The 56519-nt window shown below is 73.7% G+C and carries 49 protein-coding genes, 1 rRNA gene and 1 pseudogene; 13 read left to right on the top strand and 38 right to left on the bottom strand.

Translation table 11 applies throughout. From position 1 onward, the window contains the following. Nucleotides 1–77: 77 nt before the first annotated feature. Nucleotides 78–887: a DUF1684 domain-containing protein gene (locus ACZ4WZ_RS24505; protein WP_467893432.1), complete on the bottom strand. Its 810-nt coding sequence runs from the start codon at nt 885–887 to the stop codon at nt 78–80. 77 nt (nt 888–964) lie between these two features. Then, nucleotides 965–2254 carry a DUF5685 family protein gene (locus ACZ4WZ_RS24500; RefSeq protein WP_467893431.1) on the bottom strand — a complete coding sequence of 430 codons (1290 nt, stop codon included), beginning with the start codon at nt 2252–2254 and terminating at the stop codon, nt 965–967. A gap of 283 nt (nt 2255–2537) precedes the next feature. Between ACZ4WZ_RS24500 and ACZ4WZ_RS24495 the strand changes: the two genes are divergently transcribed. Next, nucleotides 2538–2996 (top strand): cell division protein SepF, encoded by a 459-nt coding sequence (locus tag ACZ4WZ_RS24495; protein WP_388943378.1) that lies wholly within the window; start codon nt 2538–2540, stop codon nt 2994–2996. A gap of 56 nt (nt 2997–3052) precedes the next feature. Here the strand turns inward: ACZ4WZ_RS24495 and ACZ4WZ_RS24490 are convergent, their stop codons facing one another. After that, nucleotides 3053–4237, bottom strand: a complete 1185-nt coding sequence (locus tag ACZ4WZ_RS24490) for an acyl-CoA dehydrogenase family protein (protein ID WP_467893428.1) — start codon at nt 4235–4237, stop codon at nt 3053–3055. A gap of 98 nt (nt 4238–4335) precedes the next feature. Continuing rightward, nucleotides 4336–6090 carry an MFS transporter gene (locus ACZ4WZ_RS24485; RefSeq protein ID WP_467893426.1) on the bottom strand — a complete coding sequence of 585 codons (1755 nt, stop codon included), beginning with the start codon at nt 6088–6090 and terminating at the stop codon, nt 4336–4338. 284 nt (nt 6091–6374) lie between these two features. Here ACZ4WZ_RS24485 and ACZ4WZ_RS24480 point away from each other — a divergent pair, with 284 nt between their 5' ends. Together ACZ4WZ_RS24480 and ACZ4WZ_RS24475 are read left to right on the top strand one after the other, a co-directional pair. Beyond that, nucleotides 6375–7514 carry a glycosyltransferase family 39 protein gene (locus ACZ4WZ_RS24480; RefSeq protein ID WP_467893424.1) on the top strand — a complete coding sequence of 380 codons (1140 nt, stop codon included), beginning with the start codon at nt 6375–6377 and terminating at the stop codon, nt 7512–7514. A gap of 291 nt (nt 7515–7805) precedes the next feature. Beyond that, entirely contained in the window at nt 7806–8861 is a 1056-nt protein-coding gene (locus ACZ4WZ_RS24475; protein WP_467893423.1) for a phosphatase PAP2 family protein, read from the top strand. 237 nt (nt 8862–9098) lie between these two features. Here ACZ4WZ_RS24475 and ACZ4WZ_RS24470 read toward each other — a convergent pair whose 3' ends face one another. Both ACZ4WZ_RS24470 and ACZ4WZ_RS24465 read right to left on the bottom strand, forming a co-directional pair. Continuing rightward, nucleotides 9099–10082, bottom strand: a complete 984-nt coding sequence (locus ACZ4WZ_RS24470; RefSeq protein WP_467893422.1) for a helix-turn-helix transcriptional regulator — start codon at nt 10080–10082, stop codon at nt 9099–9101. A 106-nt stretch (nt 10083–10188) separates the two neighbouring features. Further along, nucleotides 10189–11031, bottom strand: coding sequence for a LysM peptidoglycan-binding domain-containing protein (locus ACZ4WZ_RS24465; protein ID WP_467893421.1), 843 nt, complete (start codon nt 11029–11031; stop codon nt 10189–10191). 292 nt (nt 11032–11323) lie between these two features. Between ACZ4WZ_RS24465 and ACZ4WZ_RS24460 the strand changes: the two genes are divergently transcribed. Then, nucleotides 11324–12139: a hypothetical protein gene (locus ACZ4WZ_RS24460; protein ID WP_467893420.1), complete on the top strand. Its 816-nt coding sequence runs from the start codon at nt 11324–11326 to the stop codon at nt 12137–12139. Between the two features lie 160 nt (nt 12140–12299). After that, entirely contained in the window at nt 12300–12695 is a 396-nt protein-coding gene (locus ACZ4WZ_RS24455; RefSeq protein ID WP_467893418.1) for a hypothetical protein, read from the top strand. 13 nt (nt 12696–12708) lie between these two features. Here ACZ4WZ_RS24455 and der read toward each other — a convergent pair whose 3' ends face one another. From der to ACZ4WZ_RS24430, 5 genes are all read right to left on the bottom strand, one after another. After that, entirely contained in the window at nt 12709–14172 is a 1464-nt protein-coding gene (der, locus tag ACZ4WZ_RS24450) for a ribosome biogenesis GTPase Der (RefSeq protein ID WP_467893416.1), read from the bottom strand. A 75-nt stretch (nt 14173–14247) separates the two neighbouring features. Continuing rightward, nucleotides 14248–14931 carry a lysophospholipid acyltransferase family protein gene (locus ACZ4WZ_RS24445; protein WP_467893414.1) on the bottom strand — a complete coding sequence of 228 codons (684 nt, stop codon included), beginning with the start codon at nt 14929–14931 and terminating at the stop codon, nt 14248–14250. Further along, nucleotides 14892–15593: a (d)CMP kinase gene (cmk, locus tag ACZ4WZ_RS24440; RefSeq protein WP_467893412.1), complete on the bottom strand. Its 702-nt coding sequence runs from the start codon at nt 15591–15593 to the stop codon at nt 14892–14894. Before cmk ends, ACZ4WZ_RS24445 begins: the two co-directional genes overlap by 40 nt. Before the next feature lie 124 nt (nt 15594–15717). Then, nucleotides 15718–16806 (bottom strand): prephenate dehydrogenase, encoded by a 1089-nt coding sequence (locus ACZ4WZ_RS24435; RefSeq protein ID WP_467893411.1) that lies wholly within the window; start codon nt 16804–16806, stop codon nt 15718–15720. Nucleotides 16807–16929: 123 nt separating this feature from the next. Then, entirely contained in the window at nt 16930–17376 is a 447-nt protein-coding gene (locus ACZ4WZ_RS24430; protein ID WP_467893409.1) for a YidB family protein, read from the bottom strand. 140 nt (nt 17377–17516) lie between these two features. Here ACZ4WZ_RS24430 and ACZ4WZ_RS24425 point away from each other — a divergent pair, with 140 nt between their 5' ends. The 3 genes from ACZ4WZ_RS24425 to ACZ4WZ_RS24415 all read left to right on the top strand — a co-directional run bounded on the left by ACZ4WZ_RS24425 (nt 17517) and on the right by ACZ4WZ_RS24415 (nt 19071). Beyond that, nucleotides 17517–17852: a DUF952 domain-containing protein gene (locus ACZ4WZ_RS24425; RefSeq protein ID WP_467893407.1), complete on the top strand. Its 336-nt coding sequence runs from the start codon at nt 17517–17519 to the stop codon at nt 17850–17852. Between the two features lie 87 nt (nt 17853–17939). Further along, nucleotides 17940–18362, top strand: coding sequence for a Rieske (2Fe-2S) protein (locus ACZ4WZ_RS24420; RefSeq protein ID WP_467893405.1), 423 nt, complete (start codon nt 17940–17942; stop codon nt 18360–18362). A gap of 28 nt (nt 18363–18390) precedes the next feature. Then, nucleotides 18391–19071 (top strand): nucleotidyltransferase domain-containing protein, encoded by a 681-nt coding sequence (locus ACZ4WZ_RS24415; protein ID WP_467893404.1) that lies wholly within the window; start codon nt 18391–18393, stop codon nt 19069–19071. A 24-nt stretch (nt 19072–19095) separates the two neighbouring features. Here the strand turns inward: ACZ4WZ_RS24415 and ACZ4WZ_RS24410 are convergent, their stop codons facing one another. The 13 genes from ACZ4WZ_RS24410 to ACZ4WZ_RS24350 form a co-directional block, all read right to left on the bottom strand. Then, complete coding sequence (locus ACZ4WZ_RS24410; RefSeq protein ID WP_467893403.1) at nt 19096–20112, bottom strand: ADP-ribosylglycohydrolase family protein; 1017 nt, start codon at nt 20110–20112, stop codon at nt 19096–19098. Beyond that, a complete protein-coding gene (locus ACZ4WZ_RS24405; RefSeq protein WP_467893402.1) occupies nt 20109–20888 on the bottom strand; it encodes an NUDIX hydrolase in 780 nt (259 codons plus the stop codon). Before ACZ4WZ_RS24405 ends, ACZ4WZ_RS24410 begins: the two co-directional genes overlap by 4 nt. Further along, the gene (locus ACZ4WZ_RS24400; RefSeq protein ID WP_467893400.1) at nt 20885–21973 is read right to left on the bottom strand and encodes an AAA family ATPase; all 1089 of its coding nucleotides are present in this window, start codon (nt 21971–21973) and stop codon (nt 20885–20887) included. The genes ACZ4WZ_RS24405 and ACZ4WZ_RS24400 overlap by 4 nt, the downstream gene beginning before the upstream one ends. After that, on the bottom strand, nt 21970–22578 hold the full coding sequence (gene pnuC / locus ACZ4WZ_RS24395) for a nicotinamide riboside transporter PnuC (protein ID WP_467893398.1): 609 nt from the start codon (nt 22576–22578) through the stop codon (nt 21970–21972). The genes ACZ4WZ_RS24400 and pnuC overlap by 4 nt, the downstream gene beginning before the upstream one ends. A gap of 180 nt (nt 22579–22758) precedes the next feature. Continuing rightward, a complete protein-coding gene (locus ACZ4WZ_RS24390) occupies nt 22759–24060 on the bottom strand; it encodes a pseudouridine synthase (protein ID WP_467893396.1) in 1302 nt (433 codons plus the stop codon). After that, nucleotides 24060–24686 (bottom strand): SMC-Scp complex subunit ScpB, encoded by a 627-nt coding sequence (gene scpB, locus ACZ4WZ_RS24385; RefSeq protein WP_467893395.1) that lies wholly within the window; start codon nt 24684–24686, stop codon nt 24060–24062. The genes ACZ4WZ_RS24390 and scpB overlap by 1 nt, the downstream gene beginning before the upstream one ends. Then, entirely contained in the window at nt 24683–25711 is a 1029-nt protein-coding gene (locus ACZ4WZ_RS24380; RefSeq protein WP_467893393.1) for a segregation and condensation protein A, read from the bottom strand. Before ACZ4WZ_RS24380 ends, scpB begins: the two co-directional genes overlap by 4 nt. Before the next feature lie 401 nt (nt 25712–26112). Next, nucleotides 26113–26625: a hypothetical protein gene (locus tag ACZ4WZ_RS24375; protein ID WP_467893391.1), complete on the bottom strand. Its 513-nt coding sequence runs from the start codon at nt 26623–26625 to the stop codon at nt 26113–26115. Then, complete coding sequence (locus ACZ4WZ_RS24370; RefSeq protein ID WP_125604141.1) at nt 26610–27770, bottom strand: ParA family protein; 1161 nt, start codon at nt 27768–27770, stop codon at nt 26610–26612. Before ACZ4WZ_RS24370 ends, ACZ4WZ_RS24375 begins: the two co-directional genes overlap by 16 nt. Before the next feature lie 326 nt (nt 27771–28096). Further along, nucleotides 28097–29212 (bottom strand): alanine dehydrogenase, encoded by a 1116-nt coding sequence (ald, locus tag ACZ4WZ_RS24365; protein ID WP_467893388.1) that lies wholly within the window; start codon nt 29210–29212, stop codon nt 28097–28099. 151 nt (nt 29213–29363) lie between these two features. After that, nucleotides 29364–31379 carry a tetratricopeptide repeat protein gene (locus ACZ4WZ_RS24360; RefSeq protein ID WP_467893387.1) on the bottom strand — a complete coding sequence of 672 codons (2016 nt, stop codon included), beginning with the start codon at nt 31377–31379 and terminating at the stop codon, nt 29364–29366. Nucleotides 31380–31668: 289 nt separating this feature from the next. Further along, nucleotides 31669–32313: an NUDIX domain-containing protein gene (locus tag ACZ4WZ_RS24355; protein ID WP_467893385.1), complete on the bottom strand. Its 645-nt coding sequence runs from the start codon at nt 32311–32313 to the stop codon at nt 31669–31671. Nucleotides 32314–32413: 100 nt separating this feature from the next. Further along, entirely contained in the window at nt 32414–34060 is a 1647-nt protein-coding gene (locus tag ACZ4WZ_RS24350; protein WP_125818989.1) for a CTP synthase, read from the bottom strand. 448 nt (nt 34061–34508) lie between these two features. On the opposite strand from ACZ4WZ_RS24350, the gene ACZ4WZ_RS24345 reads away from it, so the two are divergent. Together ACZ4WZ_RS24345 and ACZ4WZ_RS24340 are read left to right on the top strand one after the other, a co-directional pair. After that, complete coding sequence (locus ACZ4WZ_RS24345; protein WP_467893383.1) at nt 34509–36314, top strand: glycoside hydrolase family 15 protein; 1806 nt, start codon at nt 34509–34511, stop codon at nt 36312–36314. Nucleotides 36315–36383: 69 nt separating this feature from the next. Then, on the top strand, nt 36384–37766 hold the full coding sequence (locus tag ACZ4WZ_RS24340; RefSeq protein WP_467893381.1) for an FAD-binding oxidoreductase: 1383 nt from the start codon (nt 36384–36386) through the stop codon (nt 37764–37766). Between the two features lie 19 nt (nt 37767–37785). On the opposite strand, the gene ACZ4WZ_RS24335 is transcribed toward ACZ4WZ_RS24340, so the two are convergent. Both ACZ4WZ_RS24335 and ACZ4WZ_RS24330 read right to left on the bottom strand, forming a co-directional pair. Beyond that, on the bottom strand, nt 37786–39420 hold the full coding sequence (locus ACZ4WZ_RS24335) for a flavin monoamine oxidase family protein (RefSeq protein WP_467893380.1): 1635 nt from the start codon (nt 39418–39420) through the stop codon (nt 37786–37788). 11 nt (nt 39421–39431) lie between these two features. Then, on the bottom strand, nt 39432–40988 hold the full coding sequence (locus ACZ4WZ_RS24330; protein WP_467893378.1) for an APC family permease: 1557 nt from the start codon (nt 40986–40988) through the stop codon (nt 39432–39434). Between the two features lie 193 nt (nt 40989–41181). Here ACZ4WZ_RS24330 and ACZ4WZ_RS24325 point away from each other — a divergent pair, with 193 nt between their 5' ends. Further along, nucleotides 41182–42801 carry a PucR family transcriptional regulator gene (locus ACZ4WZ_RS24325; protein ID WP_467893376.1) on the top strand — a complete coding sequence of 540 codons (1620 nt, stop codon included), beginning with the start codon at nt 41182–41184 and terminating at the stop codon, nt 42799–42801. Nucleotides 42802–42953: 152 nt separating this feature from the next. On the opposite strand, the gene ACZ4WZ_RS24320 is transcribed toward ACZ4WZ_RS24325, so the two are convergent. The 5 genes from ACZ4WZ_RS24320 to ACZ4WZ_RS24300 all read right to left on the bottom strand — a co-directional run bounded on the left by ACZ4WZ_RS24320 (nt 42954) and on the right by ACZ4WZ_RS24300 (nt 48103). After that, nucleotides 42954–44069 carry a glycosyltransferase family 4 protein gene (locus ACZ4WZ_RS24320; protein WP_467893374.1) on the bottom strand — a complete coding sequence of 372 codons (1116 nt, stop codon included), beginning with the start codon at nt 44067–44069 and terminating at the stop codon, nt 42954–42956. Between the two features lie 145 nt (nt 44070–44214). Next, the gene (gene recN / locus ACZ4WZ_RS24315) at nt 44215–45933 is read right to left on the bottom strand and encodes a DNA repair protein RecN (protein WP_467893523.1); all 1719 of its coding nucleotides are present in this window, start codon (nt 45931–45933) and stop codon (nt 44215–44217) included. Nucleotides 45934–46027: 94 nt separating this feature from the next. Then, nucleotides 46028–46966 carry an NAD kinase gene (locus tag ACZ4WZ_RS24310; RefSeq protein WP_467893372.1) on the bottom strand — a complete coding sequence of 313 codons (939 nt, stop codon included), beginning with the start codon at nt 46964–46966 and terminating at the stop codon, nt 46028–46030. 29 nt (nt 46967–46995) lie between these two features. Beyond that, entirely contained in the window at nt 46996–47811 is an 816-nt protein-coding gene (locus ACZ4WZ_RS24305; RefSeq protein WP_467893370.1) for a TlyA family RNA methyltransferase, read from the bottom strand. A gap of 7 nt (nt 47812–47818) precedes the next feature. Next, nucleotides 47819–48103, bottom strand: a complete 285-nt coding sequence (locus tag ACZ4WZ_RS24300) for a hypothetical protein (protein WP_467893368.1) — start codon at nt 48101–48103, stop codon at nt 47819–47821. Nucleotides 48104–48168: 65 nt separating this feature from the next. Between ACZ4WZ_RS24300 and ACZ4WZ_RS24295 the strand changes: the two genes are divergently transcribed. Further along, nucleotides 48169–48516, top strand: coding sequence for an SCP2 sterol-binding domain-containing protein (locus tag ACZ4WZ_RS24295; protein WP_467893366.1), 348 nt, complete (start codon nt 48169–48171; stop codon nt 48514–48516). A 49-nt stretch (nt 48517–48565) separates the two neighbouring features. Here ACZ4WZ_RS24295 and ACZ4WZ_RS24290 read toward each other — a convergent pair whose 3' ends face one another. From ACZ4WZ_RS24290 to ACZ4WZ_RS24275, 4 genes are read right to left on the bottom strand one after another with little or no spacing between them, the layout of a single operon-like run. Continuing rightward, nucleotides 48566–49402, bottom strand: coding sequence for an ABC transporter ATP-binding protein (locus ACZ4WZ_RS24290; RefSeq protein ID WP_467893364.1), 837 nt, complete (start codon nt 49400–49402; stop codon nt 48566–48568). Next, nucleotides 49399–50457, bottom strand: a complete 1059-nt coding sequence (locus ACZ4WZ_RS24285) for a FecCD family ABC transporter permease (protein ID WP_467893362.1) — start codon at nt 50455–50457, stop codon at nt 49399–49401. Before ACZ4WZ_RS24285 ends, ACZ4WZ_RS24290 begins: the two co-directional genes overlap by 4 nt. Next, nucleotides 50454–51506 (bottom strand): FecCD family ABC transporter permease, encoded by a 1053-nt coding sequence (locus tag ACZ4WZ_RS24280; protein ID WP_467893360.1) that lies wholly within the window; start codon nt 51504–51506, stop codon nt 50454–50456. The genes ACZ4WZ_RS24285 and ACZ4WZ_RS24280 overlap by 4 nt, the downstream gene beginning before the upstream one ends. 58 nt (nt 51507–51564) lie before the next feature. Continuing rightward, a complete protein-coding gene (locus ACZ4WZ_RS24275; RefSeq protein WP_467893358.1) occupies nt 51565–52617 on the bottom strand; it encodes an HAD hydrolase-like protein in 1053 nt (350 codons plus the stop codon). 134 nt (nt 52618–52751) lie between these two features. Here ACZ4WZ_RS24275 and ACZ4WZ_RS24270 point away from each other — a divergent pair, with 134 nt between their 5' ends. Then, complete coding sequence (locus ACZ4WZ_RS24270; RefSeq protein WP_467893356.1) at nt 52752–54023, top strand: DUF1015 domain-containing protein; 1272 nt, start codon at nt 52752–52754, stop codon at nt 54021–54023. Nucleotides 54024–54098: 75 nt separating this feature from the next. Here ACZ4WZ_RS24270 and ACZ4WZ_RS24265 read toward each other — a convergent pair whose 3' ends face one another. The 3 genes and pseudogenes from ACZ4WZ_RS24265 to rrf all read right to left on the bottom strand — a co-directional run. Continuing rightward, nucleotides 54099–54962 carry a tetratricopeptide repeat protein gene (locus ACZ4WZ_RS24265; protein WP_467893522.1) on the bottom strand — a complete coding sequence of 288 codons (864 nt, stop codon included), beginning with the start codon at nt 54960–54962 and terminating at the stop codon, nt 54099–54101. 60 nt (nt 54963–55022) lie between these two features. Beyond that, nucleotides 55023–55790: pseudogene (locus ACZ4WZ_RS24260) on the bottom strand (tetratricopeptide repeat protein); the annotation flags it as partial. Between the two features lie 636 nt (nt 55791–56426). Next, nucleotides 56427–56519, bottom strand: a 5S ribosomal RNA gene (gene rrf, locus ACZ4WZ_RS24255); the annotation flags it as partial.

The raw sequence follows: 56519 nt of genomic DNA, 5'->3' as shown, positions 1-56519 counted from the left end.
GGCGCGGCCGGGAAGCCGCACTCTCGACGTGGCCCTGACAAGTCCGCCGGGTGACGCTGAACGGGAGTGTGCGGGCGTCAGTATCCGGCGGCAAGGGCGCCTTTCAGCCGTCGCTCCCCGGCGGCGACCTCGAAGGGCAGGGTGTTGCCGGGGGGCGGGAACGGGCAGATGAAGTGGTCGGCGAAGGCGCAGGGCGGCAACTGGGCACGGTTGAGGTCCACGGTGACGGATCCGTCCGGGCCGGGGGTGCCGGGGTGCAGGAAGCGGAAGCGGTAGCTGGAACTGCCGCTGGTGGCATCGCCGAAGACGGCCCAGAGGCTGCCGTCCTCCGCGTCCACGGCCACCTGGAGGGTGTGCGCGACGCCATCGCGGGTGAAGCCCAGCTCGCCGCCGAGGCCGAGCCCGCGGGCGCGTCCGTCGGCGTTGCCGACCTGGACCGTCCGCGGCCCGGGGTACGGGCGGAAGCGTCCCGGCAGCACGAAGGCGGGGTCGCACGGGGTGACCTCGATGCCTTCGAAGGCGCGCCGGGCCGCCGCCCCCGGGTCGTAGACGCGCACCGCCCACTGCCCCTCGCGCCGGATCACCGGGAGCCGCACCTCCCCGGCCGTCAGCCGGGAGTGCGCGGGCCCGCCCTCGTCCGCGGTGAGGACGGCCCGCCCCGGGAGGGGTTGTCCGTCGAGCGCGAGGCCGTCCTCGGCGGCGGCGGTCAGCACCACCGCTTCACCCTGGACGCGCCAGTGTCCCGGAACGGCGGGAATTCGACCTTCCGGGTAGTCGGCGATCCAGTGGGTGCCCGTCAGGGCGAGGGGTCCGTAGGGGGCGGAGACGGTGGCCACCCGGTGCTCGTGCCACTCCCGCCAGGCCGTGCTCGCTTCTTCGGCGCTCATGCCGCTCAGCCCTTCCCCCACCGGCCGGACGGGAACCTCCGGGTAACCCGTCCGGGCCTGCGGAAACTGACGCCGGATCAGCAGTCGCAGCCGCACCCGTCACAGCAGCAGCCGTCACAGTTGCAGCAGTCGCACCCGTCACAGTTGTCGCACCACGCGTCTCGCTTCTGCCGGGACCAGGGGCCTTCGTGTTCGGTGCAGCAGAGCTGGCAGGTGCAGAAGAGGCCGATCGCCACCGCGCAGCCGTGCAGCAGCCCGCGGCGCGGCTTCTGCGGGGGCGGCCCGCCGAAGCCGCCACCGCCGCCACCGCCGGGGCCGCCCGGACCCATCGGCGGCGGCATCCCGGGCCCGCCCGGGGCGTACGGGCCGGCCTGGCCCCCGCCGTACGGGCCGCCCTGGCCGTACGCGGCGTGCGGCGCACCCGTGGCATGGCCCTGCGGGGGCTGTCCGTACCCCTGCGGGGGCTGCCCGTAGCCCTGGCCCGCGGCGTGCGCGGCGGTGTGCCCGCACGAGGAGGTGCCGAACGCCCGGTCCACGGAGGTGCGCAGCTCGTGCACCAGCAGCCGGTGGGCGAGCCCCGCGTCGGCGAACTCCACCTCGCGCAGCGCCAGCCGTATCCCGTGCAGCGCGTCGTCGCACAGCCGGCGGGCCTCGGCGAGGGAGGTGCCGGTGGCGGTGAGCGGGTTCCAGGCGCCCGCCTCGGCGTCGGCGCGCCGGTCCTCGACGGCGTCCAGCAGGTGCGCGAGCCGCCCGAAGTACCGGCCGGCCTCGGCGAGGGCGGGGCCGTTGCCCGGCCGTCCCGCGAGGACCGCGGTATGGGCGAAGGCGGCCGCGGTCGCGGTCTCCGTCGGCTCGGTGACCACCAGCACGGGCGTGCCCGGACCGGCCAGGGACTCGATGCCGCCCTGGCGGTCCACGGCGTCCACCAGCACCGCCGTGTCGAAGCCGAGCGAGGCTCCGGTGCGGGCGCCGGCCCGGTCCCAGCCCCGGGCCACCCTGCGGGCGGCGGCGGCGATCGGGGCGCGGGCCAACAGCCCGTCCCGGTCGGCGACGTGGTCCCGTACCTTCGCCGAGGCGAGCACCAGCGAGACGGCCGCCGCGAGCCGGGCGCCCTCGCCGTTGGCCACGGGCGCGGTGCGCATGCCGCGCAGCGGGCACGGTCCGGCGGTGCGCCGGGCACCGGGCAGCGGCCCGGACTGAGCCTCCGTCAGAACGGAGACGAGCAGCCCGTCGTAGTTGGTGACGATCCTGGCGAACTGCCCGTGGTCACCGCGAAGTGCCAGGCAGAGCCCGCACAGATGAGCCGTCCACTCGGTCTTGAAGCGCTCGCCCAGCCGGTGCGCGCAAGGTCTGACTATGCCGAACAACCGCTTCCCCCGTGTGTCATACGCGTATTTCCGGGGCATCGTATCCAGCCTGGCGGATCACTCTTACGCCCCAGCGGCTCACCCGGACGGCAGCGGCGGTCGTATTTTCACTCAGTCAGCAGCGGCAGCGTCCGGGAGCCTCGTCAGTGCAACGGATGTTCTGCACCAGTCCCGTCACGAAACATCTGCGCGGCGGCTATCCACTTGGCGCGTTGTCAGCATCATGGACGACGATAGGGGCAGCGGAGAAGAAGACGACTGGCCACGGTGAAAGGAGGCGTCCATGGGTTCGGTACGCAAGGCGAGTGCCTGGTTGGGTCTCGTAGAGGACAGCGACGACGAGCGGTACTACGACGACGACTACGCGGAGGCGGTGGAGCGCCAGCAGGGCTCGGTCTCCGGCCCCGGCGACCAGTGGGTCACCGACCCGCGGGTGAAGGTGGCCTCGGATTCCGCGGTCGAGCGCGGCCGGCGGATCGCGACCGTGACCCCGGACGGCTTCCGTGACGCGCGCGGCATCGGCGAGCTGTTCCGCGAGGGCGTCCCGGTCATCGTCAACCTGTCGTCGATGGACCCGGCCGACGCCAAGCGCGTGGTCGACTTCGCGGCCGGCCTGACCTTCGGACTGCGCGGGTCGATCGAGCGGGTGGCGACCAGGGTCTTCCTCCTGACCCCGGCCGACACCCAGATCGTCAGCGGCGAGGCGGGCGGCCGCGCCCGCGACTTCTTCAACCAGAGCTGAGTCCGGGGGACACCTCCGGGCGTCCCCCGGACGAGACGACCGGGGACCTCACCGGTCTACCGGAAGGCGTCGAGCCCGGTGAGCGCCTTGCCCAGGACCAACTGGTGCATCTCGACGGTGCCCTCGTAGGTGAGCACCGACTCCAGGTTGGTGGCGTGCCGCATGACGGGGTACTCCAGGGAGATCCCGTTGGCCCCGAGGATGGTCCGCGCGGTGCGGCAGATGTCGATGGCCTCGCGGACGTTGTTGAGTTTGCCGAAGCTGATCTGCTCCGGCCGCAGGGTTCCCGCGTCCATGCGGCGGCCCAGGTGGTGGGCGAGCAGGATGCCCTTGTGGAGTTCCAGCGCCATGTCGGAGAGCTTGGCCTGGGTGAGCTGGAAGCCGCCGATCGGCTTGCCGAACTGCTCCCGCGTCCTGGCGTAGTCGAGCGCCGCCTCGAAGCTGGCGCGCGCCGCGCCCATGGACCCCCAGATGATCCCGTACCGCGCGTGGCTCAGGCAGCCCAGCGGTCCCTTGAGCCCCGTGACGTTCGGAAGCACCGCGTCGGCGGGCAGTCGTACGTCGTCCAGCACCAGCTCGCTCGTCACCGACGCGCGCAGCGACCACTTGTGCTTGATCTCGGGCGCCGAGAAGCCCGCGCTGTCGGTCGGGACGGCGAAGCCGCGGATCCCCTCGTCCGTCTGGGCCCAGACGACGGCCACGGCGGCCACCGAGCCGTTGGTGATCCACATCTTGCGGCCGTTCAGCACCCAGTCGGAGCCGTCGCGCTTGGCGTAGGTGCGCATCGCGGCCGGGTCGGAGCCGATGTCGGGCTCGGTCAGCGCGAAGCAGCCGATCAGCTCGCCGGCGGCCATGCCGGGCAGCCAGCGCTGCTTCTGCTCCTCGGAGCCGTACTTCCAGATCGCGTACATGGCGAGGGAGCCCTGTACGGAGACCAGCGAGCGGATCCCGGAGTCCGCGGCCTCCAGCTCCAGGCAGGCCAGGCCGTACTGCACCGCGCTCGCGCCGGCGCAGCCGTAGCCGGTCAGGGACATGCCGAGCGCCCCGATCGAGCCGAGCTCGCGGGCCAGCTCCCGGATCTGGGGGAGCTCGCCGTCCTCGTACCACTGGGCGATGTGCGGCAGGACCCGGTCGGCGGCCCAGGAACGGACGGTGTCGCGGACGGCGAGGTCCTCGGGGCCGAGCAGCTCGTCGAGTCCGAGCGGGTCGGTGGGGGCGAACGGGGTCTTCGGCGCGGACAAAGGGGCCTCCCGGCGGCCACGTGGTTCAAAACCTAGCGGTGCAAGTTTGTCGCCGACCCGGCCTCCGGTCCACCCCCGGCCGGGCGGGAGGGGTCCGGTCAGCCCTGGCGGCCGGAGGTGCCGCCCAGCGCCGGATCGCGCTCGGCCCGGCCCGGGCCGGGGATCCTGGCGCCGGTGGACGGCCGGGACGGGCCGTCGGGCTGCGCGGGCAGGCGTACGGCGGTCCCGGTCTCCGCGGCGCCCCCGGTCTCCGCGCCCCCGGTCGCCGCGCCGGCTTCACCGCACCCGGCGGGCTCGGCGTTGTCCATGGTGCGCGGCAGCTTCAGCGCCATCGCGGCGCCGGCGAGCAGCAGGCACGCGCTGACCACGAGGGTGACGTGCAGCCCGTGCACGAAGGAGTCGCGGGCGGCCGTGTAGAGGGACTCCCCCGCCGGGCCGCCGAGGTGGGCCGCGATCTGGTAGGCCTCCCCGAGGGAGTTCGCGGCGCCCGCCGCGTCCTCGGCGGGGACGCCGGGGACGTCCAGCAGGCCGGGCCGGTAGGCGGCGTTCATCACGCTGCCGAGCAGGGCGATGCCCATGCCGGCGCCGAGCTGGTACGAGGTCTCGCCTATGGAGGCCGCACCGCCGGCGGTCTCCGCCGGGGCCTCGCTCAGCATGGACTCGTAGGCGGCGAAGAGGGTGGTCTGGAGCCCGAAGCCGAGCAGGACGAAGCCCACGGTCAGCAGGACGGGCCGGTCGTGCTGGCCCATCAGCGTCAGCAGCAGCACGGCGCCGGCGGTGACCACGAAGCCCAGCGAGACCATGGTGCGCGGGCCGACCCGCTGGAGGGTGTGGGAACCGGTGGCGCCCGCGGCCATGGCGGCGAAGGTGAGCGGCAGCAGCCGCAGGCCGGTCTCCAGCGGGCTGAGGTCCAGCACCAGCTGGAGGTACTGGACGGCGAGCAGCTCCAGGCCGACCAGGGCCAGCATGGCGAGGACGATGCAGCCGACGGAGGTGGAGAAGGCGGCCCGGGAGAACATCCGCATGTCGATCAGCGGGTGCTCGCGCCGCTTCTGGCGGCGTACGAAGAGGACCAGCAGCAGCAGGCCGAGCACCAGCGGAACCAGCGCCCCCGGGTCGGTGAGCTGGCGTTCCGCGCCGATCCGCTTGATGCCGAGCACCGCGCCGAGGACGCCCGCGGCTGCCATCAGCGCGCCGAGCACGTCCCAGGGGCCGTCGGCCGCGCCCCTGGACTCGGGCAGCAGCCAGCGCCCGACCGGCAGGATCAGGGCCATCAGCGGGATGTTGATGAGGAAGACCGAGCCCCACCAGAAGTGCTGGACGAGGAAGCCGCCGAGCACCGGACCCCCGGCCGCGCCGATCGCGGCGACGGCGGTCCAGATGCCGATGGCCAGCGCCCGCTCCCGCCGGTCGGGGAAGACCTGGCGCAGGATCGACAGGGTGGCCGGCATGATCATCGCCCCGCCGATGCCGAGCAGGGCGCGCGCGGCGATCAGTACCTGGGCGTTGTCGGCGAGGGCGGCGACGGCGGAGGCCAGGCCGAAGAGCGTGTAGCCGAGGAGCAGGATCCGGCGGCGGCCGACCCGGTCGCCGAGCGTGCCGAAGAGGATCAGGAGCGCGGCGCAGACCAGCGGGTACGCGTCGACGATCCACAGGAGCTCCATCGAGCCGGGGCGCAGGTCCTCGGTGACGGAGGGGACGGCCACGTGCAGGATCGTCGCGTCGAGCGCGACGAGCACGAGGCTGACGCACAGGACCGCCAGGACCACCCAGCGGTTGGCGCCGCCGGAGACCGCGGCGAGCCGCTGCCCGAGGGGGGACCTCCTGTCGCCGGCCGTGTTCGTCCCCGACATGCATGTACCTCCCAGGTGGTCCCTCGCACTCGGCGGACAGCGTCGTGGGGCGCCGCGGAGTGGTGCGCTGTGCGGCGTCCTACGGGTCCGGCATCGACACGCGAGTGAAGGGTCAGCGTACGCGAGTTCGCGTGTCCCACACGTGGTCAAGCTCTCATCCCGGCGGCGGCCCCCGTGTGGTGTGCACCACTCGCACCCCTCCGCTCCTCCCCGGCGTGCACACGCCCTCACGGTGGGTGCCCGCGATTCCGTTCCCGCCGGTCGCGGCGTCGATACTCGTCCCCGTGACCACTGTGCCCGTTGACGACGTCCCCGCGAAGCATCCCGGACCGCGCCGTGCCGCGCCTGCGCTCGCCGCCTTCGCCGCGGTGCGGCTGCTGGGGCTGGCGGTGCTCGCGCTGTGGTGCGCGGCGGCCGGCAGCAGCCCGCACACCCTGCTCTCGGCCCGCTGGGACTCGCTCTGGTACGCGCGGATCGCCGCCGAGGGGTACGGGTACGAGGTGGTCCTGCCGGGCGGGGCCGTCCATTCCAACCTGGCCTTCTTCCCGCTGCTGCCGTGGCTGGAGCGGCTGGTGGCGGCGCCCACGGGGCTCTCGTACGGCTCGGCGGGCCTGGTGGTCTCCGCCGTGGCGGGGCTCGCCGCCGCCTGGGGGATCTTCGCCGTCGCCGGCCTGCGGTACGGACGGCGCGCCGGGGTGCTCGCGGTGGCGCTGTGGGCCGCGCTGCCGGTGGGGATCGTGCAGTCCATGGCGTACAGCGAGTCGCTGTTCACCGCCCTGGCCGCCTGGGCGCTGTACGCGGTGCTGCGCGGGCGGTGGATCGCGGCGGGCCTGCTCGCGGCGGGGGCGGGACTGACCCGGCCCGTCGGGGCGGCGGTGGTCGCGGCGGTGTGGGTGGCGGCCGCCCTGGCCTGGCGGCGCGGGGAGCGCTCGTGGCGGACGGTGGCCGGGGTGCTGCTCGCTCCGCTGGGGGCGGCGGCGTACGTGCTGTGGGTGGGGGCCCGGACCGGTGGCGGACTGACGGGCTACCTGGACGTGCAGGCGGGCTGGGGCAACGGCTTCGACGGGGGCTGGGCCTTCGCCCGGTTCATCGGGGCGCGGCTGGCCTCCCCCGCCTTCGCCGCCGGCGTGGGCCTGGTCGCGGGGGTGCTGCTGGTGCTGTGGCTGTACCGGCTGTGCGTGCGGGACCGGCAGCCGGCCGCGCTGCTCGTGTACTGCGGGATCGTGGTGGCGCTGGCCCTGTGCGCCTCCGGGTACTTCGGCTCCAAGCCCCGGCTGCTGCTGCCGGCCTTCCCGCTGCTGCTGCCCCTGGCGGTGGCGCTGGCACGGTGGCGGACCGGGCGGGCGGCGGCCGTACTGGGTGCGCTGGCGCTGGCCTCGGCGGCGTACGGGGCCTTCTGGCTCAACGGTTCGGGACCTCCGTAGACCGGTGGCGGCGGGCGGGGCGCACGGATGGAGCACGCGGACGGGGCGTGATCACGGAACGGATCATTCCCATCCATGATTGCGCAAAGGAATTGGCCGGCGGCAATAAATCGCGTGTAAGTATGCCGATAATTGCGGCGGCGGGACCGCCGGAGTGGAATCCGGAAAGTTCCAACAAGTGTCGGAAGAAGGGGAATTAAGTCCCCCGTGAGACGCACTCCACATCACATGGTCATCACAAAGCGCGCGATTCGCCCGGGCTGCGCTTCCACGCGCGGTAACGTCGATTGAGTGCGTACCGACCAAATGCTTGCCCGTCTGGAGCCGGTGTTCGCCCGGCTCGACCGGGAACCAGAGCGACCGGCTCATCTGCAAACTCCGCAGATGAGCCGGCATCGCGTCGTGCTCCTCTCCGCGACCCTCGCCTTCTACCTGGTGACCGTCGTGGCCGTGTTGACGACCTCCTGGCTCGTCCGCCTGGACTGGCAGATCATGTTCTTCCGGCCCTACGAGCAGTGGCCGCAGGTGCACGCCTTCCTCGACTACCTCGTCGTACTCGGCCAGCGGGGGCCCACCGCCGTGATGGTCGCGGCCTGGCTCGGCTGGCGCTCCTGGCGCCAGCACACCCTGCGCCCGCTGATCGCGCTCGGCGTGGCGCTGCTGCTGCTCAACATCACCGTGGGCTCCGTCAAGCTCGGCCTCGGTCGGCTCGGCCCCCACTACGCCACCCAGATCGGCTCGGCCGAACTCTTCGCCGGCGGCGATATATTCCCTTCGGGCCACACCGCCAACGCCGTGGTGACCTGGGGGATCCTGGCCTACCTGGCCTCCACCACCGTCACCCGCCGGGTGCTGTCCGTGCTCTCCGCGGTCGTCTCGCTGAGCGTCGGCGCCACCACCGTGTACCTCGGCACCCACTGGGTGAGCGACGTGCTCCTCGGCTGGACCGCCGGACTGCTCATCATGCTGGCGCTGCCCTGGTTCGAGCCGCTCATCAGCCGCGCCGAAGCCTACGTCTTCGAGCTGCGCGAGCAGTGGCGCCGACGCCTGGAGGAGGGCCGGATCTCCGAACCCGTCGCCGCCGCGATCACCCCGCTGCTCTCCGCGGGCGGCAAGTGGCAGCCCGGACGCGCCCCCGGCGACGGGGAGGACGGGGCTCCGGCGCCCGCCGCCCACGCCCCCGCCACGCACGCCCCCGCGCTGCGCCCCGCCGCGCACCAGCCCTCCCGCCAGCACCTCATCCGCTCGGAGCGGACCCCGCTCACGCCCGGGGGCAGCCGCCGCCCGGCGCACACCGAGCGGGCCTCCGCCCGGGGGGCCTCGGCCCGCCCGGCCACCGGCGGCTGACCCCCCGCGGGGCCGGTACGCACAGCCCCACCCCGCACCGCGAGAAACGGCGGGCCGGTCCCTCGGACCGGCCCGCCGTCGGCGTTCATATGTCCGGACACGTCAGCCCGGTGAGCGGATGTTCCTCCGCGCCGGGTCACACTTGTGTCACGGGTTGTCGACAACCGCCGCGGTAATGCCGGCTCGGCGGACCCCTTTCGAATTCCGCCGGGTAAACGGAAATTCGCGGGCCCGGACTTACTCCTGCCGCACTTCCGCGGTCCTGTCCAGGGCCCGGCCCAGGAGGTCCCTCAGACCCCGGATCCGGTCCGACAGCTCGGGCGGCTCCACCACCTCGAACTCACAGCCGAGCAGCATCACGTGAATCACCAGGACGTCGAGGCTGACCGCCCCGGTGCGCAGCAGACAGCTCTCCGCGTCGACCGGTTCCAGCACCCCGTCGGCGGGCCCGATGATCCCCGCCGCCTCCTCGGCGGGGACGCGCAGCCGCAGCAGCGCCCGTGCCGCGTACGCGCCGTGCGACACGCCCCGGGAGACATAGGCGGCGAGGTCCTCGGCCGGTGCCGGGCGCGGTACGAAGCGCGGGCCGTGCGGCGGGCGGGGCTCGATCCGGTCCGCGCGGAAGGTCCGCCAGTCCTCCCGGTCGAGGTCCCAGGCGACGAGGTACCAGCGCCGCTCGGTGCACACCAGCCGGTGCGGCTCGACCACGCGCCGGCTGACGCCGCCGCCGTGGTCCCGGTAGCCGAACCGGAGCCGCTCGCTGTCCCGGCAGGCGGCGGCGAGTTCCGTGAGCACCGAGGCGTCGACGGTGGCGGGACCGGGGCCGCGCAGCATGGGCACGGTGAACTCGTTGAGCGCCGAGACCCGTCCGCGCAGCCGGGACGGCAGCACCTGCTCCAGCTTCGCCAGGGCCCGTACGGAGGCCTCCCCGATCCCCTCGACGCCGTTGCCGGCGGCCGTGCGCAGCCCGACGGCGACCGCGACGGCCTCGTCGTCGTCCAGCAGCAGCGGCGGCAGCTCCGCCCCGGCCCCGAGCTGGTACCCGCCGCCGGTACCGGGGCTGGCGTTCACGGGGTAGCCGAGCTCGCGCAGCCGGTCGACGTCCCGCCGCACGGTGCGGGACGTGACCCCGAGCCGGGCGGCGAGGTCGGCACCGGTCCATTCCCGGTGGGCCTGCAGGAGGGAAAGCAGGCGCAGCAATCGCGCGGAGGTCTCAAGCACGCCCCCAGTGTGACGCCTCCCCCCGCACGCGCCGCCCGCGAGGTACGCCGCCGCTCGCACCGGCCGGCCGCGCCTCGCCCACGCACCCGGCGGGCGGCGGACCCCCTCAGAGCACCGGGGCGGGGGCCGGGGACGCCACGGCCGGGGCCGGCTTCGCCGGAGCCGGGGCGGTGGAACTCGCGGGCGCCGGCTTCGCCGGAGCCGGGGCGGCGGGACTCGCGGAGGCCGACTGCGCCGGGGCCGGCTTCGCCGGAGCCGGGGCGGTGGAACTCGCGGGCGCCGGCTTCGCCGGAGCCGGGGCGGCGGGCCCCGCCGGGACCGGCTTCGCCGGGGGCGGGGCGGGCGGGTCCGCCGGGGGGAGGGTGAGGAAGACGCCCGCCTTCAGCTGCGACGGCGTCGGGCCGATCAGCGGGCGGTTGGCTTCGTAGAGGGGACGCCAGCCGCCGGGCACGCGGCGTCGGCGGGCGATGCCGTCCAGCGTGTCCCCCGCCCGCACCACGTGCATCCGCCCCGCCAGCCCGTACCGCTCCGCGCACACCGGCCACGCCTCCCAGCCCTGCCCCGCCAGCAGTTCCTCCGCGACCCGGATCTGCTGCTCCCGGCTCGCCAGGTCGGCCCGGGCCGCGTACACCGGCCCCCCGTACGCCTCCCACGTCGGCTGCGAGAACTGCAGGCCCCCGTAGAAGCCGTTGCCCGTGTTCACCGCCCAGCGCCCACGGCTCTCGCAGTCCGCGACGCAGTCCCACGGCCACTGCCCGCCCGGCCCGCAGTCCCCCGGCCCCGTGCCGATCACGCCCGGCGAGCCCGGGTACGCGGCACCCGCCGGGCCGGAAACCGGTGGCGGCGGCGCGGCGACCGCGCCGACACCCGGCGGGAGAACGAGCACCAGCGCGGCGACCGCCGCGGCCACGGCGGTGGCCGCCGCCCGCCGCATACACAGATCGGGCATCGGCTCACGCTACGGAGCCCCGGCCCCCGGCCCGCCGCGCCACGCGGCGCCCGCCCCCGCCCCACCCGGACGGGCGACACGGCAGGCACCCCCCACACGACAGAAAACAGGCACCAACTGCGCACGAAAAGGCAACAGTTGACATCAAGCAGAAGTCCCGGCCGGGCGGTTCACCCTTCCGGGTGGCCGGTTCGATTCCGTTCCCTCAAACGGCGTGACTCCGGCCACCGCTCCTCCGTTGATCCCGGCGAGCCGGGAACCCCCCGGCCTCCGCACGAATGAGGAGCCACCCGTGCCGCGCATGCTCGACGTCAGTCTTGAGGTACGTGCCGAGATCGGTGACGAAGAAGCCGACAGGCTGCTCACCGGCGACGACGCCCCGGGCAGTTACGACTGCACCTCCTGCCGCACTCCCGGCGACCCCGAGACCGACCCCACGAGCACCGTGCTGTTCGTGGGCGAGGAGACCGCCGTCCTCGCCTTCGCCCACGCCGCCTGCATCCCCTCCCAGGTCGTCGCCGTCTCCGAGGAGCAGCTCCAGGGTGCGGTCCGCAGCATCACCGGCGACAGCCCCGCCCCCGCTCCGGAGCAGGCCGGCGGCACGGCCCCGCAGTCGGTGCCGGGCGGCCAGGCCGTCCTCGGCATCACCAGCGGCCTGGTCCTGATCGCCGGGGAGCTGCACCCGGCGCTGGTCGTCGAGCCGACCGCTCCCATCGCCCGTCCCGGCACCACCGGCCCCGGCGACGACTTCCTCCCGCTCCTGATCGAGCAGGGCTTCATCCCGGTCACCGACACCAACGAGGTCCCGTCCGCCCTCGCCGGCTGGTCGGTCCTGCTGGCCGGCGGGCAGCTGCACGCCGTGCTCCAGCCCGGTCCCGAGGGCGGGCAGCAGGTGGCCTGGTGGCAGGCGCACCAGGCGCTGAGCGTGACCGACGGCTGGAGGGCCGCCGTCAACAAGACGCAGCGGGTGCTCATCTACGCCGCCCCGGTCGGCTCCATCGGCCAGCAGCCGCGCGAGGACCTGCTCCGCGACGCCCTCGACAAGGCCGCGAGCAACGGCAAGCTGGTCGGCGCCTCCATGCCCCTGGCGGGCACGCCGGGCGCCTGAGCTCCTCTCCTCCCCACCCGGAAACGGCCGTCCCACCCCCGCCCAGGGGGCCGGACGGCATGCGCCGGGGGTGCGCGGTCCGTCCCGCGCACCCCCGGCGATCTGCGTTTTCCGCCCCTTCACCCCGCATCCGCAGGGCGCTGGTTTCGTTGGCTGATACGTGCATTCATACGACCCCTCCCGCGCCCCGTTCCGTGCGAGCAGCGCCTCGCACACCCCGATCTACGACAGCCTGTACTCGGAGTACCTGCGCGCCTTCCGGGCGCTGCCGGGCGACCGTACCGGCGAGGAGGACCTCGGCTTCACCGCCTTCTCGTACGGCAGCGGGTACACCGGCACCTCGTACGGCAGCAGCACGGGCGGCTCGTACGGCAGCGGCTGGAACGGTTCCTCGTGGCAGCAGGCCGACACCTGGCAGCCCTCGTACGTCCCGCAGCAGGCCCAGCCGGCGTACTCGTACGCGGGCGGCTCCGGATACGGCGGCGGGCGGCAGCACCAGACCGGGATGCAACACGTCCCGGCGGCCCTGCCGCCCGCTCCGCGCCGGGGCTACTGACCCCGGACCGCCGCTACTTCTTCTTCTTGTACTGCGCGCCGCGCTTCTCGCGCACCCGCACCGAGATGTGGAGCGGGGTGCCCTCGAAGCCGAACTCCTCGCGCAGGCGGCGCTCGATGAAGCGCCGGTAGCCGTGCTCCAGGAAGCCGGAGGCGAAGAGGACGAACCGCGGCGGCTTGCTGCCCGCCTGGGTACCGAACAGGATGCGGGGCTGCTTGCCGCCGCGGATCGGGTGCGGGTGGGCCGCGACGATCTCGCCGAGGAAGGCGTTCAGCCGGCCGGTGGGGACGCGCGTCTCCCAGCCCGCGAGGGCGGCCTCGATCGCCGGGACCAGCTTCTCCATGTGGCGTCCGGTCTTCGCGGAGACGTTGACGCGGGGCGCCCAGGAGACCTGCTGCATCTCCGTCTCGATCTCGCGCTCGAGGTAGTAGCGGCGCTCCTCGTCCAGCTCGTCCCACTTGTTGTAGGCGATGACGATCGCGCGGCCGGCCTCGACGGCCATGGTGATGATGCGCTGGTCCTGGACGCTGATGTTCTCGGTGGTGTCGATCAGGATGACCGCCACCTCCGCCTTCTCCACGGCGGCGGCCGTGCGCAGCGAGGCGTAGTAGTCGGCGCCCTGCTGGAGGTGGACCTTCTTGCGGATGCCCGCGGTGTCCACGAACTTCCAGGTGACACCGCCGAGTTCGATCAGCTCGTCGACCGGGTCGCGGGTGGTGCCGGCCAGCTCGTTGACGACGACGCGGTCCTCGCGCGCGACCTTGTTCAGGAGGGAGGACTTGCCGACGTTCGGGCGGCCGATCAGCGCGATGCGGCGCGGTCCGCCGAGGGCCGTGCCGCCGAAGCTCTGCTCGGGGGCCTCCGGCAGGGCCTCCAGGACGGCGTCGAGCATGTCGCCCGTGCCGCGGCCGTGCAGCGAGGAGACCGGGTGCGGGTGGCCGAGGCCCAGGGACCACAGCGCGGCCGCGTCGGCCTCGCCGCTCTGGCCGTCGACCTTGTTGGCGCACAGGACCACCGGCTTGCCGGAGCGGCGCAGCAGCTTGACGACGGCCTCGTCGGTGTCGGTGGCGCCGACCTTGGCGTCCACGACGAAGACGACCGCGTCGGCGGCCTCGATGGCGTACTCGGCCTGGGCGGCGACGGAGGCGTCGATGCCGAGGACGTCCTGCTCCCAGCCGCCGGTGTCGACGACCTTGAAGCGGCGGCCGGCCCACTCGGCCTCGTACGTCACGCGGTCGCGGGTGACGCCCGGCTTGTCCTCGACGACGGCCTCGCGGCGGCCGATGATGCGGTTCACCAGGGTCGACTTGCCCACGTTCGGGCGGCCGACGACGGCGAGGACCGGGAGCGGGCCGTGGCCGGCCTCCTCGATCGCGCCTTCGACCTCCTCGAGGTCGAAGCCTTCCTCCGCGGCGAGCTCCATGAACTCCGCGTACTCGGCATCGCCAAGTGCTCCGTGGTCGTACTGGTCGTTCATGAAGTCCGTTCCTCGTCGTTCGTGGTGATCGGTGGCACCCGCGCAGCGCGGTTCCACTACTAGGTCAAGTCTCGCTCAGCGCCCGGTGAGGCGCTTGGCGTCGGCCAGGTGGGCTGTCAGCCGTCCCTGGATGCGTACGGTGGCCTCGTCCAGCGCGGTGCGCGTACGACGGCCCGTGCCGTCCCCGGCGTCGAAGGCCGAGCCGAAGACCACGTCGACCCGGCTGCGCAGCGGCGGCAGGCCCTGGACGAGCCGGCCCTTGGCCTCGGTGCTGCCCAGGACGGCGACCGGCACGACCGGGGCGCCGCTGCGGACCGCGAAGTAGGCGAGCCCGGCGCGCAGGGACGCGAAGTCGCCGTCGCCGCGGGTGCCCTCGGGGAATATGCCCAGGGCGCCGCCGTTCTCGAGGACGGCGAGGGCGCGGGTGATCGCGGTGCGGTCGGTGCCGGTGCGGTCGACCTTCACCTGCCCGATCCCTTCCAGGAAGGGGCCGAGCGGGCCGACGTACGCCTCCTTCTTGATCAGGAAGTGCAGCGGCCTCGGTGCGGTGCCCATGACCATGGGTCCGTCGATGTTGTGCGCGTGGTTCACGGCCAGGATGACGGGGCCGGAGGCGGGCACCTTCCAGGCGCCCAGCACACGCGGCTTCCACAGCCCGTACATGAGGCCGATGCCGATGCGCCTGCCGACCGCCGCCCCCTTGAGGGAGGGCGCTTCGCTCACTTGCCCCGCCGCTCTTCCACCAGGGTGACCACGCATTCGATCACCCGGTCGAGCGTGAGGTCGGTGGTGTCCACCTCGACGGCGTCGTCGGCCTTGGCCAGCGGGGAGGTCTTGCGGCCGGAGTCGGCCGCGTCCCGCTTGATCAGGGCCGCCTTGGTGGCCGCGAGGTCCGTGGCCTCCTTGCCGCGCAGCTCACCGCTGCGGCGCGCGGCGCGGGCCTCGGGGGAGGCCGTCAGGAAGATCTTGAGGTCGGCGTCGGGCAGGACGGTGGTGCCGATGTCCCGGCCCTCGACCACGATCCCGTCGGCCTCCTCGGCCGCCGCGGCGGCGATGGAGCGCTGGAGGTCGGTGATCAGGGCGCGCACCTCGGGGACCGCGCTGACGGCGCTGACCTTGGAGGTGACCTCCTGCGTACGGATCGGGCCGGAGGCGTCCAGGCCGTCCACCGTGATGGTGGGGGCGGCCGGGTCCGTACCCGAGACGATGGCCGGCTTGCCGGCGGCGAGGGCGATCGCCTGCGGGTCGTCGGTGTCGACGCCGTTGGTGATCATCCACCAGGTGATGGCCCGGTACTGGGCACCGGTGTCCAGGTAGCGCAGCCCGAGCTTGGCGGCCACGGCCTTGGAGGTGCTGGACTTGCCCGTGCCGGAGGGACCGTCGATGGCGACGATCACGGCGGACGGAGCGGCGGTTTCCACGGTGCGGGCACCTTCCTGGTTGCGCGTACGTGTGCGGGCGCGCCAAAAGCGCCCCCGCACCAGGTTACCGGCCCCGGGCGCCCTCCGTTCCCGGCCGGCTCCGGCCGCCCCTCGCGGGGCGGGATCACTGCTGCCTGAGCGCCCAGCCCCGCTCGCGCAGCTCGGCGGTCAGCGGGGCCACGGCCCGCGGCTCGACCATGAGCTGCACCAGGCCGGCCTGCTGGCCGGTCGCGTGCTCGATCCGCACGTCCTCGATGTTGACCCCGGCCCGGCCGGCGTCCGCGAAGATCCGCGCCAGCTCCCCGGGCTTGTCGCTGATGAACACCCCGACCGTCTCGTACGCCATCGGCGCCGCGCCGTGTTTGCCGGGGACGCGGACCCGGCCCGCGTTGCCGCGCCGGAGGACGTCCTCGATGCCCGCGGCGCCGCCCTTGCGCTCGGCCTCGTCGGCGGACTGGAGGCCGCGCAGCGCCTCCACGGTCTCCTCCAGGTCGGCGGCGATGCCGGCCAGGACGTCGGCCACCGGTCCCGGGTTGGCCGAGAGGATCTCCACCCACATCCGGGGGTCGGAGGCCGCGATCCGCGTCACGTCCCGGATGCCCTGCCCGCACAGCCGGACCGCCGTGTCGTCGGCCTCCTCCAGGCGGGCGGCGACCATGCTGGACACCAGCTGCGGGGTGTGCGAGACGAGCGCCACCGCCCGGTCGTGGGCGTCGGCGTCCATCACCACGGGCACGGCCCGGCACAGGGCGACCAGCTCCAGGGCGAGGTTGAGGACCTCGTGGTCGGTGTCCCGGGTGGGGGTCAGCACCCAGGGCCGGCCCTCGAACAGGTCGGCCGTCGCCGCCAGCGGGCCGGAGCGCTCCTTGCCGGCCATGGGGTGGGTGCCGATGTAGGCGGAGGTGTCCGCGCCCAGCGCGGCGAGCTCTCGGCGCGGGCCGCCCTTGACGCTGGCCACGTCCACGTAGGCACGGGCCAGACCGGCGCCGATCGCGTCGGCCAGCGCCGCGGCCACGTGGGCGGGCGGTACGGCGACGATCGCGAGGTCGACCTGGCCCTCGGGGGCGTCGTCGGTGCCGGCGCCCAGGGCGGCGGCCGTGCGGGCCTGCGCCGGGTCGTGGTCGACGAGGTGGACGCTGATCCCGCGGGCGGTCAGGGCGAGCGCCGCCGAGGTGCCGATCAGTCCGGTTCCGATGACGACGGCGGTTCTCACGGAGCGCTCCAAGGGTGATCACGAACGGCAGGGCCTGACTCAGGGTAGCCACTCGGTACCGCGCGAGGACCCGGCGGTCCGCCCTGTGGACGGTGCCGGGTCCTCGCAGGGGGCCGTGCCGGGTCAGAGGTTCTGCTTCCGGATGATGTCCTCCAGCGACTCGGTGGGCACCTGGCCGTTCGGCGTCAGCTTGTCGACGGCCTCCGGGAGCGTCCGGGCGATCCGGTCGGCCGCCTCCTCGGGGCTGACGCCCGCCTGCCGGGCGGTCTCGCGGAGGGTGTCGTCCGGGAGCGCCTCCTTGATCTGGGCGCCGCTGACGGGCTGGTTGTCGCCGGTGCCGATCCAGGACTGCGCCTGGTCGGCCAGGCCGGACCTGGTCAGCACGTCCAGCAGGCCGCCGAGGGGGTTGTCCGCACCGCCGCCGGCCGTGCCGCCGCCTGCCGCCCGGCCGCCGGCGGCGCCGCCGCCACCGCCCGTCAGGGCGCCGAGCAGCGCGCCGAGGATGCCGTCGCCGCCGGCGCCGCCGCCCCGGCCGCCGCCGAGCAGCCCGCCGAGGTCGTTACCCGCCATGGTCCTGTGCCTTTCGCAGGGGGACCGGGCGGGCGCGTCAGCGTCGGGCCCGGCTTCGGGACACGGACAATGTCACCCGGATCACCCCGTACTGCCACTCGGAGCCCGGCGGCCCGGTCCGGTGCGGTAGAACCACCGGCATGATCTTCCACATCGTTCCGCTCGCCGCGTGGAGTGCCGCTCCCGGCTCCCCGTACGCCCCCGGCTCGCTCGCCTCCGAGGGCTTCGTGCACTGCTCGGCGGACCGGGCCACCGTGCTCGCCCTCGTGGAGTCCCGCTATCGGGAGACGCCCGGGACCCTGCTCGCGGTGGAACTCGACGAGGCGGCCCTGACCGCCGAAGTCCGCCGGACGGGCCCCGGGGACCGCTACCCGCACGTCCACGGGCCGTTGAACCGCGACGCCGTGCTCCGCGTGTGGGAGGTCGTACGCACACCCGGCGGAACGGCGGACCTGGTCCCCCGTCAGCCGGAGTGAGACGGACGGTGTGGCGGGCTTCTCCTGGGGCCCGCCGCGCGCCAGGATGCACCTCGCCAGCCCGGCCACCCCAGCAAGGAGCCCCGCATGACCGATTCCCACACCGCCCGGCGCACGGTACTGGCGGCCGGAGCCGCCGCCCTGGCGGGCGGCACCCTCGCCGCCTGCGGCTCCGGCACGGAGAAGCCTCCGACGGGCACCTCCGCCCCGGGCACGGCCCCGGAGCCGCTCCTGAAGTCCTCGGCGGTACCGGTGGGGGGCGGCACGGTACTCAAGGAGGAGAAGCTGGTGGTCACCCAGCCGACGGCGGGCTCCTTCCGCTGCTTCACGGCGGTGTGCCCGCACCAGGGCTGCCTGGTGAACAAGGTCGAGAACGGCACGATCGACTGCCCCTGCCACGGCAGCAAGTTCAAGGTGGCCGACGGCGCGGTGCTGCAGGGGCCGGCGACCAAGCCGCTCGAGGAGAAGAAGATCACCGTGTCCCCCCAGGGGGAAATCTCGCTCGCCTAGCGGGCGCCGCGCCGCCTACCCTCCCGGGATGGACGACCTCACCCTGGTCCGGGACCACACGATCTACGCCTGTGTGATGGGCTCCCGCGCCTTCGGGCTGGCCACGGAGGCGAGCGACACCGACCGGCGCGGTGTCTTCCTCGCCCCCACCCCGCTCTTCTGGCGGTTCGAGAAGCCCCCGACCCATGTCGAGGGGCCCCGGGAGGAGGAGTTCTCCTGGGAGCTGGAGCGCTTCTGCGAGCTGGCGCTGCGCGCCAACCCGAACATCCTGGAGTGCCTGCACTCCCCGCTGGTGGAGCGGATCAGCCCGGTCGGCGAGGAGCTGCTGTCCCTGCGCGGGGCCTTCCTCTCCCGCCGGGCCCACACCAGCTTCAGCCGCTACGCGGCCTCCCAGCACGGCAAGCTCCTCGCGGACGTCCGCCTCCACGGCGCCCCCCGCTGGAAGCACGCCATGCACCTGCTGCGCCTGCTGGCCTCCTGCCGGGACCTGCTGCGCACCGGCCGGCTCACGATCGACGCGGGCCCGGAACGCGAGCGCCTCCTCGCGGTCAGGCGGGGCGAGCTGGGCTGGGACGAGGTCGACGCCTGGATGACCCGCCTCACCGAGGAGTCCGAGGCCGCCCTCGCCTCCAGCCCGCTGCCCGCCGAACCGGACCGGGCCCGCGTCGCCGACTTCCTCCACCGCGCCCGCCGCGCCTCGGCGGTCTGACCGCCGGGCGCCGTCGGGTACGGCTCAGGCGTCCCAGAGGGCGCCGAAGGCCAGCAGTTCCTCGCGGTACTCGATGCGGCCCTCCCAGTCCCGGGGCCAGACGTCCGCGCCGAGGTGGGCGCCAGCGAAGGCACCGGCCAGGCAGGCGATCGAGTCGGAGTCCCCGGCCGTGCAGGCCGCGCGGCGCAGGGCCGTCAGGGGCTCCTCCGGGAAGAGCAGGAAGCACTGGAGGGCGGTGGCCAGGGCCTCCTCCGCGATCCACCCCTCACCGGTGGTCAGGCACGGGTCGGTCTCGGGGGACGGCGTGCGCAGGGCGGCGGCGAGGCGGTCCAGGACGGCCAGGCACTCGTCCCAGCCCCGGGCCATGAAGGACTCCGGGGAGGCGTCGCAGGCCGTCCGCGTCCACAGGTCCCCGAGCCAGCGCTCGTGGTAGCGGGTGCGGTTCTCCAGGGCGTACGAGCGCAGCTGCCCGACCAGGCCGGTGACCTCGGCTCCCCGGGCGAGGAGGTGCACGGCGCGCGCGGTCAGGTCGGAGGCGGCCAGGGCGGTGGGGTGGCCGTGGGTGAGGGCCGACTGGAGCTGGGCGGCGCCCGCCCGCTCCTCGTCGGTCCAGCCGGGGACCAGCCCGACCGGGACCACGCGCATGTTGGCGCCGCAGCCCTTGGAACCGATCTGGCTGGCGTCGCGCCAGTCGCGCTCCGGATCGTTCAGCAGGCCGCACGCCACCAGGCAGGTCCGGCCGGGGGCCCGGTTGTTCTCCGGGGAGTGGTACCAGTCGACGAACTCCTCGCGGACCGGCCGGGTCAGCCGCAGCGGGCCCACCGGGCCCCGTTCGGCGGCGGTGCGTATGCCGCGCGCCAGGGCCAGGGTCATCTGGGTGTCGTCGGTGACGATCGCGGGGCGGGGCAGCCGCATCCCGCGCCACGGACCGGTCTTGGCGAGGATCGACGGAACGTCCTGGAACTCCGTCGGGAAGCCGAGGGCGTCGCCGAGGGCCAGGCCGATGAGGGCGCCCGTCGCGGCACGCTTGGTGGCGGTCACAGGATGGGTCCTTCCGAGGGGCGGAGCAGGGGCGGGTGGAGGGTGGTGGCCGGTCCGGCCCGGTACAGCGCGGCGGGTTTGCCGCGGCCCCCGGTCAGCCGGGCGGCTCCCGGCACGGCCTCGACGAAGCCGGGCGTGGCGAGCACCTTGCGCCGGAAGTTGGGCCGGTCCAGGGAGGTGCCCCAGACGGTCTCGTAGACGGCCTGGAGCTCCCCGAGGGTGAACTCGGGCGGGCAGAAGGCGGTGGCCAGGCAGGTGTACTCCAGCTTCGAGCCCACCCGCCGACGGGCGTCCGCCAGGATCAGCCCGTGGTCGAAGGCGAGTCCCGCGGCCTCGCCCACCGGCATCCAGCGGGCCCGGTCGGCGTCCCCGCCGCCCTGCTCGGCCGGTTCCGGCATGTCGGGGACCAGGGCGGTGAAGGCCACCGACACCACCCGCATGCGGGGGTCACGGTCCGGTTCGCTGTAGGTGCGCAGCTGTTCGAGGTGCAGGGCGGCGACCAGCTCCTGCGGCAGGCCGGTCTCCTCGGCCAGCTCGCGGCGGGCGGCCGTCTCGGCGGACTCCCGGGGCAGGACGAAGCCCCCGGGGAGCGCCCAGGCGCCCGCGTACGGTTCCTGGCCGCGCCGGATCAGCAGGACGTGCAGGTCTCCGCCGCGCACGGTGAGGACGGCGAGGTCGACGGTCACCGCGAAGGGCTCGAAGGCGTGCGGGTCGTACGACGCGGGGGCGTGCGGTCCGGGACGGCCGTCATGGCCGCCCGCCGCCGGGGCGCTCACCGGCGCTCCGGGAGGGGCGCCGCGAAGTGCCAGCCCTCGGCCAGCAGGCCGTCGACCGCCGCCACGGCCGTTTCGAGCCGGGTCCGCCGGTCCCCGCTCACGACCAGGAAACGCCTCCCGGTGCGGGCGAGTTCCCCGCGGAAGCGGGCGGTCATCCACGGTCTGAGCTCGGGGCCGTCGCGCAGCCCGTCGTCCTCGAAGGGCACGCCCTCGTGGTCGGTCAGCAGGTACAGGTCGCGGGGGCGGCGGGCGGCGATCCGCTCGACCTCCGCGTGGCGGCCGCCGAGGTAGCGCTCGTGCCAGATGCCGGTGGGGAAGGAGTCGGTGTCGCAGAAGAGCACCGGGGAGCCGAGCCGGGCGGCCCGTTCCTCGGCCTCGTCCTGGCGGCGGGCGATCACCGGGAACTCCGGTGAGCCGAAGGAGACGTCCTCCCAGGAGGCCGCCGGGTCGGCCGCGCGGGCGGCCGCGAGCTTCTCCTCGCTGTACCGCCGCCCGTACTCGGCGACCCAGCCCGTCTTCGCCCACACGCCGCCGCGCCGCCGGTAGTGCGCGGCCAGCTCCCGCGAGAGGGTGGTGGTGCCGGTGGACTCGGCGCCCAGGACGACCACCCGCCGGGCGAGGGCGGCCCGTACGCCGGGCCCGAGGAACTCCCAGCACCGGACCGGGTCCTCGCGTACGGCGGTGCCCGACACGGGGAACAGGGTGCGCGCCGGGTCCACGCTGACCTCTTGGGCGCCGAACCGCCGGGCGAGTTCGGTCCCGTACTCCTCCGAGGTGAAGACGGCGTCGACGCGCCGTCCCACGGCGCTGCGGAAGATCGCCATGTGCGCCTCCCAGATGTCGGGGTCGTGGAGGTCGACGGGGATGTCGTCGACCGCGCCGACCACCTCGGCCCCGGGGTGCGCCTCGCGCATCCACGCGATCCGGTCGGCGAGCGGCACCGACTCGACGGAGGCGGCGCAGACCAGGACGGTCAGCCGCTCGCACTGGTCCTGGGCGGTGCGCACCAGGTGGTGGTGGCCGGCGTGCGGCGGGTAGAACTTGCCCAGCACCAGCCCGTGGCCGTAGCGCTCGCCGCCGCTCATGCCGTCGCCTCCAGGGCCTTGCGGGCGCCGCGCGCCGGGAGCGTACGGTGCCAGCCGACGAGCCCGGCCACGCACAGGGCGAGGAAGCCCGTGTAGAGGACCGAGGTCAGGTACAGCCCCTTGGACGCGTAGAGCGGGATGTAGACGAGGTCGGCGGCGATCCACAGCCACCAGGACTCCAGGAGCTTGCGGCACTGGCCGTAGGTGGCCATGAGGGAGAGCCCGGTGGTGAGGGCGTCCCAGAACGGGACGGTGGAGTCGCTGACCCGGCCGAGCAGCAGGGTCAGGGCGGCGGTCCCCACCGCCCCCGCCACCAGCAGCCAGGCCCATTCGGCGCGCGTGGTGCGGCGCACCAGCAGGGCTCCGGCGGTTCCTGGTCCACCCCCGTGGGTCCAGGACCACCAGCCGTAGGCGGCGAGGGCGATGAAGACGATCTGGAGCCCGGCGTCGGCGTAGAGGCCGGCCCGGGTGAACAGCACGATGAAGAAGAGGTTGTTGGCGATCCCGACCGGCCAGTTGGCGATGTGCTGCCGGGCCACCAGCCAGACGCACACGGCGCCCGTGGCGAAGCCGAGGATCTCGGTCCAGCTCGTGTTCCAGCCCATGCAGGCCGCCTCCCCTTTATAGTCATCCTGACTATAAACACGGCGGGCGGTCGGCGGCAAGCACCGGGGACGGGACCTGGGGGTACGGGATCGGGGCGGGGGCGGGGGCGGGGGCGGGCAAACGAAGAACCCGCGGCGCCGGAGGGCGCCGCGGGTTCTCGGGGACTTCGGGGGCGGGGCCTACAGGCCGACCTCGCGCATCAGCATGCCGACCTCGGTGTTGGTCAGGCGGCGCAGCCAGCCGGACTTCTGGTCGCCCAGCTCGATCGGGCCGAAGGCGGTCCGGACGAGCTTGTCCACCGGGAAGCCGGCCTCGGCCAGCATGCGGCGGACGATGTGCTTGCGGCCCTCGTGGAGGGTCACCTCGACGAGGTAGTTCTTGCCGACCTGGTCGACGACGCGGAAGTTGTCGGCGCGGGCGTAGCCGTCCTCCAGCTCGATGCCCTCCTTGAGCCGCTTGCCGATGTCACGCGGCAGCGAGCCGGTGATGGCCGCGACGTAGGTCTTCTGCACGCCGTACTTCGGGTGCGTGAGGCGGTGGGCCAGCTCGCCGTGGTTGGTGAGCAGGATGATGCCCTCCGTCTCGGTGTCGAGCCGGCCGACGTGGAAGAGACGGGTCTCACGGTTGGTGACGTAGTCGCCGAGGCACTGGCGGCCGTCCGGGTCCTCCATGGTGGAGACGACACCGGCGGGCTTGTTCAGCGCGAAGAACAGGTACGACTGGGTGGCGACGGTCAGGCCGTCGACCTTGATCTCGTCCTTCGGCAGGACGCGCTTGCCCTGCTCCAGCACGATCTCGCCGTTGACCTCGACGCGGGCCTGCTCGATCAGCTCCTCGCACGCCCGGCGCGATCCCATGCCGGCACGGGCGAGCACCTTCTGCAGACGCTCACCCTCCTCCTCGGCGCCCGGGAAGGTCTTCGGGGTCTTGATCACGGGCTTGTCGGCGTACCGGTCGCGCACGCGCTCCTCGATCCGCGCGTCCAGCTCGCGGGGACGCGACTGGCCGCTGCGGCTGCCCGGACCGCGGCGCGGGCCGCCGGCCCCGCCGATGCCGGGGGTCCGGGAGGTCTTGGGGCCGCCCTTGGCCCCGCCGCGCGCGGCCGCGCCGCGGGCGCCGCCGCCACCGGCCTTGGGGCCGCTGCGGCCGTTGCGCTCGCCCTCGGGGCCGACGTCGTAGCGGCGCTCCTCGGGACGGGGGTTGCGGGGCCGCTGGGGGGCCTGGTCGCGGTCACGGTCGCGGCCGCGCGCGTCGGAGCCGCCGCCCTGGTACCCGCCGGAGGAGCCACCGCCGCGGTAGCCGCCCCCACCGGAGGAGCTGCCGCCTGAGGAGCCTCCGCCCCGGTAGCCACCGCCCCCACCGGAGGAGGAGCCACCGCGGTAGCCACCGCCGCCGGAGGCGCCGCCGCGGGAGCCACCGCGTCCGCCACCGCCGCCGCTGTTCCTGTTGCCGCCACCGTTGCCGTTGCCGCTGCTTCGCATCAAAGTTCCGTCGTCTTGTCGTCGTCTACGTCAGTGTCCGGTGCGTCCGGATCGAACGACGGCACACCTTCTTGCGTCTCGGCTTCGATCGCGTCCGCCTCGGGAAGGAAGGGCGCGAGCTCCGGGAGCTCGTCCAGGCCTCGCAGGCCCATCCGCTCCAGAAAGTAGTTCGTCGTCCTGTACAGGATCGCACCTGTTTCGGGTTCCGTGCCCGCCTCGGCCACCAGACCCCGCTGGAGCAGGGTCCTCATGACCCCGTCGCAGTTGACTCCGCGGACCGCCGAGACCCGCGAGCGGCTCACCGGCTGGCGGTACGCGACCACCGCCAGGGTCTCCAGGGCCGCCTGGGTGAGCCGGGCCTGCTGCCCGTCCAGGACGAAGGCCTCCACGGCGGCCGCGTACTCGGGCCGGGTGTAGAACCGCCAGCCGCCGGCGACCAGCCGCAGCTCGAAGCCGCGGCGCTGCGCGGTGTACTCGTCGGCGAGGGCGCGGAGGGCGTCGTCGACCTGGCGCGGTGTGCGTTCCAGCACCTTGGCGAGGTGTTCGGCGGTCGCGGGCTCGTCCACGACCATCAGGACGGCCTCCAGCGCGCCCTTCAGTTCCAGCCGGTCCCGCACCCCGGTCATTCCGCCACCTCCACGACTCGGTCGAACTCGTCCGTCACCTTCGGCGTCCCGTCGCCGTCCCCGCCGCACCAGCGCACGGTGAGGGCGAGCAGGGCCTCGGGCTGGTCGAGGGCCACGGCCTTCTCCCGGTACAGCTCCAGCAGCGCCAGGAAGCGGGCGACGACGGTGAGGGTGTCCGGGGCGTCCTCGGTCAGCTCCTGGAACGTCGCCTCGCCGCGCGTCCTGAGGAGGCGCACGAGGTGCCCGGCCTGCTCCCGCACGCTGACGAGGGGGGCGTGGATGTGGTCCACGTACACCTGCGGGGCGGCCTTGGGCTGCATGGCCCGCACCGCGAGGCGGGCGAGGCCGTCGGCGCCGATGCTGATGACCACCTCGGGCAGCAGGTCGGCGTGGTGCGGCTCCAGCCCGACGGTACGGGGGTACCGCCTGCCCTCCGCCTCGGCACGGTCCTGGAAGATCGCGGCGATCTGCTTGTACGCCTTGTACTGGAGCAGCCGGGCGAAGAGCAGGTCCCGGGCCTCCAGCAGGGCCAGGTCGGCCTCGTCCTCGACCTCGGCGGCGGGCAGCAGCCGGGCGGCCTTCAGGTCGAGCAGGGTCGCGGCGACCACCAGGAACTCGGTCGTCTGGTCGAGGTCCCAGTCGGGGCCCATGGCCCGGATGTGCGCCATGAACTCGTCGGTGACCTTGGACAGCGCGACCTCGGTGACGTCGAGCTTGTGCCGGGAGATCAGCTGGAGCAGCAGGTCGAAGGGCCCCTCGAAGTTGTCGAGCCGCAGCGTGAACCGCCCGTCGCCCGCGCCGGGCGGGCGGGGCGCCGGGGGCGCGTCCGGGACTCCGGGCTCCGGCACCGGCCCGGCAGCGCCCGTGTCCGGCCCCTCAGTGGCCGGGGGGGCCGTCGCCGCCTCCTCCCCGCCGCCGACCGGGCCGCGGGCCGCAGCGGGCGCCTCAGGGGCCTCCTGGGCCGCCCCTGGCCCGCGGCCGAGGCTCCGGCGGGCCGGGCGGGCGGCGTCTTCGTTCGGGGGCATCGCGGTCCAGGGTGGTACGGGAGGTCGGCCGGCCGGCCACATGCAGCGTAGGCCCTGACCGGGCGGCCGCGCGGACGCCGCCGCGCGGGGCGGGGCCCGGGCGGCCGGGGCGGAACTGGGGCGCGGGCCGGTGGGCCGGGGGCGGAGCCTCCCGGGAAGGGGGCCCGCGGCGGTCCCCGGCCGGGGCGGGCCGGCCGGAACGACACCGGGGCCCGGGGCGGAGCTTCCCGGGGAGGGGCCGGCGGCCCTGGTCGCCAGGTCGCTGGCCGGGCGGCCCGCACCGCTGACCGGTCAGCCGCCACGGGCGGGACTTCGGGCCACCGGCGGGCCCACCGCGGGCGGGACGGCCGACCGGACCCGGAGCCGGGCAGCGGGGCCGGCCGACGGGCCCGCGGAGCCGGCTAGCGGCCGCGCAGGCGGCGGACCAGGATGCTGGCGTCGCCCCGGGACTCCAGGTCCGCGAGGACCACCGCCACCGCCTCGCGGACGATGCGGCCGCGGTCCACGGCGAGCCCGTGCTCACCGCGGAGCACCAGGCGGGCGTGTTCCAGGTCCATGAGCTCCTCGGCGGAGACGTAGACCGTGATCTTCTCGTCGTGCCGTTCGCGCCCGCTCGGCCGCCGGTTGGCGCCCCGGCCCTGGCCCTTGCCGGACCGGGGCGACGACGCCCCGGTCGCGGTGGCAGAACCTTCCTGCGGCCTGCGCTGCGCGCCCACCGCCGGTTCGCCGGCCTCCCGGCCCCGGGTGTCCCCCGTGGTCCGCGTCGTGCCGTCCGCCGGTGCGGCCGTGTGATCCGTGCCCGCGGCCGTCGGCGCCTCCTCGGCGCCCCGGCGCGGCGAGGACGACTGGAGGGCCATCCCTCCGGTGGTGCGGAACAGTTCGTCGGCGCCGGGCAGACTCACTCGGCGGGACACCGGGCGAGCACCTCCCTGGCCAGCTGGCGATAGGCGGCGGCGCCGACGGAGTTCGACGCGTACGTGGTGATCGGCTCACCGGCGACCGTGGTCTCCGGGAAGCGCACCGTCCGGCCGATGACCGTGTGGTAGACGTGGTCGTCGAAGGCCTCGACCACACGGGCCAGCACCTCGCGGCTGTGCACCGTACGGGAGTCGTACATGGTGGCGAGGATGCCGTCGAGCTCCAGCTCCGGGTTGAGCCGCTCCTGGACCTTCTCGATGGTCTCCGTGAGGAGGGCGACGCCCCGCAGCGCGAAGAACTCGCATTCCAGCGGCACGATGACCTTGTGAGCCGCCGTCAGGGCGTTGACCGTCAGCAGGCCGAGCGAGGGCTGACAGTCGATCACGATGTAGTCGTAGTCGGCCATCAGGGGCTTCAGCGCCCGCTGGAGCGTCGACTCGCGCGCGACCTCGCTCACCAACTGCACTTCGGCGGCGGACAGGTCGATGTTGCTCGGCAGCAGGTCCATGTTGGGGACCGCGGTCTTGAGCAGCACCTCGTCGGCCGACATGCCCCGCTCCATGAGCAGGTTGTAGACCGTCAGGTCGAGTTCCATCGGGTTCACGCCGAGGCCCACGGACAGCGCGCCCTGCGGGTCGAAGTCGACGAGCAGCACGCGGCGCCCGTACTCGGCGAGCGCGGCACCCAGGTTGATGGTCGACGTGGTCTTGCCCACACCGCCCTTCTGGTTGCACATCGCGATGATCTTCGCCGGACCGTGGTCGGTCAGCGGACCCGGGATCGGGAAGTACGGGAGCGGGCGTCCGGTCGGGCCGATCCGCTCGCGGCGCTGGCGGGCAGCGTCGGGCGCGAGGGTGGCCGCGTACTCGGGGTCGGGCTCGTATTCCGCGTCGGGGTCGTAGAAGTGCCCCTCGGGCACCTGGTCGTAGTCGGCGAAACCAATGGGCGTATCGCCACCGTGGTCGCCGGCCGTGGAGTTCACGTCTAGGCCGTCCATGCTCTTTTGGGGCGTCGTCATGTGCTGGTGGTTTGCGAAGGTGCGGACCGCGACGGAGCCGACAGCTTCGAGCCCGGCAGGACCCTGTCCCCGCTCAGGCGTGCCTGCTCGACCACCTCCAGGAGCAAATGTCGACTCATTCACAAGTCGTCTTACCTCCTCGGACGTGACCAGGACACTTATCGATAGGTCAGCGTTGCACCATGCCGACGGTTGGCGACTCTATGGCGTGTCACCGCCCAGCGGCAACACAATCCACCGGACCCGGCACGATGTGTCGGCAACCGAACACCACTCTGTCAAGGGCGTGCGCGCTGTCACTGCGAAGTTTCGCGGGTGTGCGAAAGGGTTAAAGGGTTACGTTCGAGGCGAGTTGAGCGGGCTCGGCGGGCACCCCGCAAACACGTCCGGCCGGACCTTGCGGGCAAGGTCCGGCCGGATACGTGAGATTGACGTCAGTCGTTGACGGTTCAGCCGAGCAGCGTGCTGAGCTCGAGGGTCTCGAGGCCGTGGGCCTCGGCGACGGGGCCGTAAACGACCTTGCCCTCGTGGGTGTTGAGGCCCAGCGCCAGCGCCGGGTCACGACGCAGCGCCTCGACCCAGCCGAGGTTCGCGAGCTGCACGATGTAGGGCAGGGTCGCGTTCGTCAGGGCGTAGGTGGAGGTGTTCGGCACCGCGCCCGGCATGTTGGCGACGCAGTAGAAGACCGAGTTGTGGACCTGGAAGGTCGGCTCGGCGTGGGTGGTCGGACGGGAGTCCTCGAAGCAGCCGCCCTGGTCGATCGCAATGTCGACAAGGACACTTCCGGGCTTCATCTTGGCGACGAGCTCGTTGGTGACCAGCTTCGGGGCCTTCGCACCCGGGATCAGCACGGCGCCGATCACGAGGTCGGCCTCGACGACGGCCTTCTCCAGCTCGTAGGCGTTGGAGACGATCGTCTTGATCTTCGTGCCGAAGATCTTGTCGGCCTCGCGGAGCTTGTTGATGTCGCGGTCGAGCAGGGTCACGTGGAAGCCCATGCCGATGGCGATCTGCGCCGCGTTCCAGCCGGAGACACCGCCGCCGATGACCACGCACTCGCCGGCGTGGGTGCCGGGGACGCCGCCGGGGAGGACGCCGCGGCCGCCGGCCGAGCGCATCAGGTGGTAGGCGCCGACCTGCGGGGCCAGGCGGCCCGCGACCTCGGACATCGGGGCGAGCAGCGGGAGCGCGCGGTTGGCGAGCTCGACCGTCTCGTACGCGATGGCGGTGGTGCCGGACTCGAGGAGCGCGTCCGTGCACTCGCGGGAGGCCGCCAGGTGCAGGTAGGTGAAGAGGGTCTGGTCCTTGCGGAGGCGGTGGTACTCCTCCGCGATGGGCTCCTTGACCTTCAGCAGCAGGTCAGCGGTCTCCCAGACCTCGTCGGCGGTGCCGAGGATCTCGGCTCCGGCGGCGACGTACTCGGCGTCCGTGATCGAGGAGCCGACACCGGCGTTCTGCTCGATGAAGACCTGGTGGCCGTTGCGGACCAGCTCATGCACGCCGGCGGGCGTGATGGCGACCCGGAACTCGTTGTTCTTGACCTCGCGGGGGATGCCGACCTTCATCGTCGATCACGGTCCTTGGCTCAGGGGATTTTACGGGGCACTTCCATACATACCCGCCCACAAGAACGCGCAACGGGATGCACCACTGATGTCGTGGTGAAGCCAGTCTAATGAAGGATGAGGCGCTGTCTAGCCTTGCAAACGAATAAGTTCAGTCGGACACACTGCGGATTTCGCAGGCTGCGGGGTCGTCTCCCAGCAATCTGTCGGCTGCGGAGCGGTGCAGTCTCGCCGCGGCCGGGTCGCCCAGACGGTCCAGCGTGTCGGCCAACCGCACCTGGAGCGCGGCCTGGAGCCGCTGGTCCCCGGCCCGGCGCGCCAGCTCGATGGCCTCGCGGCAGGTGTGCAGCGATTCCTCGGGCCGGCCGGCGTACTCCTGGACCCGCGCCATTTCGCTCAACGCCTTTGCCTGTCCCGGCACATCGGCCAGCCGGCGGTAGCCCGCGGCGGCGGCGCGCCAGCTGCGCAGGGCCTCCCCGTACCGGCCCGCGTAGGTGTGCACGTTGCCCAGCCGGCCGTAGAGCCTGGCCTCGTCCAACCGCTCGCCGCGCGCCAGGGCGTGGGCCAGGGCGCGGCCGAACCAGTCGGAGGCGCGGGGCCAGTCCGCCAGCTCCTGGTACGCGCCGCCTACGGATTCCATCGCGCGGCCCGTCGCGTACGGGTCGTTCGCGGCCTTTCCCGCGCCCAGCGCGGCCCGGTACCGGGCCAGCGCCTCCTCGGTCCGGCCGGTCCGGGCGTCCAGATCGGCCAGGTTCAGCAGGGCGGCGGCCCGCTCCCGGTGCAGGCCGCGCCGCTCGGCCACGTCCAGGACGAGGCGGTGCAGACCGTACAGCTCGGGGGCGGCCGCCTCGGTGCCGCGGTGTCCGGCCAGCGCCCGGACCAGGGCGGAGACCAGCCTGCGGGCCAGGGTGTCCAGCCCGCCGTCGGCCACGGCCAGGCGCGCGGCCGAGGTCAGCGCGGGCAGGCGGGTGTCCAGCCAGACGGCGGCGGAGCGCCGGTCGGGGAAGCGCAGGGCACGGGGGGTGCCGTCCAGGTGCTCGCGCAGCTCGTCGTCGTCCTCGTCGGCGTCGGTCATGGCCCGGCACGAGGTGAGCAGCCGTACGGTCCGCTCCAGCATCCGGGCGCGTGCCAACTGCACCTCGGCGGGCCGCTCCTTGGTCTCCAGCAGTGCCTGGAGGAAGGGGGCGAGGCAGCCGGGGAGCAGGAAGAGGCCGTCCGGGGCGTGCCGTACGAGGCCCAGGGCGGCGAAGTCCTCCAGGGTGGACTGGGCCGCGGCCACCGAGCAGCCGGCCAGGGCCGAGGCGGTGTGCGAGTCGAGGAACCCGGCCGGGGCGAGCGGCAGCAGGTGCAGGGTGCGGCGGGCCGGCTGCGGCAGGGACTCGTAGACCAGCCGGAAGGCGCGGCCCAGCGGGCCGGTGGTGCCGGGGGGCATGTCGTGGAGCTGCTTGGCCAGGTCCGCGACGGCGGCCTTGGGGTGGGCGGCGAGCCAGCCGCCGGCGAGGGCCAGCGCAGCGGGCAGCCCCCCGCACTCCTCGGCGAGCGCCTCGGCGGCACGGGGGTCGACGGTGATGCGGGTGTCGCCGATGAGCCGGGCGAGCAGGCCGACGGCGGAGGTGGGGTCGAGGCCGCCGAGGGTGCAGGGGCGGACGTCGGGGATCCCGGTGAGCGGGCCCTCGGCGGTGACCACGACGAGGCACTCGGGGTTGTCGGGGAGCAGGGCGTCCACCTGGTGCGGGTCGGCGGCGTCGTCGACGAGCAGGATCGCCCGCCGCCCGGCGAGTGCCTCCCGCAGGGCCGCGCTGAGGTCGTCCTCGCAGGCCCCGGGCGGGGTGACCTCCCCGAGCCCTTCCAGCAGGGTCCGGACGGCCCGCTCGGTGGCGACGGGTTCCCCGCCGGGTTCGGTGAGCCGCACCCTGGCCAGGCCGTCGGGGTACTGTTCGGCCACCTCGCGCACGAACGCCTCCGCGAGCGCGGTCCGCCCGGAGCCGGGCCGCCCCGCGACGAGCAGCACCCGCGCGCGGGGGGCCTTGGCCTTGCGGCCCGAGAGGGTGTCGAGCCCGGTCCGTGCGATGTCCTCGCGCAGCTCCTTGAGCTCACGCCGCCGCCCGACGAAATCCGCCACGGATCCGCTCCTCTCCCTGCCTTCGGGTTGCTGAGCGTAGTTCACGCAGAGCGACGGACCGTGGGGAGCGCGGCCTACAGATCGCCCGATCGGATCAGCGGATGGGCCTATTTAATGCGCCGCTCCCACGGCCGCTCCGGAGACCTCGGCCGCGCCGCCCCGTGCAGGGTCCGCGGCTCCGGGTGGCCGGCGCGGCCCCCCGGGCCCCTAAGGTCGTCTCTTTCGCATCTTGCCGGTCTGGGGGCACCTCCCAGCGGTAGCTGGGGGAGCGGGATCCGGAAGGGACGGCTTAGGGGGTGTCCGGCGGGTCCGGCCCTGACCCGCCGGACACCCCCTAAGCCCCGTACGGCCGCTGCGGCCAGGGGGCGTCGGCGGGGCGCAGGGCGTCCGTGCCGGGGCCGGAGGCGAGGGCGGCGGTCAGGGCCAGCACGCCCGTCACCAGGGCCGGGTTGCCCAGCTCGCCCGCCAGGATCCCCCGGACCAGGTCCTCCCGGGCCACCCACTCCACCTGCATGTCGGCCTCCTCCGAGTCCGTCTCGGCGTACCGCTCGCCGTCCGCCGCGGCCACGTCCCGCGCCAGGAAGACGCGGATCGCCTCGTCGGAGCCCCCCGGGGAGGCGTAGAAGTCGGCCAGCACCCGCCAGTCCCCCGCCTTGACGTGGGCCTCCTCGTACAGCTCCCGCTGCGCCGCGCGCAGCGGGTTCTCCCCCGGTACGTCGAGCAGCCCGGCCGGCAGCTCCCACAGCCGGTGGCGGACGGGGTGGCGGTACTGCCGGATCACGAGCACCCGGTCGTCCTCGTCCAGGGCGAGCACGCACACCGATCCGGGGTGCACCTGATAGTCACGGCGGGCCACCGAGCCGTCGGGCATCCGCACCTCGTCGGAGGCCACCGCCGTCTTGGCGCCCTGGAAGGGACGCCGGGTCGACAGGGTCTCCCAGCTTTCGGACGTGTCCTTGATGCTGGTGCCGGTGTCCATTCCGATGCCCTCCGAACTCGTGGAAAAACGGCGGACGCGCGAACGCGCGACAGCCGGGTACGGATGGTGATCCGTACCCGGCTGTCTACGTTACCGAGCGTCAGCCCTGCTGCTGGCGCTCCACCGCGGCCTTGACCAGGCCCGCGAAGAGCGGGTGCGGCCGGGTCGGGCGGGAGCGGAGCTCCGGGTGGGCCTGGGTGGCCACCAGGTAGGGGTGGACCTCGCGCGGGTACTCGACGTACTCGACGAGCTTGTTGTCCGGGGAGGTGCCGGAGAAGACCAGGCCGGCCTTCTTCTCCAGCTCGCCCCGGTAGGCGTTGTTGACCTCGTAGCGGTGGCGGTGGCGCTCGTCGACGTACGCGTCGCCGTAGACCTCGCGCACGATCGAGCCCTCGGCCAGCTTGGCCGTGTACATGCCCAGGCGCATGGTGCCGCCCAGGTCGCCGGCGCCCTCGACGAAGGCCAGCTGCTCCTCCATGGTCGAGATGACCGGGTGCGGGGTCGAGGCGTCGAACTCGGTGGAGTTCGCCCCCTCGATGCCCGCCAGGTTGCGCGCGGCCTCGATGACCACGCACTGGAGGCCCAGGCACAGGCCCAGCAGCGGGATCTTGTTCTCGCGGGCGTAGGTGATCGCGCCGACCTTGCCGTTGACACCGCGGTCGCCGAAGCCGCCGGGCACGCAGATCGCGTCCACGTCGCCGAGCTGCGCCGCGGCACCCGCCGGGGTCTTGCAGTCGTCGGAGGTGACCCACTTGATCTGGACGCGGGCCTTGTTGGCGAAACCGCCGGCGCGCAGCGCCTCGGTCACCGACAGGTAGGCGTCGGGCAGGTCGATGTACTTGCCGACCAGCGCGACCTTGACCTCGTGGTCGGGGTTGTGGACGCGGTCCAGCAGGTCCTCCCACACCGTCCAGTCGACGTCACGGAAGGGCAGGTCGAGCTTGCGGACGACGTAGGCGTCCAGGCCCTCGGTGTGCAGCACCTTCGGGATGTCGTAGATCGACTTGGCGTCGATCGCCGCGACCACGGCCGCCTCGTCCACGTCGCACATCAGCGAGATCTTGCGCTTGATGGAGGTGGGGACGTCGCGGTCGGCGCGCAGCACGATCGCGTCGGGCTGGATGCCGATGTTGCGCAGGGCCGCGACGGAGTGCTGGGTGGGCTTGGTCTTCAGCTCGCCGGAGGGGCCGATGTAGGGCAGCAGCGAGATGTGCACGACGAAGACGTTGTCGCGGCCGACCTCGTGGCGGACCTGGCGGACGGTCTCCAGGAACGGCAGCGACTCGATGTCGCCGACCGTGCCGCCGACCTCGGTGATGACGACGTCGACGTCCTCGGTCGCCATGCGGCGGATACGGTGCTTGATCTCGTTGGTGATGTGCGGGATGACCTGCACGGTGTCACCGAGGTACTCGCCGCGGCGCTCCTTGGCGATGACCGTGTTGTAGACCTGGCCGGTGGTGACGTTGGCCGAGCCGTCGAGGTCGACGTCGAGGAAGCGCTCGTAGTGGCCGATGTCCAGGTCGGTCTCGGCGCCGTCGTTGGTGACGAACACCTCACCGTGCTGGAAGGGGTTCATCGTGCCGGGGTCGACGTTCAGGTACGGGTCGAGCTTCTGCATCGTGACCCGCAGGCCGCGCGCCTTCAGCAGCGCACCCAGGCTGGAGGCCGTCAGGCCCTTGCCGAGGGACGAAGCGACACCTCCGGTGACGAAGATGTGCTTGGTCGTCATGGATTTGGGCGGCATCGCCAAGAGGGGGCTCCCGTGGTCGCGAGGTGAGGTGCGTCCGGCGACTTCTCCCGTTTCCGGGGGTGCCGAAGCTGCGGTTTCGGGGCCCCTGATTCGCACAGGCAGACCACCGGTCCACGGGGTACCAGCCTATCAGCGCCCGGACGGGTCCGCCTCCGGGCGCGCTGCGCGGCGCCCCTTCGGGGCCCTCGGCGGGGCGCGTTCCCGCAGGTCACCCATTCGGCCGAGTGACATTGTCCCCATACTTAAGGAGATCACTAGGGTTCGCGCATACCTTGCTCGGATACCGCTGCACATCGTCGCCGAGCAGTCCGGCAGACGGCGTAACCACGCCGGTTCCGGCAATCTAGGACTCGACGCGGGGATCCCTGCGCACAGGAGACCGCGCAACAGCGCATTGCAAGCGCCCTTCGGGGCGGACGTGGCCTTTCGACTGGAGAGCAACGTGTCCGGGCGCATCGAGGATTACGCACTGATCGGGGACATGCAGACCGCGGCGCTGGTCTGCCGGGACGGCGCGGTGGACTGGTTGTGTCTGCCCCGCTTCGACTCCCATGCCGTCTTCGCGAGCCTTCTGGGCACCGAGGAACACGGGTTCTGGCGCATCGGCCCGGCGTTCGCGCCGGGCACGGAGCCGCCGAGGGCCGCGCGCCGTCGCTACCGGGGCGATTCCCTGGTGCTGGAGTCGGAGTGGGACACCCCGCGCGGGACCGTCCGCGTCATCGACTTCATGCCGCCGCGCGAGGACCACGCGCCGCAGCTGATCCGCATCGTGGAGGGGGTCAGCGGGCGCGTCCCGATGCGCTCGGCGCTGCGGATGCGTTTCAGTTACGGGCGGGTCGTGCCGTGGGTGCACAAGGTGGACGGGCGCACCGTGGCCGTCGCCGGCCCGGACTCCGTCTGGCTGGACACCGAAGCGCAGACGTACGGCAAGGACCTGACGACCTACTCCGACTTCACGGTCGCCCCGGGCGACCGGGTGGCCTTCGCCATCAGCTGGCAGCCGTCCCACAAGGGCGCGCCGGAGGCCCCGGACGCCGAGGCGGCGCTGGAGGCCACCAGCGAGTTCTGGCACGAGTGGGTGGACCTGTGTACGTACCACGGGCCCTACCGGGAGGCCGTGGTCCGCTCGCTGATCACCCTCAAGGCGCTCACGTACGCGCCCACGGGCGGGATCGTCGCCGCGCCGACCACCTCCCTCCCGGAGGAGATCGGCGGGGTCCGCAACTGGGACTACCGGTACACGTGGCTGCGCGACGCGGCCATCACCCTGTCCTCGCTGCTGCGCACCGGCTACCGGGGCGAGGCGGCCGCGTGGCGGGACTGGCTGCTGCGGGCGGTGGCGGGCGACCCTGAGAACCTGCAGATCATGTACGGCATCGCCGGTGAGCGCGAGCTCGGCGAGACCGAGCTGGACTGGCTGCCGGGGTACGAGAACTCGGCCCCGGTGCGCGTCGGCAACGGCGCCGCCCACCAGCTCCAGCTGGACGTGTACGGCGAGGTCACCGAGGCCCTGCACCTGGGACACATGACGGGCCTGGCCCGCAACGACTACGCCTCGGTGCTCCAGCTGAAGCTGATCCGCTACCTGGAGACCCACTGGAACGAGCCGGACGAGGGCATCTGGGAGGTGCGCGGCCCGCGCCGGCACTTCGTGCACTCGAAGGTGATGGCGTGGGTGGCCGTGGACCGCACGATCAAGCTGGTCGAGAGCGGGGACGCGGACGGCCCGCTGGAGCGCTGGCGCGAGCTGCGCGACCGGATCCACGCGGACGTGTGCGAGAAGGGCTACGACCCGGAGCGCAACACCTTCACCCAGTCCTACGGCTCCCGCGAGCTGGACGCCTCGCTGCTGCTGATCCCGCAGATGGGCTTCCTGCCGCCGGACGACAAGCGGGTCATCGGCACCATCGAGGCGATCCAGCGCGAGCTGTCGACCCCGGACGGCTTCATCCTGCGCTACCCGACGGCGGGCGAGGAGGCCGGGGTGGACGGGCTGGAGGGTGACGAGGGCGCCTTCCTCGCGTGCTCGTTCTGGATGGCCGACGACCTCGCGATGATCGGCCGGGTCGACGAGGCGCGCCGGCTCTTCGAGAAGCTGCTGGCGCTCCGCAACGACCTCGGCCTCCTGGCGGAGGAGTGGGACCCCAAGCTCCAGCGGCAGGTGGGGAACTTCCCGCAGGCCTTCAGCCACGTTCCGCTGATCGACACGGCGCTGCGGCTGACGGCGAGCGGGGCCTACGGCGGCTGACGGGCGGGCCCCGTGGGGCCCGCCTACGCTGGAGAGGTCCTACGCCCCTTCCGGGAAGGGAGGGTGGCCATGGCGCCCCTCTCCAAGGCGGGCGCGGCGCTCGCCGCGCTCCGCGAGGACCTGGCCGGCGACGTCTTCGCCCCGGACGATCCCGGGTACGACGAGGCCCGGACGGTGTTCAACGCCATGATCGACCGCCGGCCGGCGGTGATCGCCCGGTGTGAGGGCGCGTCGGACGTGGTCACGGCCGTGCGCTTCGCCCGGGAGCTGGACCTCCCGGTCGCGGTGCGCGGGGGCGGCCACAGCGTCGCGGGGATGTCCCTGAACGACGGCGGGCTGGTCGTGGACCTGCGCCGGATGCACGGGGTGACCGTCCGTCCGGCGGCACGGGCCGCGTCCATCGGCGGCGGGGCCACGATGAGCCACCTGGACCGGGCCTGCGAGCCGTACGCGCTGGCGACCACCGGGGGCCGGGCCTCCACCACCGGCGTGGGCGGTTTCGTGCTGGGCGGGGGGACGGGCTGGCTGGACCGGAAGTTCGGCCTGGCGGTGGACAACCTGCTGGGCGTGGAGCTGGTCACCGCCGACGGCGAACTGCTGCACGTCACGGCCGAGGAGCACCCGGACCTGTTCTGGGGGCTGCACGGCGGCGGCGGGAACTTCGGGATCGCCACCTCCCTGACCCTGCGGCTGCACGAACTGCCCCACATGTCGGTCGCGTTCCTGCTGTACCTGCCCGAGCGCGGTCCGGAGGTGGTGCGCGCCTTCCGGGACGTCATCGAGTCGGGGCCGCCCGAGGCGAGCGGCGGCGCCCTCTACCTGACGGCACCGCCCGAGGAGTTCGTCCCGCCGCACCTGGTGGGGCTGCTTCTGGCGGGCGTGCTGCTGACGTACGCGGGTCCCGAGGACGAGATGCGCAAGCTCGCGGAACCGCTGCTGGCGGTCCCGCACGAGGCGGAGATGGTCACGGCCATTCCGTACGCCGATCTCCAGTGCATGATCGACGATCCCCCGGGGCTGCGGAACTACTGGTCGGCGGAGTACCTGACCGGGGTGCCCGACGCCTTCGTGGAGGTGTTCTGCGCCCGCGCCGCCTCGATGCCCGTGCCGACGGGCACCCAGCACGTGGTGTGGCCGCAGGGCGGGGCCGTCGCCTCCGGCCCGGCCGGCTACCCGGTCCCCTACCGCGACGCCCCCTGGGCGGTGCATCCCTTCGGGATGTGGGAGGACCCGGCCGACGACGACCGGGTCCGGCAGTGGGTCAGGGACGTCCGCGCCGACGTCCGGCCGTGGAGCACCGGCGCGGTGTACCTCAACTTCACCGGGGACGAGGGCGCGGACCGGGTCGTGGCCGGCCTGGGCGCCGGGAACATGCGGCGCCTGGGCGAGTTGAAGCGGCGCTACGACCCGGACAACGTCTTCCGCTCCAACCACAACGTCAAGCCGCTGTAGCGGCCGCCCCGCGGGGGGCTCAGGTGAGGGCGGCGATCACCTCGCGGGCGGCCCGTTCGCCCTCGGTGGCGCCGCCTTCCATGAAGCCCTGGAAGTCGTAGCTGCAGTGCTCGCCGCCGATGTGGACGTTGCCCTGCGCGGTGCCCTCGTACTTGGCGTACCGGTGGAGGTAGCCGGTGGGCCAGTACGAGTAGGCGCCCAGCGCGTACGGGTTGCGGTGCCAGGCGGAGAGCTGGGCGCGGCCGGTCCAGACGGCCTTGGTGCCCGGGTAGAAGGCGTCGATGCCGGTGAGCATGCGGTCCGCGAGGGCGCGTACGTAGGGGTCGGTCTCGGTGGCGAAGGGGCTCGCGGGGGTGAGGGAGCCGGCGAGGCGGCCGCCGCCGTACTGGAGGAGGATGCCGCCGTTGCCGGGCTGGATCTTGGTGGTGTCCCAGGTCTGCTGGACGTCGGAGTCGGTGAAACAGTCGCCGGCGGAGACGCCCGGCCAGGGGCCGGTGCCGCGCCAGGGCCGTGCGGTGAACTGCATGTTGAGCTTGGTGCAGTGGCCCATGCGCGCGTCGCGCAGCAGGTCGCGCATCAGCGGGTCGAAACCGGCCTGCGAGGTGTCGAGGCGCTGGAGGACCGGCAGCGGCAGGCACAGGACGGTGTGGTCGGCGACGGCGGTGCGGGTGGCGCCGGAGTCGTCGAAGGTGAGGGTCTGGGTGCCGTCGGCGTTGGCCCGTACGGCGAGCAGCTGGCGGCCCATGACGAGCGTGCCGGGACTCAGTACGGCGGCGATGGCGTTCGGGAGCCGGTCGTTGCCGCCGGTGATGTGGTAGCGCTCGTTGGACAGGCCCCAGACGTTGAAGTTGCCCGGGTTGGGCTGGTAGCCCATCAGCAGGACGAGGGCCAGGGCCGACTGGGCGGTGGTCTCGGCGCCGTACTCGACGGTGTAGGCGACGTCGATGAACCGGCCGAGCCGCGAGCCGTGGCCGCCGGGGATCCGGGTCTCGATCCACTCGTACAGGGTCATGTTGTCGAGGGCGGTGCCCGCGGGGGTGGTGCTGTTCCAGCTGACCTCGCCGGCTTCCCGGAGGTCGCGGTGCAGTGCCTGGTAGACGGCCTTGAAGTCCTCGTCGGCCTGGGTGCGGGAGTAGTAGGCGCCGTTGAACCAGAGCACTTCCTCCGCCCCGTTGGGTCCGCCTCCGAGGAAGTCCTCCGTGGGCAGGCCGAAGCGGCGGCACAGTTCGAGGATCTTCTTGTGGCTGGTGTCGATCAGCTCGCCGCCGATCTCGGAGGTCTGGCCGTACGCCCAGTGGCCGCGCTGGGTCCACATGCGGCCGCCGACGCGGGCGGGGTCGGCCTCGTAGAGGGTGCAGGGGATGCCCGCGTCCTGGAGGGTGAGGGCGGCGGTGAGGCCGGAGATTCCGGCGCCGACGACGGCGACGCGGGCGGAGGAGGCGGGCTTCTGGGCGGGGGCGCCCTCCACGGCGTGCGCGGCGGCGGCCGTCGCGGACGAGGCGAGCGCGGTGCCCAGGCCGAGGGCGGCGGCCCGGCCGAGGAGTTCGCGGCGGGTGGAGCCGCGCACCTCGGCGACGGGCAGCCGCAGCCGGCGGGCGGCGGCGTGTTCGGCGGCGAGCTGCCGCAGGGAACGCATCAGGGGGGTACGGGCCATGGCGGAGCTCCTCAGACGGTGGCGGCGGTCGGGCCGGAGGGGGTGGCGGCGGGGTCCTCGGGGTCGTCGGTGCGTTCGGCGGCGTCCTCCAGGACGATCCGGCCGATGACCTCGTAGCGCTCGGGGGCCTTCGCCTTCAGCCAGAGGCCGAGGGCCAGGCCGCCGAGGAAGACCGTGCCGACGATCCAGGGGATGAGCTTGAAGAACAGCGATCCGGCGGCGGCGCCGGCGGCGGTCTCCATGTTGAGGACCAGCAGCACCACCACGGCGGTCATCCCGATCCCGCCGAGGAGCGGGGCGGTGAAGGTCCTGAACCAGTGCCGGTCCTCGGGGTGGTTGGCGCGGAAGTAGCCGATGACGGCGAAGGAGCACAGGGTCTGCACGATCAGGATCGCCATCGTGCCGAGGATCGCGAGCAGCGTGTACAGGTGGAGGTACGGGTCCTGGCCGGTGAGCCAGAAGCCGGCGACGAGGGCGGCGGCGATGGCGGTCTGCGCCACGGAGGCGACGTACGGGGAGCCGTGGCGGTGGTGGGTGCGGCCGAGGCCGGGGTGCAGGAAGCCCTCGCGGCCGATGGCGTACAGGTAGCGGGCGGCGCACTGGTGGAAGGCCATCCCGCAGGCGAAGGAGCCGGTGAGCAGCAGCCACTGGAAGGCGTCGACGGCCCAGGCGCCGATGAAGGCCTTGGTCGGGGCGAAGAACAGGTCCAGGGGGCTGGCGGAGGCGGAGAGGGTGACGGAGTCGGCCAGGCCGTTGCCGGCGATGGTCATCCAGGAGACGTAGATGTAGAAGAGGCCCACTCCGACGACGGAGACGAGGGTGGCCTTGGGGATGACCCGCTTGGGGTCGCGGGACTCCTCGCCGTACATCGCGGTGGACTCGAAGCCGACCCAGGACCAGAAGGCGAAGAAGAGGCCGAGGCCGGCGGAGGTGCCGGTGAAGGCGTTCTTCGGGTTGACGGGCTCCAGCGGGATCCCGTCGGGGCCGCCGCCCGCGAGGAGCACGGCGGTGGCGACGGCGAAGAGGACGGCGATCTCGGCGACGAGCATCACGCCGAGGGCCTTGGCGGTGAGGTTGATGTCGAAGTGCGCGAGGACGGCGGTGACGGCGAGCATGGCGGCCGCGTAGAGGACCCAGGGCAGGTCCACGCCGAGCTGGTCGTGGACGGTGGTCTTCGCGAAGTAGGAGAAGACGCCGACGATCGAGGCCTCGAAGACGATGTACGCGAGGACGGCGAGCATCCCGGAGGCCATGCCGGCGATCCGGCCGAGGCCGTGCGAGATGTACCCGTAGAAGGCGCCGGCGGCGGTGATCCGCTTGGCCATGGCCACGTAGCCGACCGCGAAGACGGTGAGGACGACGGTCGCGAAGAGGTACCCGGCCGGGGCGCCGGTGCCGTTGCCGAAGCCGACCGCGATGGGGAGGTTGCCGGTCATCGCCGTGATCGGCGCGGCGGTGGCGACCGCCATGAAGACGACGCCGACGAGGCCGACGGAGTTGGCCTTGAGGCGCTGGACCGGGGGTGTGGCCCCGGTGGCGGGCGGAGGCGTGGCGCTGGCTCTGCTCATGGAGTCCTCGTTCCTGCTTCCTGATCTGTCCGAGGGCCGACACTCTCCACCCGGGTGACGCACGCCACAATCGGCACGCGGTCCGATAATCGCCTTGCCGGGGCGACGAGTTGTCGGTCCGGACGGGGGCATATCGGACTCCGTGACCGCCCGGTGATGTGCGGGCAACAGACCGGCCGGTAGCGTCCGCGATATGGACGACCAGGGCGGAATCACGGTTCAGCGGGCACTGGAGCTGCCGGGACTGCGCAGCGGGCTCCCGGAGGTGGTCGCCTGTGCCGACCGGCTGGGACGGACCGTCCGCTGGGTGCACGCGGGAGAGGTCCCGAACATCGCCTCGCTGCTCAAGGGCGGCGAGCTGCTGCTGACCACCGGCCTGGGCCTGGGCACCCGGCCCGCCGAGCAGCGCGCCTTCGTACGCCGCCTCGCGGACCGGGGCATCGCCGCCCTCGTCGTGGAGCTGGGCCCGCGCTTCACCCGCCTGCCCGCCACGCTCGTCGAGACGGCGAAGGCGGCCGGGCTTCCGCTGGTCCAGCTCCACCGCGAAGTGCCCTTCGTGGCGGTGACCGAGGAGGTCCACACCGAGATCGTCAACGGCCACTACGCCCTGCTCCAGCGGGCCGAGGAGGTGCACCGGCGCTGCACCGAGGCCCTGTTGGGCGGCGGCGGGATCCCGCAGGTGCTGCGCATCCTGTCCGACTTCACGGGCAACCCGGTCTTCCTGGAGACCCCGGACGGCCAACTGCTCTACGCCGCCGGACCGGTGGCCGGGGAGGGCGCGGCGGACCCGCTCCAGGTGTGGGAGGGGCTACGGGGCCAGCGCGCGGCCGAGCCCCCGGCGAACGCCGTGGTGGTCGACGTACCGGGCGGCGGCCACGGCACCGGCTCGGTCCGGGCCCGGGTCGTCCTGGTGGGGGTCTCGGCGCCGCTGCTCCCGGTGCACCGGATGGCGGCGGAGCGCACGGCGGGGGTCCTGGCGGTGGTCCTGATGCAGGCCCGGCAGGAGGAGGAGCTGGCCGCGCGCGGCCGGGGGGACTTCCTGACGGACCTGGCGGAGGGCCGGATCTCGGCCGAGGACGCCCCGGCACAGGCCCGGGTCCTGGGCTTCCGGCCGGGCACGGGGCCGCTGCTGCCGATCGTGATGCGGCTGTCCACGGACCTGGGGGCCGCGGGGAACTGGGCGGTGCTGGCCCGGGCGGTACTGGAGGAGCTGTCGTCGGTCGGAGTGCCGGTGCTGCTGGGCGTCCGCCCCGTGGAGGGGCGGGTGCCGCTGCTGGTCTCACTGCGCACCGAGTCGGAGCGCACGCCGGTCGCCGACCGGGTCGCCGCCGCGCTGCGGGCGGGCGTCGAACGGGCCGGCCTCGACCGGGCCGCCGCCCCGCCCGCCGTGGTCGTGGGCGTCGCGGGCGGCTGGGCGGCCGCCTCCTCCGGTCTGCGGCACGCCGCCGAGACGGCCACGGCGGCCCACGGCCTGCCGGCGCGGCCCTGGTACGACGCCCGCCGCCTGGACATCGACCTGCTGCTGTGGCGCCTGCGCGAGCACCCGGACCTGGCGGCGTTCGTGGACCGCGCGATCGGCGCGCTCCGCGTGCACGACGCGACGTCCCGCCCGCCGCTCCTGCCCACCCTGGAGACGTACCTGGCCCATGCGGGCCGCAAGGCGGAGACCGCGCGCGAGCTGCACCTGAACCGCCAGACCCTGTACAACCGGCTGGCCCGCATCTCGGAGCTCCTGGGCACGGACCTCGACGACCCCGAAACGGTCCTCTCCCTGAGCCTGGCCCTCCGCGCCCGCCGGCACACGCCGTCCTGACGCGCCGCCGCGACAGCCCGGGCCGGTCGGCCCCCGCGCCGGGCCGTCCCCGGCCCGTCCTTCCACCGTTCCCCGGGCCCCGCCCCGGACCCGGTTCCTGACGCCGCGCCGCCCGGTGCGCCGGAACGCCGCGCGGGCTGGAGACCGCCGCGTCAGGACAGGGGCCGCTCCATCAGCTCGTCGTACACCGCGAGGACCTGCGCCACCGTTTCGTCCTCCGACGGCCACGTCGCCGCCTGGGCACGGCCCGCCACCGCGAGGGCCGCCCGGCGTTCCGGGTCGTCCAGGAGCGCCGCCACCGCCCCCGCCAGCGCGGCCGAGTCCCCGTACGGGACCAGGACCGCCGCGTCGCCGACCAGCTCCGGGACCGCCCCGACCTCGGTGGCCACCAGCGCCACCCCCGCCCGCAGGGCCTCCTGCGCCAGCAGGGACCGGCCCTCCCAGCGGCTCGGCAGCACCGCCACGTCCGCCGCCGCCAGCAGCCGGTCGGCGTCCCGGCGGCGCCCCAGCAGCCGCACCGGAAGCCCCTCCTCCTCGATGCGCCGGGTCAGTACGGGCCGCAGCGGCCCCTCCCCCGCGACCACCAGCAGCGGCAGCGGCTCCAGCACCCGCCACGCCCGCGCCGCGTCCAGCAGGACGGAGTAGCCGCGCCCGGCCACCAGGCTGCCGACCGCGATGACCAGGGGCCGCTCCACCGCGCCCAGTTCCGCCCGGGTCTTGCCCGCGTCGGGCGGCGCCGCCGCGGCGGGTACGGCCACCGCCGCCAGCCGCGCGTCCCGCGCCCCGCGCCGCCGGGCCAGGTCGACCTGGTCGGAGGAGGACCCCAGCACCACGGCCGCCGCCCGGGCCACGTGCCGTTCCAGGAGGCGGCTCAGCGGCCCGAGCGGGCCCGCCGGCCCCGGCGCGCTGCCGTGCCAGGTCACCACCAGCGGCGGCCGGCGCCCGCCGCCGCGCAGCGCCAGCGCGGCGCGCATCCCGGCCCGGATCCCGTGGGCGTGCACCACGTCGGCCCCGGCGCAGGCGGCCCTCAGGGCGTTCGCCGCGTCGGGGGTGAACTCCGCCCCGGCGCCGGTGAAGTCGTACTCCCCTTCGGCCGCGGCGGGGGCGCACACCGTCACCCGTACGCCGCGCGCCGCCAGCCCCGTCGTCAGGGACCGCACGTGCGCGCTGCTGCCCGCGCCCGCACCGCCGAGGACCTGGACGGTGCGCAGCGCGGGCCGGCCGTACGGCTGTGCGGGGGGCGGGAAGGAGGCCGGGGAGCTGCTCACGGGCGGTAGCTCCAGGGTGAGGGGGCAGAGACGTCGCCCAGGATGCCAGTCCGCACGCGCGTTCCGGGACCATACGGGTGCGGATCCCGTGCGGGATACCGCGGTGCGCCCCCCAGCCTCACCCACACGGGCTAATACCCGCTCGTCACGCGTCCGCCCGCGCCGCCTCCAGCAGTTCCTCCGCATGGGCCCGCGCCGTCTGGGAGTCCTCCTGACCGGCCAGCATCCTCGACAGCTCGCGGATGCGGTCCTCGCCCTCCAGCACGGTCACCCCGGACCGGGTCACCGATCCGTCGACGGTCTTCTCCACCAGCAGCTGCCGGTCCGCGAAGGCGGCCACCTGGGGCAGGTGCGTGACGACGACGACCTGCGCCGTCTTCGCCAGCTTCGCGAGCCGCCGCCCGATCTCGACGGCCGCCTTGCCGCCGACACCCGCGTCGACCTCGTCGAAGAGGTAGGTGGGCACCGGGGCGGACCCGGCGAAGACGACCTCCACGGCCAGCATGACCCGCGACAGCTCACCGCCAGAGGCGCCCTTGGCGATCGGCCGCGGTTGCGCGCCGGGGTGCGGGGCCAGCAGCAGCTCGACCTCGTCCGCGCCCGTGGGCCCGTACGCGACCGGGCGCCCGCCGACCTCGACGCCCTCGGGGTCCTCCGTCTGCCGGATCTCGATGGTCACCCGCGCGTGCGGCATGGCGAGGGAGGCCAGCTCGGCGGTGACGGCGGCGGCGAACCGCTCGGCTGCCTCGGTCCGCGCGTCCGTCAGCGCCTGCGCGAGCACGGACAGCTCCTCGCGCAGGGCGTCCCGCTCGGCGGTCAGCTCGGCGATCCGCTCGTCGTCGCCGTCGAGTTCCAGCAGCCGCGCCGAGCCCTGCTGCGCCCATTCCAGCACCGCGTCGACGGAATCCCCGTACTTGCGGGTCAGCTGGGTCAGCGCGGCCCGCCGCTCCTCCACCGCGGCCAGCCGCAGCGGATCGGCGTCCAGGTCGTCGGCGTACCCGGCGAGTTCCCCGGCGACGTCGGAGAGCAGGATGCCCAGCTCCCCGATCCGGTCGGCGAGCGCGCCGAGTGCCGGGTCGTGGGAGCGTACGGATTCCAGCGCGCGGTGCGCGCCCGCGACGAGGGTGTTGGCGTCGACGCCCTCGGGGTCCTCGACGTCACCGGCCAGCGCCGCGTGCGCGGCCTGGGCGGCGGAGGCCAGGGACTCGGCGTGCCCCAGCCGTTCGGCCTCGGCCGCGAGCTCGGCGTCCTCGCCGGGCAGCGGTTCCACGGCGGCGATCTCGTCCAGCCCGAACCGCAGCAGGTCCGCCTCCTGCGCCCGCTCGCGGGCGCGGGTGGTGATGGTGTCCAGTTCGGCGGTGGCGGCGCGCAGCCGGCGGTAGGCGCCGGCGTACTTCTCCAGGGGGACGGCGACGGCGTCGCCGGCGTACCGGTCGAGGGCCCGGCGCTGGCGGGCCGGGCGCAGCAGGCCCTGCTGGTCGGTCTGGCCGTGGACGGCGACGAGGTCGTCGGCGAGCTCGGCGAGCAGGCCGACGGGCACGGAGCGGCCGCCGACGTGGGCTCGCGAGCGGCCCTCGGCGGACACGGTCCGGCTGATCAGCAGGGCGCCGTCGTCGAGCTCGGCCCCGGCCTCCTCGGCCCGCAGGGCGGCGGGCGCGTCGGGGCTCATGACGACGCGGCCCTCGACCACCGCCGCCTTGGCCCCGATCCGCACCAGGGCCGGGTCGGCGCGGCCGCCGAGCAGCAGCCCGAGGCTGGTGACGACCATCGTCTTGCCCGCACCGGTCTCGCCGGTCACCGCGGTGAAACCGGGCGACAGCTCGACCACCGCGTCGTCGATGACCCCGAGCGACCGTATCCGCATCTCCTCAAGCACGGGACGACGATACCGAGGTTTCACCGGTGCCATGTGACCTCACCCGCCCGAAGTTTCCCGAACGGATGTGCTATTAGAGGGGCTAGTGCGGCGCTCCGCGCCATCCCGAGACCGGCAGCGCGAACTTCGCCACGAGCCGGTCCGTGAAGGACGCGTGGTGCAGCCGGGCGAGCCGCACCGGCACCGTCCCCCGGCGGACCTCCACCCGGGCCCCGGCGGGCAGCTCGAACGTCCTGCGCCCGTCGCACCACAGGGCGCCGTGCGGGGTGCCGTTCTGCACCTCCACGGCCAGCACCGAGGTGGGCGAGGTCACCAGCGGCTTCGCGAACAGCGCGTGCGCGCTGATCGGCACCATCAGCAGCGCCTCCACCTCCGGCCAGACCACCGGCCCGCCCGCGGAGAAGGCGTACGCCGTGGAGCCCGTCGGCGTCGCGCAGACGATGCCGTCGCAGCCGAAGCCGGTCACCGGGCGCCCGTCGATCTCCAGGACCACCTCCAGCATCCGCTCGGCGGACACCTTCTGGACGGCGGCCTCGTTCAGCGCCCAGTCCCGGTGCACCACGTCCCCGTTGGTCCGTACGAGGACGTCGAGGGTCATCCGCTCCTCGACCTCGTAGGACCGGGTCACCACCCGGTCCACGACCTTGTCCAGGTCGTCGCGCTCGGCCTCGGCGAGGAACCCCACCCGGCCCAGGTTGACGCCCAGCATCGGCACCCCCGAGCCGCGGGCGAACTCCGCGCCGCGCAGCAGGGTCCCGTCCCCGCCCAGCACGATCAGCAGCTCGCACCCCTCGAGCGCCACGGGCGTGCACTCGGAGACGAGCTGCACCTCGGGCGGCAGCGGCAGGTCCCGCGCCTCGTACTCCAGGACGCGCACCCCGATCCCCGACTTCAGCAGCCCCTGCACCACCAGCTCCGCACTGCGGATCGCGGCGGGCCGGCCCGTGTGCGCGACCAGGAAGACGGTCCGCGGCCCCGCCGGCTCCGCGGCCTCCCCCGGCCCCGGGCCCTCCGATTCCACCCGACGTGCTGAACCTGCTGACACACCTGTCACTGCGGCCCCTCCGCCACTGCACGGTCGACATCCCCCGGGTCGAGTGCCGGTGCCCCCGCCCGAAGCCACAGAAAGTACTCGACGTTGCCCGACGGCCCCGGCAGCGGGCTCGCCGTCACCCCGAGCACGCCCAGCCCCAGCTTCCAGGCCTGCGCCGCGACCTCCCGCACCGCCTCGGCCCGCAGCTCGGGGCTGCGCACCACACCGCCGCTGCCCAGGCGGTCCTTGCCCACCTCGAACTGCGGCTTCACCATCAGCACCAGGTCGGCGTCCGGCGCCGTGCACCGCACCAGCGCCGGCAGCACCAGCCCGATGGAGATGAAGGACAGGTCTCCGACGACCAGGTCCACCGGGACGCCGTCGATCAGGTCCAGGGTCAGCTCGCGGACGTTCGTACGGTCCTTGACGGTGACCCGCTCGTCGCTCTGCAGCGACCAGGCGAGCTGTCCGTAGCCGACGTCGACGGCGACGACGTGGGCCACGCCCGCACGCAGCAGCACATCGGTGAAGCCGCCCGTCGAGGCCCCCGCGTCCAGCGCCCGGCGGCCTTCGACCGCGAGCCCGAGCGGCCGGAAGGCCTCGAGCGCGCCGGCCAGCTTGTGGCCGCCCCGGGAGACGTAGTCGGGGTCGCTGTCGTCCTTGAGGACGACGAGGGCCGCGCTGGTCTCGACCTGGGTGGCCGGCTTGGTGGCGGTGGTACCGCCCACGGTCACCCGGCCCGCGGCGATCAGCTGGGCCGCGTGCTCCCGCGAGCGGGCCATGCTGCGGCGTACCAGTTCGGCGTCCAGGCGGCGGCGTGCCACTCCTGCCACGTTCGGTTCAGCTCCTGTTTTCGTAAGGTCCGGGGACGGGCGGTGCGTCCAGCGCGTCCAGCGCCTCGCGCAGTCCCCTGTGCACATCCTCGTACACCTCGGCGTGCCGGTCCGCCGCCAGGTGGTCCGCGTCCGCCAGCCGCTCCAGGTGCGCGTCCACCCCGGCGTGGCCGGTGGGGGTCCGTACGAGGCCCAGCGGCGCGGATCCTGCGGGTTCGACGGCCGGCCCGGCGGCGGGGGCGCCGGGCTCGCGGGGGACGTCCGGAACGCTCCCGGACTGTGCGTCGGTCATGCCCCGACGCTACCCCGAAGCACGGCGCTCACCACCCGCGGCTCTGCGGTACGGTCGTGATCACCATGGCTACGATCCAGGAGTGCCGCGCGGCACTCGACCGACTCTCCGACAATCTGGCGGCCGCCGACGGCGACGTACGCGGCGCCGCGGCCCTCGACCGCTCCCTGAGCTGCCACATCACCGACCTCGACGAGACCTTCACCGGCCGCCTCGAGGGCGGCCGGATCCGGGTGGACGGACTCGCGCCCGGCGCGCCCCGCGCCAAGGCGGAGATCCGGCTGGCGATGACCGGCGACGACCTCCTCGGGCTGGTCGCCGGGGAGCTGAGGTTCGCCAAGGCCTGGGCCTCGGGCCGGGTCCGGCTGGAGGCCGGCTTCCGCGACCTGCTGCGCCTCAAGAGCATGCTCTAGCCGTCTTCTTGACGCGCCGCGGCCGCTTCGGCGCCGGGAGGCTCCCCGCTCAGACGGCGGCCTTCGCACGGGCCTTCCGGGCCGCCGGGACCACCAGCGGCGTACCGGTCTCCGGGTCGTCGATGATCTGGCAGCGCACCCCGAACACCTCCTCCACCAGCTCGGCGGTGACCACCTCGGCCGGCGGACCCTCGGCGACGACCACGCCGCCGCGCAGGGCGATCAGGTGGGTGGCGTAGCGGGCCGCGTGGTTGAGGTCGTGCAGCACCGCCACCAGGGTCCGGCCCTGCGTCTCGTGGAGCTCCGCGCACAGGTCGAGCACGTCGAGCTGGTGCTGGATGTCCAGGTAGGTCGTCGGCTCGTCCAGCAGCAGCAGCGGGGTCTGCTGGGCCAGGGCCATCGCGATCCACACCCGCTGGCGCTGGCCGCCCGACAGCTCGTCCACCGCCCGGTCGGCGAGCTCGGCCACCCCGGTGGAGGCCATCGACTCGATGACGATCCGCTCGTCCTCCGCCGACCACTGGCGCAGCAGCCCCTGGTGCGGGTAGCGGCCGCGCGAGACCAGGTCGGCGACCGTGATGCCGTCCGGCGCGATCGAGGACTGCGGGAGCAGGCCCAGCGTCCTCGCCACCTTCTTCGCGGGCAGCGAGGAGATCGCCTGCCCGTCGAGCAGCACCCGCCCGGCGGCCGGCTTCAGCATCCGCGACAGGGCCCGCAGCAGCGTCGACTTGCCGCAGGCGTTGGGGCCCACGATCACGGTGAAGGAGTTGTCGGGGATCTCCACCGACAGGTTCTCCGCGATGACCCGCTGGTCGTAGCCGAGGGTGACGTCCTCCGCGCTCAGCCTCTGCACTTGCCCACTCCTCGTTTCGACCTGCTTGTTCATATACGTCCCGCCTTGCGCTCCGTAAGCAGCCAGAGCAGGTAGACGCCGCCGACCAGCCCCGTGACCACGCCCACCGGCAGCTGGTCCGCGCCGAAGGCCCGCTGCGAGGCCAGGTCCGAGGCCAGCAGCAGGACGGCGCCCATCAGCGCGCCGGTCAGCAGGTTCGACCCGGGCGACCGCGACAGCCGCCGGGCCAGCTGCGGCGCGGCCAGCGCGACGAAGCTGATCGGCCCGGCCGCGGCCGCGGCGGCGGTGGTGAGCAGGACCGCCGCCAGCATCAGCAGCATCCGGGTCCGCTCCACCGGCACGCCCAGCGCGTACGCGGCGTCGTCGCCCATCTCCATCGTCCGCAGGGCCCGGCTCTGCCCGAGGACCAGCGGGAACAGCAGCGCGCAGGTCGCCAGCAGCGGCCACACCTGCGCCCAGTCCCGCCCGGCCAGCGAGCCGGTCAGCCACACCATCGCCCGGGTGGCCTCGGCGATCTGCGCCTTGGAGATCAGGTACTGGATGAGCGCCACGAGGACGGCCGAGGCCCCGATGCCCACGAGCACCAGCCGGTACCCCTGGATCCCCTGCTTGTACGCGAGGAGGTAGACGGCGGCTCCCGCCAGCAGACCGCCGACGACCGCGCCGAGCGCGACCTCGGTGGCGCCGCCCTTGAAGAGGACGATGACGACGAGCGCGCCGACCGCCGAGCCGTACCCGAAGCCGAGCAGGTCCGGGGAGCCGAGCGGATTGCGCGAGACGGACTGGAAGACCGCCCCGGCCATCCCGAGGGCCGCGCCGACGAGCACGGCGACCAGGACCCGCGGCAGCCGGAGGTCGTTGACGATGAAGTCGTCGGCCGGGGCTCCGTTGCCCAGCAGGGTCCGTACGACGTCCCAGGGCGCGATCTCGAAGTCGCCGGTGCCGATGAGCACGACGGCCAGCAGCAGCGTCGCCACGGCCAGGGCCAGCCCGGTCACCAGCGCGCGCGGCTCGACGCGCAGCGAGACCCGGCCGGGTCCGCGCAGGGCCCGGAGCCGGGAGGTCGGGGCGGCGGGGGTCGCGGTCACAGCTGGGCCATCCTCTTGCGCCGAACCAGGTAGATGAAGACGGGGCCGCCGACGAGGGCGGTGACGATGCCGACCTGGAGCTCGGAGGGCCGGGTGACGACCCGTCCCACCACGTCGGCGCCGAGCAGCAGCACGGGTGACAGGACGGCCGAGTACGCGAGCACCCAGCGCATGTCGGGGCCGGTCACCAGACGGGCCAGGTGCGGGATCATCAGTCCGATGAAGACGATCGGCCCGCAGGCGGCCGTGGCCGCCCCGCAGAGCAGGGTGATGGCGGCCATGGCGAGGATCCGGGTCCGCGTCAGGTGCGCGCCGAGCGCCCGCGCGGTGTCGTCGCCCATCGCCATCGCGTTGAGCGGCCGGCCCAGCACCAGGGCGAGCACGGCGCCGACGAGCAGGAAGGGGGCCACCTGCCGGACGGTGTCCATGGTGGCCGAGGCCAGCGAGCCCACCGTCCAGAAGCGCAACTTGTCCAGTGCCTTGGTGTCCATCAGCTGTACGGCGTTGATGTAGCCGACGAGCGCCGCGCTGGCCGCCGTACCGGCGAGCGCGAGGCGCACCGGTGTCGCGCTGCGGCTGCCGCCGAGTACGTACACGGCGACGGAGACCGCGGCGGCGCCGAGGAAGGCCCACCAGACGAACTCGCTCAGCGTGCTGGCTCCGAAGAAGCTGATCGCCGAGACGACGGCGGCCGCGGCGCCCGCGTTGACGCCGAGGATGCCGGGCTCGGCCAGCGGGTTGCGGGTCAGCGCCTGCATCACCGCGCCGGACAGGCCGAGTCCGAGCCCGACCATCACGCCGAGGACGGTGCGCGGGACCCGCAGGTCCCGTACGACCACGTCGTTGGTGGTGCCGGTGTAGTGGAACAGGCCGTGCCAGACCTGGTCCAGCGCCATGGGCTTGGCGCCCACGGCGATGCTCGTCACCGCGACCAGGGCCAGCACGGCGAGGGCGATCAGCAGGCCGGCGACGCGCACCGCGTGCCGTGGACGGGCCACGGGCGACGGCGGCGCGCTCCGCTCGGATTCGGGGGGACTCTCAACCAACACGAGGTTAGGTTAGCCTACCCTGCCTGTGCTGATCACCCGGGCGGTCGGGACCGCGGGCTCAGAACCCCAGCCTCGCCAGCGCCTTCTCCACCTCACCCGTGTACACCCCGTCCCCGGCCCGCGACCAGGCCACCGCGCACAGCGCCCGCAGTCCGTCGACCGGATCGCCCGCCGGCCCGTCCGCGGACCCCGCCGGCTCCACGTCCAGACGGCCGTCCACGTGCACCGCGGTCCAGTCACCGCACCGCCGGCCGCCCGCGTGCTCCAGCACCTCCGGCTGCCCCGTCAGCAGCCCCCGCAGATCCCGGTCCACATAGGTCGGCCGGTGCCTCGGCTCGGCCCGCAGCAGCTGCGCCGCGTCCGTCACCCCGGTCAGCACCAGCAGCGAATCCACGTCACCGTTGAACGCGCCCTCGATGTCGGTGTCCAGCCGGTCGCCCACTACCAGCGGCCGCCGCGCCCCGGTCCGCAGCACCGTCTCCCGGTGCATCGGCGGCAGCGGCTTTCCCGCCACCTGCGGCTCCGCGCCCGTGGCGATCCGTACGACCTGCACGGCCGCCCCGTTGCCCGGCGCGATCCCGCGCGCCCCCGGAATCGTCAGGTCGGTGTTCGACGCGAACCACGGCACCCCGCGGTTGATCGCGTACGAGGCCTCCGCGAACCGCCCCCACGCCAGGTCCGGCCCGCCGTAGCCCTGCACGACCGCCGCGAGCCCCTCCTCCTCCGCCGACTCCACCGGAACCAGCCCGCGCTCGCGCAGCGCGACCCGCAGCCCCTCGCCGCCGATCACCAGCACCTTCGAACCCGGCTCCACCTGCTCCGCGATCAGCCGGGCCACCGCCTGAGCGGAGGTGATCACCTCACCCGCCTCCGTGGGGATGCCCAGCTCGCTCAGGTGTTCCGCGACGGCGTCCGGGGTCCGCAGCGCGTTGTTCGTGACGTACGCCAGGTGCATCCCGCCCTCCCGGGCCGCGGCCAGGGACTCCACCGCGTGCGCGATCGCGTGCCCGCCCGCGTACACCACCCCGTCCAGATCGAGCAGCGCCGTGTCGTACGCCTGGTGCAGACTCCGCTCACTGCCCGCGGGGCCGGTCCTGCTCTGCCGGGTCATCTGGCCACTCCTTCTGAACCGTTCCAACAACGCTCGAGACATCGGGATTCTTACGATCGATCTTGTCCGAGTTTGCGCTACCCCGTAACTCCCCCGATCATCCCGCATCCCGAGACGGGTCTTACCATGCACCAATGACCACACCTGGCAACGCGGAGCACGGCCTGCGCCTGATCCCCTTCCACGGACTGCGCTACGTCCCGGAGCGCGTCGGCAGCCTGGCGGCAGTGACCTCGCCGCCGTACGACGTGGTCGTACGCCCCGACGGAGTCGACTACCTCGAATCCGCGGACCCGCACAACATCGTCCGGCTGATCCTCCCCCAGGCCGAGACCCCGGCCGCGCGCAACGAGCAGGCCGCCCGCACCCTGCGCGACTGGCTCGCCGAGGGCGTCCTCAGCGACGACCCGCAGCCCGCGCTCTACGTCTACGAGCAGCGCAGGCCGGGCCTCCTCCAGCGCGGAATCATCGGCGCCCTCGCCCTCTCCCCCGCCGAGGCGGGCGTGGTCCTCCCCCATGAGGACGTCATGCCGGACGTGGTCACCGACCGGGCGGGCCTGATGCGCGCCACCTCCGCCAACCTGGAACCGCTCCTCCTCACCTACCGGGGCGACGGCCCCGGCACCGGAGCGGCCGCCGTCGTCGAGGACACCGCCGCCCGGGAACCCCTGCTGTCCACCGTCACCGAGGACGGCTTCCGCCACAGCCTCTGGGCCGTCACGGACCCCGCCGAACTGGCCGTCATCACCGCCGACCTGGCCCACCGCCAGGCCCTCATCGCCGACGGCCACCACCGCTGGGCCACCTACCTGCGCCTCCAGGAGGAGCACGGCCCCGCCACCCCCTGGGACTTCGGCCTGGTCCTCCTCGTCGACACCGCCCGCTACCCGCTCCAGGTCCGGGCCATCCACCGCATGCTGCGCCGCCTCCCCCTGAGCGAGGCACTGGCCAAGGTCGAGGGCTCTTTCCGGGTGCGCCCCGTCCAGGGACCCCTGCCCCTGGCCCTGGAGGCACTCGCGGACGCCTCGGAGCGCGGCAACGCCTTCCTCCTCGGCGGCGACGGCAGCTTCCACCTGGTCACCGACCCGGACCCGGCCCTCATCGAGCGCACGGTGCGGCGCGACCGCCCCGAGGCGTGGCGCCGGCTGGACGCGACCGTGCTGCACGCCTCCCTCCTCGACGCCCTGTGGCAGATCCCGGACGCGCCGGACCACATCACGTACATCCACGACGCCGCCGCCACCGTCGCCATGGCCGAACGGCACGGCGGCACGGCGGTCCTGCTGCACCCCGTGCGCGAGGAGGTCGTCCGGGACCTGGCCCGCCAGGGCGTCACGATGCCCCGGAAGTCCACTTCGTTCGGACCGAAGCCGGCCACCGGCCTGGTGCTCCGCAGTCTGGACTGAGCGGCCCCGGACACACGGAAGGGCGGCACCCCCGAGGGGGTGCCGCCCTTCCGTCGTCCTCCGACGAGCCGGCGGTTACGCCTTGCCGCGCTCGTCGTCCTCCACGACCACGATCTCGTCGGTCACGTCGACCTCGGCGTCGTCGACGGGCTCGTACTCCTCGTCGTCCTCGTCGTAGTACTCGGCCTGGTCGGAGGCGCGCTCGGCGGCGGCCACCTCGGCCGGGTCCTCGTCCTGCTCCTCGTCCTCCTCGTCGGCGTCGGCGTCGACGTCGACGTCGTCGAGGTCCTCGAGGTCCCCGTCGACCGCACCGGCGTCCACGAACTCCACGCCGTCGATCTCGGCGAGCCGGTCGGAGGCGTTGGTCGCGCCGTCCTTGTCGGCCTCGAGGGTCTTCGCGAACCACTCGCGGGCCTCGTCCTCACGACCGGCCGCCAGCAGGGCGTCGGCGTAGGCGTAGCGCAGGCGCGCGGTCCACGGCTGCACGGAGCTGGAGGCCAGCTCGGGGCTCTGCAGGGTCACGATGGCGGCGTCGAGCTCACCCATGTCCCGCCGGGCACCGGCCGCGACCAGACGCATCTCGACCTGGCCGGCCTTGTCCAGCTTCTGCACCTCGGGCTCGCCGGCCATGGCCAGCGCCCGCTCCGGACGGCCGAGGCCGCGCTCGCAGTCGGCCATCACGGGCCACAGCTCGACGGAACCGGTCATCCGCTTGGCGGCACGGAACTCCGCGAGCGCCTCGCTGTACTTCTGCGTCGCGTACGCGGCGAAGCCGGCGGCCTCGCGCACGGCGGCGACACGGGAGGCCAGACGCAGGGCGATGCGGGAGTACGCGTACGCCTGCTCGGGGTCCTCGTCGATCAGCCGGGCCACCATGACCAGGTTGCGCGAGACCTCCTCGGCCAGACCCTTGGGCAGGCTCAGGAGCTCCTGGCGCACATCGGCGTCGATCTCGTGACCGGTGACGTCGTCGTCGATCGGAAGCCGCTTGACCGGGTCACGGTCGGCACGGAACTCGCGGTCACCACGGTCGTCACGGCGGAAGCCGCCGCGGTCGCCACCACGGTCATCGCGGCCGCCACGGTACCCACCACGGTCGCCACCCCGGTCGTCACGGCGCGGGTACGACGGACGGTCGCCCCCACGGTCGTCGCGGCGCGGGAAGGACGGGCGGTCGCCACCACGGTCATCACGGCCACCACGGAAACCACCACGGTCATCGTCACGGCGGGGGTAGGAGGGACGCCCACCGCGGTCGTCGTCGCGGCGCGGGTAGCTGGGACGCTCACCCCGGTCGTCACGACGGAACGAAGGACGGTCGCCCCCACGGTCGTCGCGGCGCGGGAAGGACGGACGGTCCCCACCACGGTCATCACGACCGCCGCGGAAACCACCGCGGTCGTCATCGCGGCGGGGGTAGGAGGGACGCCCACCGCGGTCGTCGTCACGGCGCGGGTAGCTGGGACGCTCACCCCGGTCGTCACGACGGAACGAAGGACGGTCCCCACCACGGTCGTCGCGGCGCGGGAAGGACGGACGGTCCCCACCACGGTCATCACGGCCACCGCGGAAACCACCACGGTCGTCATCGCGGCGGGGGTAGCTGGGGCGGTCGCCCCGGTCGTCACGGCGCGGGTACGACGGACGGTCGCCCCCACGGTCGTCGCGGCGCGGGAAGGACGGACGGTCCCCACCACGGTCATCACGGCCACCGCGGAAACCACCGCGGTCGTCATCGCGGCGGGGGTAGGAGGGACGCCCACCGCGGTCGTCGTCGCGGCGCGGGTAGCTGGGACGCTCACCCCGGTCGTCACGACGGAACGACGGACGGTCGCCCCCACGGTCGTCGCGACGCGGGAAGGACGGACGGTCCCCACCACGGTCGTCGCGACGCGGGAAGGACGGACGCTCCCCACCACGGTCATCACGGCGCGGGAAGGACGGACGGTCCCCACCACGGTCATCGCGACCGCCGCGGAAGCCACCGCCGGCGGGACGCCCGCCACGGTCGTCGTCACGACGCGGGGTGGCCGGACGGTCCCCACCGCGGTCATCGCGACGGAAACCGCCACCGGCGGGACGGCCGCCACGGTCATCACGGCGGAAGCCGCCACCGGCAGCAGGCCGGCCGCCGCGGTCGTCGCGACGGAAGCCACCGCGGTCGCCGCCACGGTCGTCACGACCGCCGCGGTAGCCGCCCCTGTCACCGCCGTCGTTGCGCCGAGGCTCGCGCTCCGGACGATCGTCGGAGTAGTTGGACATGGGTGTGACTCCTGTCTTCGGGGTACCGCTAGTCATTCTCGCGCAGCCAGCTCATGGCCGCGCTTCGGCGTAAGGATGTGAAAAACAAAAAGGACCCTTGGTCCAGCGTTGAACGCTGGACCAAGGGTCCTTTGAAAGATTGTTCGGCGGCGTCCTACTCTCCCACAGGGTCCCCCCTGCAGTACCATCGGCGCTGAAAGGCTTAGCTTCCGGGTTCGGAATGTAACCGGGCGT

The sequence above is a fragment of the Streptomyces sp. NPDC029122 genome, from assembly GCF_055569445.1.
Note: the sequence above shows the minus strand (reverse complement) of the source record. Positions and strands in the feature narration are given on the sequence as shown.

Coding starts and splice junctions, on each gene's coding strand:
- pnuC (WP_467893398.1), bottom strand. CDS start 22,578: ATGGGCTGGAACACGAGCTGGACCGAGATCCTCGGCTTCGCCACGGGC.
- ACZ4WZ_RS24445 (WP_467893414.1), bottom strand. CDS start 14,931: ATGCGTGGTCACCCTGGTGGAAGAGCGGCGGGGCAAGTGAGCGAAGCG.
- ACZ4WZ_RS24400 (WP_467893400.1), bottom strand. CDS start 21,973: ATGAGCGGCGGCGAGCGCTACGGCCACGGGCTGGTGCTGGGCAAGTTC.
- ACZ4WZ_RS24390 (WP_467893396.1), bottom strand. CDS start 24,060: ATGCGAAGCAGCGGCAACGGCAACGGTGGCGGCAACAGGAACAGCGGC.
- ACZ4WZ_RS24380 (WP_467893393.1), bottom strand. CDS start 25,711: ATGCCCCCGAACGAAGACGCCGCCCGCCCGGCCCGCCGGAGCCTCGGC.
- ACZ4WZ_RS24275 (WP_467893358.1), bottom strand. CDS start 52,617: ATGACCCGGCAGAGCAGGACCGGCCCCGCGGGCAGTGAGCGGAGTCTG.
- ACZ4WZ_RS24355 (WP_467893385.1), bottom strand. CDS start 32,313: ATGGACACCGGCACCAGCATCAAGGACACGTCCGAAAGCTGGGAGACC.
- ACZ4WZ_RS24465 (WP_467893421.1), bottom strand. CDS start 11,031: ATGCCCGATCTGTGTATGCGGCGGGCGGCGGCCACCGCCGTGGCCGCG.
- ACZ4WZ_RS24270 (WP_467893356.1), top strand. CDS start 52,752: ATGACCACACCTGGCAACGCGGAGCACGGCCTGCGCCTGATCCCCTTC.
- der (WP_467893416.1), bottom strand. CDS start 14,172: ATGAACGACCAGTACGACCACGGAGCACTTGGCGATGCCGAGTACGCG.
- ACZ4WZ_RS24425 (WP_467893407.1), top strand. CDS start 17,517: ATGATCTTCCACATCGTTCCGCTCGCCGCGTGGAGTGCCGCTCCCGGC.
- ACZ4WZ_RS24430 (WP_467893409.1), bottom strand. CDS start 17,376: ATGGCGGGTAACGACCTCGGCGGGCTGCTCGGCGGCGGCCGGGGCGGC.
- ACZ4WZ_RS24485 (WP_467893426.1), bottom strand. CDS start 6,090: ATGTCGGGGACGAACACGGCCGGCGACAGGAGGTCCCCCCTCGGGCAG.
- ACZ4WZ_RS24295 (WP_467893366.1), top strand. CDS start 48,169: ATGGCTACGATCCAGGAGTGCCGCGCGGCACTCGACCGACTCTCCGAC.
- ACZ4WZ_RS24505 (WP_467893432.1), bottom strand. CDS start 887: ATGAGCGCCGAAGAAGCGAGCACGGCCTGGCGGGAGTGGCACGAGCAC.
- ACZ4WZ_RS24325 (WP_467893376.1), top strand. CDS start 41,182: ATGGACGACCAGGGCGGAATCACGGTTCAGCGGGCACTGGAGCTGCCG.
- ACZ4WZ_RS24495 (WP_388943378.1), top strand. CDS start 2,538: ATGGGTTCGGTACGCAAGGCGAGTGCCTGGTTGGGTCTCGTAGAGGAC.
- ACZ4WZ_RS24300 (WP_467893368.1), bottom strand. CDS start 48,103: ATGACCGACGCACAGTCCGGGAGCGTTCCGGACGTCCCCCGCGAGCCC.
- ACZ4WZ_RS24340 (WP_467893381.1), top strand. CDS start 36,384: ATGGCGCCCCTCTCCAAGGCGGGCGCGGCGCTCGCCGCGCTCCGCGAG.
- ACZ4WZ_RS24415 (WP_467893404.1), top strand. CDS start 18,391: ATGGACGACCTCACCCTGGTCCGGGACCACACGATCTACGCCTGTGTG.
- recN (WP_467893523.1), bottom strand. CDS start 45,933: ATGCGGATACGGTCGCTCGGGGTCATCGACGACGCGGTGGTCGAGCTG.
- ACZ4WZ_RS24330 (WP_467893378.1), bottom strand. CDS start 40,988: ATGAGCAGAGCCAGCGCCACGCCTCCGCCCGCCACCGGGGCCACACCC.
- ACZ4WZ_RS24290 (WP_467893364.1), bottom strand. CDS start 49,402: ATGAACAAGCAGGTCGAAACGAGGAGTGGGCAAGTGCAGAGGCTGAGC.
- ACZ4WZ_RS24420 (WP_467893405.1), top strand. CDS start 17,940: ATGACCGATTCCCACACCGCCCGGCGCACGGTACTGGCGGCCGGAGCC.
- ACZ4WZ_RS24335 (WP_467893380.1), bottom strand. CDS start 39,420: ATGGCCCGTACCCCCCTGATGCGTTCCCTGCGGCAGCTCGCCGCCGAA.
- scpB (WP_467893395.1), bottom strand. CDS start 24,686: ATGACCGGGGTGCGGGACCGGCTGGAACTGAAGGGCGCGCTGGAGGCC.
- ACZ4WZ_RS24350 (WP_125818989.1), bottom strand. CDS start 34,060: ATGCCGCCCAAATCCATGACGACCAAGCACATCTTCGTCACCGGAGGT.
- ald (WP_467893388.1), bottom strand. CDS start 29,212: ATGAAGGTCGGCATCCCCCGCGAGGTCAAGAACAACGAGTTCCGGGTC.